The following is a 57,671-nucleotide window of genomic DNA, read 5'->3' on the forward strand; positions in this document are numbered from 1 at the left end:
CGACCGCAGATTTCATGATGCGTTCTTTGCGAACGTAATGCGCATAGCGATCCTCGTCTCCAGGTTCGTAACTTTCTTCTGTGCGTTCGAGTAGCGCTGTGGTTGATTCTGGAACGAGCGATGGCGCTTCAGGTTGCCCAGGGGTTACCGGCTGCTGTGGAGCACCGGGAGGCTCTGGCAGGTTGGAGCTAATATCAGCAGAAACGAAAAACAACGTCTCTCCCCTCACTGGCATGACGATTCATGTTCTTATTCTTAGTGTACAAAAAAGCGTCAGCGCCCGACGGGCGGGCGCTGACGCACAGGTGAAACCAAAATTACTTGGTGACAGCCTTCTTGAGGGTCGATCCAGCAGAGATCTTCACGCCGTAGCCAGCGGGAATCTCGATCTCTTCGCCGGTGCGCGGGTTACGACCCTTGCGAGCGGCACGCTCGGTGCGCTCAACGGACATCAGACCCGTGATCTTCACGGCGTCGCCCTTAGCCAAGGACTCAACCAGGACGGACTGCAAAGCCGAAATGGCCTTGTCTGCGTCGGTCTTCGTCAAGCCAGCCTTGTCAGCAATCTTCGCAATAAGTTCGGTGCGATTGAGGGACATGTAGTTTCCTCTCATTGTTCTTCTTATGTCTTCAGCTCGGATCCGAGCTGCGGGTTTCGGGCTCGGAAACCAAGCCGCTAGATATGAATTTAGCGGAAACACCTGTGTTTATACCAACTTCACCCCGTGTTTCTTGAATTTAGGGCGTTAATTCACGTTCTCATTTTCACATTTATGCACTTTATTCACAGCGATCACATTGAGCACAGCGATCCTCGGGGAATTCGCTAAGCATTTATTTACGAGACGTTGACCAAATGTATAGCCATTCCTATCCGCTATCTCGTTCTATTTGGCGCTACCCTATTGCCCACAGCGCAATGCCGCCAGCACCTCACAGCTTTTCCTTGCCAACTCACCCCACAGGCATGCCGCATACTCACTCTCGCTACCGAGCACAGATCAGCACATCAGAATAACGGCTAGCACTACAAGCTAAACGCCGCAATCACAAGGGAAACGTCGGCAATATAACACAAACGCAATACGCGCCACAGTTTTCACCGTATATGACGTCATGCGCCCACAGGCCACGCGCTGCTACTTATCCAGATATAGCACACGGCATACAGGGCGTCTGCAGCGTATCTCTATGCCCCATGAATAATTGGAAAACCAGCTACACCAGGACGATGACGTACACCAATAGCACCTTCAAAATCATAGAAATCGCAAACATGGCGGCATATCCTGCTTCAATACGCTCATCGTCATCTTTAGCAACCGCATAAGCAATAATCGCCGGCTGCCCAAAAATTCCCGCCATCGCACCAACCGTGCGCTGTACCGAAAATCCGATAACCCGACCGGCCACAGCAATACACACCATCATCGCGATAGAAATGACCGCACCCACCGCAATCATGCGCACGCCAGCAGCAGAGAAGGCCGTCTGTGCAAACTGCGGCCCAGAAGCAATGCCAATCGCCGCCAAAAACAACATCAATCCGAGCTGCCGAATCGTCTGATTGACAGCCAAAGGCAACTGCCATACCACCGGCCCACTACGATGCAAAGCCCCCAACAGCATCCCGACGATTAGTGGCCCAACTGCCGATCCTAAGGAAAACACATGGCCGGAGGGCAACGTAACATTTACTGCTCCTACCAAGAAGCCCAAAGCCACGCCCAAGCCTAAACCAATTGTGTCAATCTGGGTCACGCGCTGTTCAGAATTTCCAAAGAAATCTTCGATAGCCGGCCCCTCTGCACGCGGATAGGCAATCACCACCCGATCACCAATTTCCACATGCTGAAAATCCGTGGCAAGCAGCTCGCTATCACCCCGACGAATACGGGTGATAACCGCGCCAAAGCGGCTAACCAGATTCAACTCAGCAACCGAACGCCCAGCCAACTCACGACGCGAGACAATAAAAGAACGGAAATCAACCCGAGAGCGATCGTCAGCTAGATGTTGTGGCTGCTCATGGCCGATTGCAGCAATCGCAGTGCGAACCGCTGTTTCATTACCCACAATAACGACTTCATCACCTGGCTGCAGTTCCTCCCCTGGGCCAATCACTCGCACACGATCATGACGCCGCAAATATGACGCGCGAATATCCTGCTCTCGCCATCCTGGAACATCCCGCAATGCCATATCGGCTTCAACGACAACCGTCCGAGCAATCAACCGCTGACCTTGGCGTGAAGGAATTTCCCGACGTTCTGGCCACGTGCGAGAAATAACGAGAGCAACGGCAATAATCCCCACCACGACACCAATCGGATAGGACAGCGCATAGCTCACACCGGGGAGCATAGAGCCAGTTGCTTGATAGGCCGTCGCAAGAGCCGCCGTCGTCGTAGAAGCGCCAGCATATAAGCCCGCCTGCAGCTCAACCGGCATTGCTACCATACGCCCCAATGCAATAGTGGCAAGTACACCAACCCCGATAGCCACAGCCGCGCCACACATCAGCGACACGTGCCGGGTAAAATCCCGAAAGAAAGTCTGACCAGCAGATAAGCCCACCATATAGACGAAAAGTGCTAGCCCAAGATTATGAACTAAAGCCAATTGCCCGCCCAGATCAGGCGCAAGATAGCCGACAAACAAACCGACAAAGAGCGCCCCGGCCGCCCCAAAACGCAGCGGCCCAAAAGGGATCATCCCTAATATGCCGCCGAAAGCAACGACGAGAAATACACTCATCAAAGGCGAAGCCGTCAATATATCAGTCATGCCACGCCCTCTCGCTAGAGTCGTCGTCACGATCTGAGAACTCAGGATTTTTATCGTTGCTATCTGCCCTTCGGGATTCATCTCCCACTGCACGATCGGCAGCTCGACAATCATTATCGAGCATGAGGTCCTCATGATTCTTCGGATCATTTTCGCCCGCACACTCGCGCTCTGCCCCTGGCTGCTGGATAAGCACCATCTGCCAGCGATCAAGCATCGCCGTGCCCACAGTGCTTTCCATTACCTCCCGCATCTGATCCAGATCAATCTCCCCGTCGCGAATCAAAAAATCAAAGCGCCCATCCGGCTCATCCGTCGATAATCCGGTGTAAGAAAAACCATTGCGCAGATAGAAACGCTCCCGGCGTTGCCGCTGATCGGCATTGCGCGCCTCCGAAAGCACGGCTTCGATCTCTAAGAGCAGCGCTCGTTGTGGAAACTCGGCGGCGAGCATCTCCAGCGCTCGCGTGCCGTATCCTTGACCACGGCTCGCCGGCGTCATCGCAAGAAATAATATCCACAGATACTGAGGCGTCGGCACAATATAGCTTGCACCAATGAATTCTTCCCGCCCATCACTCTCATCCACGAAGGCAATCGCATGACCTATTCCCCGTTTTACGAGGTCAACAAGATCGTCCACGGGCGCGCGCTGCTCAGCGCGAAAGGCCGTCACATATACGTCACATGCCGGCTGATAATACGGATCACAGGTTGATCGGATATACGAAAGTCGCACCTACCCAGAATATATCGACGGAGGAATAATCCGTACCGCAAATTTCACGAGGAAAAGCTCTCATCCCTAAAGCAGCCGCTATCACCTACCGATAGTTTATTAGCCACTCACTCACGCTGGAGCACTACCAGTTACGGCTACGGTTCACTATCGCCACCACGATAGGAAAGGCCCACAGCTACAACTACAGCCACAACCTCAGCCGCTACCCATATAATCACAGCAGCTCACCGCGGGTTTCTGGGCAGCATTGACGCAAGGTAACTAGAGCATCTCCTTATCGGTGAGCACGTCGGCGACAGAGCACAGCAGCTCCCCTGCAGGCACGCTACAGCACATAACTATTAGCGCGAAGCTATCGGCGACAGCCCGATATAGGATGCCACAGCGGAACAGCAGCTTGTAGCCGGAATGATGGCACTACCGCGTTGGTCTGCCCGCTGCCCGTCGTTTTACTCACGCCACCACTGATCGTCTGGCCCTGGTGGAATATGACGTTTATGTTCTGCTCGCTGCCACTTACTTTCGATGTTCTGACGAGCTGAATCTGATACCGTTTTGCCCTCTAAATAGTCGTCAATCTCGTCGTAGCTCAGCCCTAATTCGTCCTCATCTGTGCGCAGCGGCCTGCCGTCAAGCAGATCCGCCGTCGGAACTTTTTGCCATAGATGCTCCGGAGCACCCAAATACTGCAATAGGAGACGCACCTGCCGCTTGTTCAAACCGGCCAGCGGAAGTAGGTCTGCCCCACCGTCGCCGTATTTCGTGAAGAATCCCGTGACGTTCTCCGCCGCATGATCCGTGCCGATCACCAATAACCCACGGTCCCCAGCAATAGCGTATTGTGCAACCATACGCATACGAGCTTTAACATTGCCCTTATTAAAATCGGAGATTTGGCAGGCTAGGGCTGACTCGTATGCCTGCTCCATAGCGTCCGTAGCGGCTTTGATATTGACGGTGACTTCTTCATCTGCTGCCACCCACTCCATAGCCGCTGCCGCGTCGGCTTCATCGGCCTGCACACCATACGGTAAACGAACCGCAATGAAATGAGCTTCTTCCCCTGCAGAGCGCATACGTTCGACCGCGAGCTGGGCTAAGCGACCTGCGAGAGTTGAATCCACACCGCCAGAAATGCCAAGCACGAAACCTTTGGCATGTGTTGCACGGGCGTATTCGCAGAGGAATTTCACCCGACGGGTAACCTCGGCTTGCGGGTCAATAGCCGGATGCACCCCGAGAGTAGCAGTAATACGTTCTTGCAATGAATGGCTCATGGGAATCATTCTATGCGCGATAGGCGCGCGATGCGCTTTCACGTGCGCCCTCACGCACAGACGCTCTATGCCGACCGGCAGGTTGATACCCGCTTTCCTCGTTATCTCGCAAATGCTAAGCCCATATTCCACGACGATTGCCGTTTATAGGGGTTTGTAAGCACCAGCGACATTAGGAACTTCTACCTCCTACTGCCGGTGGCTACAACGCCCCATTGCCACGTACCACAAAATACACGATTTCAACTCTTCACCAGAGCTGGCAGCAGTTCCTATTTCCAGCAAACCACCTCGCTGCGAATTATCACAATCCTTCTTGCAGGTCAGCCCGCCGCGTTTTCAGTTTCTTCTTCAGTTCTTTTATTTTCTTCTTTTCCAATTCCGTTATTTTCTTCGCTTCTGCATGAGCGTGCCTATGCGTCTACCGAAAAGCCTCTCCTCCGTACCGAAAGCAGCCTCAGGTAAGACGATTCCGGCATTACGGTTACTTTCACCACCATCTCACACGTTTTACCGTCGTCTAACACGTCTGCTCACGCAACAACCCATAAGCCTCTTATCCAGCTAAAACTTTGCTGCAACGCCAGTACACAGCACTATCCGTGCCCGAAGCAAAACAGAATGTATAGTCACCCCACAAAGGCCGTATTAAGCTAGACAATAATTTCTCACATGATTCCCCTCCTTTGATCGGCGGTCCAAAAAATGACGGTAAGCCTTCGCCCACTAAGCGAATCAGATCTTCCATTTCTCTACCACTGGCTATACGAGGTCACTGAACCCCAGTGGAAGCAGTGGGACGGCCCGTATTTCGCTCCGGCACCTCACCTCACCTATGACAAGTTCTGCCAAAGTAGCTGGGCATGCAGCACAAATAACAACCGACGCATCATTGACGTTGCTGGCAAACCCGTCGGAATTGTGACGCGCCACGAAGAAGATCCGGTGGGCGGTGGCTGGTATGAAGCCGGCATCGTCATCTATGATCCCCAGCAATGGAAGCACGGGATCGGCACCCAGGCGCTATCGCTGTGGACGAAGCTCACCTTTACGGAAACAAACGCTCATCTACTCACGTTAACAACCTGGTCAGGCAATGAACGCATGATCCGCTGTGGACGCCGCATTGGCTTTACTGAATGTGCCCGTATTCCACAAGCCCGACTCTGGGATGGCAAACGATGGGATAGCGTCAAACTCGTCATATTGCGATCTGAGGCAGAACGCCTACCCTGAGGAGGCTGAATACAAGTCGCAATAGGCTACGCTGACTATCGCGCATATACCGTTCTGTTTCTTTCTACGCACTCATTATTCTTTTATCGTCTTTCTCGATAACGCCGTAGCCTATTGCGTCAGCACTTAATCACAGGCTCTTCCACATGCTCAGCACATAAACTGTTACAGCCCGCTCCCCTTATTCGACAGCCGCAGAGGCGAACATCTATATTCGCTATATGGAATGGGGAAGCATTGCTGAATGGGTCGGGGCTATTACCGGAACTGGATTAGCCACTGCCTCTCTTATTGTTGCATTACGCGCAAATCGCCATGCCGATGCGGCAAATACTCGCGCAGACAAAATGGAAGAGCTCGAACGGCAACGCGACCTACTCAACATCGGCTCTCAGCTACAAGTATGGTGGGCCTGCCATGAGGCAAGTGGCGAGGATTCTGATGATGACAATACAGAGCAGTCAAAGAAAGAATGGGGAATCATTATCGCCAATACCGGCGACGAGGCTCTTATGCTAACTAAGGTCGAAATTGAGGTAGTAAAACAGAATTTCACCCCTGAGGAAGTATCCAGCGAGATCGTTACCTGGAAATACGACGCCCTTCCACCCGGAGTATTCTTCCGACAGGCATATCGGAAGGGATATACGAACGCTATTGCCAATCTCAGCGACTACCGGGTCATACTTAATTCCTCGAAATATCGAATCAACTCCATTTGTTATTCAACGCCTAATCATCGACGCTGGAAATGGACACCAGAATACGGGCTAGCCGAGATCATCGAAACTGACACCCCGAACAGCGCATCATAGAAACGAAACAGCCTACCTTTCCTGTGCGAATGTTTATTTTTGTTCCAGGCAGACACGGCTACGCTCCAGGATCACTGGCCCGTATGCGCGGGTTCAAGGTGCAGACGCCGCCCCTGCCAATGGTCAATAAGCCACCGATCATGGCTGGCTATGATAAGCGCGCCATTCCACTGCTTTAACGCCACTTCGAGTGCCTCCACGGTATCCAAATCGAGATAATTCGTCGGCTCATCAATAACTAAAATAGCCGGTTTAGCCATCAATGCAATCGCGATTTGAGCCCGACGTTGATTACCATCCGACAGATCAGCTATTGGCATTTTCCACAGGGAGGGGTGAATAATGCCTTTGCCAATTTCACCAATCCCCTCGCGCCACACTGCCGGATGAAAACCCGGATCGTCTTCTTGTGGAAGCCGCTGCGGAACAAAGCCGACGGCACCCCTGCTCATAACCGTTCCTCGCGTATGAACCTCTTGTGCCGGGCATGCCGTGGCAATCCAACTCAACAGTGTTGATTTTCCGCTGCCGTTACTGCCAGTGATAAGTAGGTGCTCGCCTGCTGCCACATCAAAACTTAGCTGCTGGAGGCGACCTTCAACCTCGGCTTGCCTCACACTGACGAGCAGGTTTGCATCAGGTGGAGCAGCTTCAATCGGGAAAGCCAACTGATAGCCGCGAAGTTTAGGCACCTCTGTGCGAGAGAGCACTTCTAGGCGACGATCATCATTTCGCGTCCGTCGCACTGCGGTAGCCGCCGCGCGATCAGAAAAGAACTTCTTGGATTTTCTTGCCGCATTAGCTAACTGCACCCCACCACGAGCGATTTTCTCGCTGTCATGACGATGTGCAGCGATATGTTTCTTCTGCTGTTGTTGCCGCGTATGGATATGCTGATGTTCGCTTCGAGCACGGGATTTCATCGCCAGATAGTCTCGATACCCACCTGCGCAGGCATACACGCCAGGTAATGCTCCCTCTCCCCGTGCGGTAGCTAAGGCCTGCCATGAGGCAATATCAAGGTCATATATCACCGTCGCGGTACGCTCAATAAAATCGCGGTCATGACTACTCATAACGACGGGACCATCCCAGGAGTGCAAAAGGTCGCAGAGAAAATCGATTGCCGCATAGTCCAAATGATTCGTCGGCTCATCTAGCAGCAAAATCGGCGGACGAGAAATAAGTAGCGCCGCTAAAGCAAGCCGTACACGCTGCCCCGCACTAAGAGTGCCAAGAATACGTTGGCGACCAGCGCCCATCAGCATCTTTAACTGCAGCCCGGCAAGCGTCTCATCAATTCGGGAATCTAGCCGCCATATATCAGCAGCCGTGAGGTACGAAAGCAGCTCCTCATATTCTCGCGCCACGGCACGGTTATTCGGATCGGCAGCCCATTGCACAGTAACCTCGTCGAAACGCACGAGCGAGGAGCGTAATGACGCCAGCGCACTATCTAAATACTCAGCAACCGTGCCAGAGAACTGTATGACCTCTGGGATAACATGCTGCCTCACATCAGAGATACCGTCCCAGGCAAGCTGCCCAGAATCTGGCGTCAGTTTTCCAGCCATCAAGCGAAGTAATGTGGATTTCCCACAGCCATTAGGACCAACCAAACATGCCCGTTCACCAGCACCAATACGCATAGATACGTCGGTAATCAATGGCGAAGAGTTATAGGAAAATGAACAGTTAGTTAAGGTAATAGCAGACATAGTAATCTCTCTGGACGCAGAATTAAGGACAGCGCCTCAGCTAAAAGCCGAGCAGAGATTACATGCTCATCGGGATCGGACACTCCTAGAATGACAGCTATAAACAGGTGCTAGTTTATCAAAAGATCAGAACTTCTCGGGGAGGAAGCCTAAGATCCGCATGCCTTCTCCTCAAAGCTGTCAACAATTTATGATCTGACCTCATACACCGCAGAGTTATTTTCTTTCGCTCTGAACCACCAGGCAGCTAGGCATAGAATCGCTACCATTGCCGCCACAATAACCCATTTTTCATAACTAGCCACAACAGATAGGTATGCCGGCATCTCATCAGAGTTACCGCTGTGACGAATATACGTAATGAGGATCTGGGCAAACTGTGCAGCCCACAATAGTAATAACAATCCAGTTTGATAATGAACAAAGACCGCGAAAATAGCCCACACTCCAGCAACTAGAATCATCCCCACCACATCAAAGTAGGAATAAACCAGAATATTGAGGATGATGGCAAGAAGAATGGCATATCGCGCTCGGTTAAAACTGCGTAGCACAACGAGGCTGATGCCCAGTGCAATAAGCCCTTGATAAGCCATCATTAGGCTGGCAATCAGAGCCGGCACGATCCCCTGGACCGTTGTAGTGGCGCTAAAGAACTGCGGATCAGCCCACGTCGCACGGTCAAGGAACTCAAAGCGAATGAATATACGACAAATATCAAAGAATTTTGTGCCATATTCTAAGGCGGTAAAGCCGATACAGAATGCCGCAAGACCCAAAAGAATCTTTTGCAGGAGTACATATTTTGCAAAGCTGCCAGCCGAACGGTGCCTATATGGGAGCACACCAGCATAGGTAGCAAGACCAATGCGGGTACGATAAAACGTGAAAAGCACTGCAACATTAAGCGCTATCCACAACAGGAGAGCTATATTCGTTCCGCCTATGTTAGCGAGTTTATCTGGGCGCAACTGTTCCGGATAAGGCATGTGAAATATGTGCGCGATCCGGAAAGTTAAGATAAGCCCAAACGGAATGACGAACAGCACGGAGATAGCTACTCGGCAAAGTCGTTGAATTGCGAAGGCACGTTCTTTCCCGACGGAGGACCACCAGCATGCCAGCTTGTTAAAGTACACTGACGTGCCACCCGCGTCATTCGTCGGCGCTGATACGAGCCGATAAGCCACAAGCACACTCAAAACGCCTATGCCCGCGATAAACAACAGGCTATATCCGTAGTTAACCCACCACTGCATAACTGGTACATCAGGGCGATTCATCCACCCATCAGGATGAGCAAAATTCGACCAAAAGTGAGTCACGTACAGCGGGAACCAACGATGAGTTTTTAGATAGAAAACAATGGCGAAAACGGCCCAAGCTGTCACCATAAGAAACGCCGGCGTTACTCCATAGTAAAAGTGAGTCAAGATACGAATAGCAACGGAGAGGAGAATTGCCGCAGGGGCAAGGCTTCTTTTCCGGTAAACAAGAGCAGCTACTAGGACACAAATCGTTACCTCTTCATAAGCCCCACCAAATCCAAGGAGTAATTTTTGCCCAAAGGGGCTTAACTCGTCTCCCCAGGTAATGATCTGATCAGGAGACACGGCGTTTGCATACGTGGGGTTAACAATACGAAAGCTAGCTTTAGTAATAGTGATAAAAACAAAATACGCCGGAATACCTATCAAATAATCACGCAAGGCAGTAAAAATTGCTCGTTTATTCAGGCGAACTCGTAGCAATGCTAGCCGAGATTGATGAGATTTTAGTTCCTGAGATTGACCCACATCGGAATCAGATAGCGTTTTCTTAAACCCTCCAATAGGACTACTAATAATTGCAGTTAGCCCAAGGGCTGCGAGCGTCAATATCAGATAAAGAGCAATCGCGTATGTTCCGGTATCCGGTATCGGATAGGGGAAAGAAACTGGATGATATGGCTGAGAATCAGAGAAAGCGACCAAGTGAACTATTGATGTGAGAGTGCTATCTATGATCGGCCCGAAAACCAGCACAACGGCGATTGCAAGAAATCCCCGGCATACCCACAAACGCACCCTCGTCATACAAAACCTAAATCTGCTCTCATTAACTACCTATTAGCGAATAAAGCGATCGTGGCTATTAGTGCAGAAACAGCTACCATCACCTAAATACGCCTATTGCATTTCATACCATACATAGAGATATGTAAATAGCTTATTATCCAGATAAGTAGCTGCTACACGCAGATATTACTTGAACGCAACATAACCAATTACCAGGGCAACTGCACTGCTGGCACAATAATCCATCTTTCATTACCAGCTATAACGGTTTATAACGGAGGTCCCGCCCTATTAGCCGCTTTGGACGCAACAGCCGGTATCACTGTGGAGTATAAATATCGGCAAAATGCTGTAAAGCCGAAACGGCGCTCCCGTACATAAATCTAAGCACACAATATCTCTGCCAATAGGTTTCAATACCGCCAGGCCCCTAATGTTCGGATTATTTCTACACGGTATAGATCATTTCGACGAACTCGTGTTCGCCGCCATTGGTTTGCTGTATAAAATTACGCACGCTACGGAATCCGCTACGTTCATAAACTGTGATACCACGTCGATTAAATGCCGCCACTGCCAAACGAATATTTTTAACCGGATAGGCCTGTTTGATCCATTCCAGATTATGACGCATAAACATTAGGCCTAATCCTTGACCTGTGAGATCTGGGCGCATTCCCAAAGCGATCTCTGCAACTTTACCGTCTTCCAATAAGTTCCCCGATAGAAAACCAAAAAGTTCACCAGCACGCCGCACCTGCAAAAGGAAATCCGACCATTGCTCCGGATTCACGAACTCCTCATGTTCCTCTGAATCAGCCGTCACATCATAAAGTCGTAAGGCGCGGAATACTTCCACCCATCTGCAATCTCCCGAGCAGAAGCAATATCCATGGGGAGATAAAGTAACCCGGTTTCACCACTTGCCATAGTGTGGAATCCCTACCAGAACACTGCGATGCCTATTCAGCCCTAGACCGCTTCAGCCTGCGAATTCGCATTATGTGAAATCTGCAATGAAGGCAATCTCTCTTTCTCCCCCCCCTAAAAAGAGCAGAAAATACCCCTAGGCGAACAAAAACACTCTGACGCGAAAAGTATCAACGTCAGAGTGTTAATAGTGGAGATGCGGGGAATCGAACCCCGGTCCGACGATGCATAACTCAAGACTTCTCCGGGTGCAGTCTACTCAGCGTTATTTTTGACTCCAGCACTCACGTAGACAAGTTGCTGACGAATCTAGTTATCTTAATGTTGCTGGCAATTCGATAACATCATTGCCAACCAGAGGCTTTCAAAAACGACGCCACGAACCTAACACGAAAGCAATGTTAGTGTGACGGATTCGGGCTCGCCTTAGGCGGCGAGGGCGAAATCAGACTTCTGCTTGTTGGCAGTTATTTTTTGCAGAGAATCGTTAAAGAGATGACTCTGCTTCCTCTACCCGCTTCCCTTCAGCGATCATCGCCGTCGAAACCGATCATCCCCTATGAAGTTGTCATAAGCTGAAGCTTTCAGCCGTAACACAAGACCGTATGAGCACGCCTCTCCATCGGATACGGCATAGCTACAACGAGCCTCCCCGAAATTATAGACCGTTCACTGCCACAACGTCCAGATAGCACCCTGCCGGCTTCTTCCGAGAAAACACTCAGCTATGATCTCCTTCTCCTCGCGCCTTCCGCGTAACTATCCAGCAGCCATACAAAGTCAGTTATTATTTTGTGGACGCACAAAGGGGAACGCCAACACCTGGCGAATATTTGTATCCGTCAAAGCCATCACCAGACGATCCAATCCAATGCCTAATCCTCCGGTTGGTGGCATACCCAAAGCCATTGCATCAAGGAAATCGACGTCAAGCTCCATCGCGTCGCCGTCTCCCCCAGCAGCTTTCCACGATTGAATCACTAAGCGTCGGCGTTGCTCCACCGGATCAGTCAATTCTGAATACGCCGTCCCTAGTTCCATTCCTCCAGCAACCAAGTCCCAACGCTCCACTAATCCAGGCTTAGTGCGGTGCGGAGCCGTTAACGGTGAGATTTCCGCAGGAAAATCCACATAGAACGTCGGCATTACGGTATGCGACTCAACGAGTTCCCCGTACAGCTCCTCAATAATCGCTCCCTGCCCCCAATCTGGGCGCACTTCAATATCGTGCTCTCGGGCAATGCGCAGCATCTCATCCATATCCGTGTTTACAGATACCTCAATCCCCACTGCTTGACTGACGGCCTCACACACTGATACGACTGGCCAATCCCCAGAAATATCAACCAGTTCTTTCTGCTCAGAACCATCAACACTAAGTGGCATTACAGGTCGCCCGTATATTGCGCACGCTGCTTCTTGTACCAGACGTTGCGCCAGGCGCCGCATATCACGGTAATCCGATCCACGCCGATATGCCTCAACTACTGTGAATTCCGGATTATGCGTCGCGTCTGCGCCCTCATTACGGAAATTCCGCCCGATCTCAAATACGGCATCCATTCCAGCAATGACCAACTTTTTCAGGGCTAATTCTGGAGCAATACGGGCCACCAGATCCATACCGTAGGCGTTAATATGCGTCCGGAATGGACGTGCACTCGCACCCCCATGAACCGTATTGAGAATCGGGGTTTCCACCTCAAGATAATCTTCAGATAGTAAAGTCTGACGGACAGCTTCGATTGCTTTCGAACGCAACCGCAACAGCTCCACCTGATGTGGATGCACGATCATATCCATTGTTCGCTTGCGTAGCCGCGTTTGTGGATCCCGCAACCCGTCCCAGGGCACAGGCAGATACGCCTTAGCAAGCATTTGCCATGATCGAACCAAAATCGAAGCCGTGCCGTTACGCGACTCCCCGGCGACGCCATCAACCCGAATAATATCCCCGCTATCGGCATAGCGGGCGAACATGCGCAGTTGTTCTCGCCCTACAGACTCTGACTCAAGAACTAATTGCCGTTGGGCCTGACCGTCCACAAGATCAACAAAGCACACTCCGCCATGATCGCGAATACTGCGCACACGACCAATAAGTCCATTGGCGAGGCATGGATTTTCTGCGCTCTCATACTCAGCAAGCCACATTCCGTTAACTTGCCCGACGGGATTAAGCTCAACTCCACATTCCTGCAGATCGCGAGCATGAGCGCAACGATGCCGCTGCTGGTCCGTCATTTCCCCAAACATGTCACTATTTGGGGGCGGCGGTAACTCCAGGGCACGTACTTGCTCAACCTCTGCTTCAGTAAGTCGAACCCGATCCACGTTTTCGCGACGCCCAAACAGATCCGGCAAAAATCCCTCTGCTCGACCGGCAGCAATGCATACCGTCGGAACTGTTAACACGGAAGACAATGCCAAATATCGCGGCGACCAGGTAGGACCATACTTTGCGTTCGAACGATACAGACGCTGAAGCTGCCAAATACGATCGAAGAATCCAAGAATTCGTGAATTCACCTTTTCTAAGGGTGAGGCATTGATCTCTTCAGCTTCAGCAAAAACCTGACGGAGGAATGCGAAATTCAGCGATACCCGCGTCACTCCATGATTTTTTCCCCACGCCATTAGCTCCGCAACGAGATATTCATTGGCACCATTAGGCGCCTGAGCAGAACGACGCATGTAATCCAGGGATATTCCACGACGCCCCCACGGGACGAAACTCATGAAAGCCACAGGCTCACCGTTGTCTTTATTAACTTGCGCAATAAGGACGCGCGGATCGCTCGGATCACCTAATCGACCCAATGCCATCGAAAAACCGCGCTCAACCTCACCGTGCCTCCAGTCCTCGGCTGCTTGAGCTAAGGCTTCACATTCGCTATCTGGAATATCGTCTTGATAGCGGAACTGGCAGGTGTAGCCCTCACGCCGTAGGCGTCGAGCAGCGCGGCGCACATCCGTCATTGCCGGAGTATCCAACCGGAAAGCCTCGGGCAGAATAATTGCCTCGTCGCCGAGCTTGAGAACTTCATAGCCTACTACTTTGGAATACTCGCGAGCGCCAGCTTCTGAACAGGCCAGGACCCCAGGAGTCATTCCATATTTATGCGCTTGTGCGTCCCAGGAGGCGATTGCAGCAGCCCAATCATCTGGGTCGCCAATGGGATCTCCTGAGGCCAGGCAGACGTTCCCAAATTGTTGATAAGCAATGGCGCAACGCCGACTGGGCGAGAAATGAAGTAGTTTGTCGCGTCGAGTTGCGACATATCCGAGGGAATCGTCCTCGCCGTATTTTGCCAGTAGTCGCCGCGCTTCAATTTCATGGCGGCTGTTCCACTGATCCGGCGAGCGCGTCGAATACAGGAACACCGCAACCGTCAACACCACGGTTATACCGAGAGTCACCGAAACAACCCGCGGGACAATCGGCGGTAACCCTTTCAACCAGTGGCGTGGCCAATCCAGACCAATTCCCTGCGATATTGCCGCCCAGAATTGCTTCCAGAACCGCCCTGGGCAGTGGAAAATATGCACCAAAATCCAGGTGATAATCAGCGAAACGACCAGGCCAACAACAAACACCACAAGTGCTCTACGCCAGGATGTTGAGCGAGTGCGAGCGGTAAAAGCATCGGCTAGCCAGACGATTATGCCGAGGAAAATCAGGGAGACGATAATATCGCCCACCATGACGACTAGCTCCGGCATAAAGGAATTCTCCGTCATCGTTAAGACGAATACGATCCCGGATATTGCCGATACGATGCCAAACATCTGGAAAGCTGCAACGATAAAAAGCGCTAAGCGTTTGCGATGAAGCAACCCAAGATACAGAAAAGCTGCGGTAAAAAACGATACTAATGAAGCCGTAGCCGGGATATTAACCGAGACGAATATTCGTTCAACAAAGGTGAGTTTGGGCGAATACGTCACGACTTTACGCATCACTAACGCAACCAAAGAGGTTAAGGTCGCTAGCGCAAAGATCCAAATCAGGATTTGCGCAACAATGCGTTTCTTCCGGTCAATCATCAGTTCACTTTCTGCGTAGTTAGGCAGCCTGCCAGGCAAACTCGGGAGAAATGCGCCCCAGCCACGCGAAAGCTCGCGGAGTTCCCGCACGCCATACCGGCCAGGCATGCCCACCATTATCCGTTAGCACCGTATGCAAGGACGTTGGCGCATGAACCTTATCAACAAATTTCTCCCAATGCTCTATGGGGACGGTATCGTTCTTCGCAGCAATAAACCACAAATGAGAATCAGGCGCTTGCTCCTGGGCAATCGTCGGCAGATCGTAAACCCGATCTTCTTCTGGGCGTAGCGGCTTGCCGAGATACGTTGGCCAAAAATAGCCCGACATATTGATTCCATAGGCATAGATATCTGGATGTTTCATGCTCACCATCGCCGCACACCATCCGCCTGCAGAGTATCCGATAGCGGCCCACGCCTGACGATCCGGCACAATCCGTAGATTCTTCATCAGCCAGTTTCGCCACGGCGAAGTTATGTAGGAATCGACAGTGATTTTACCGTCGGTGCTATCGAGACATTCCGTATCATAATTTCGCGGAAACACATCCGGCGAGACGACAATTGCTTCGCGCATTTCCTTACGCTGGCTGGCAAGTTCCACCATCTGCCCGATGTCCATCTTTTTCCTATATGCCGACGGAGTTCCCGGCGTGCCAGGAAAGGCAACCAGAACGGGATAGAACCGATCTGGATTGCTGAGATAGCTCGGGGGCAGCCACAGGAGCGTCTTAGTCGTTTTATCCCCCACTCCCGATCCGGGGACCTCAACCGTCAGATAATCTCCCTCTGCGGATTTTGACCAGGAGTGCCCAGCAAAAGCCGGATTCTTCTCCGGATGTGCCTGCAGATCCGAAGCTTTTCTCGTCACCCACGCATTAGCTTGCACTGCCGGTAGCGGTTGACCGACGTCCTTTTCTTCTGAGACGTGAATCGTCGGATGAAAACTTGACCAGGTCGGATACCATTCGTTCATCCGATTAAGAACAACAGCCACTAGAGAGAGTGCTAGCACAACATTCACCACAATCATTAACGCTTGCCGCAGCCTCATTCGCCACGGACGTACCTGGGTGCCTGCTTTAGGCACAGAAAAAATAGACCATACAAATGCCGCCACAAACGCACACAGCGTAAAACACAGAGGACCCCACCCTACGGGCTGTAACCAGTTCGGCATCCCTTGCTCTCGCTTTCGATAATCATTACAACGCTAGTGCAGTCTCAACGATGAAAATATCTCAGATCCATATATACCGCGAGTTTTGCGCCCTGGTATCCACCTTCAGCCGGAGGGAAAGACGCATCTCAACGGCAGATTCACCCACAAGCCTGGGCCAATCATTTGTTTACGCCACTTTCTTGCTACCGCTCCGCACTAATCCATCTGCGGGAAAATCCGGAAAACGGCGTGTCGCTTAGCATTTGTGCCTATTGAGAACCTCACAAGGCAGTCGGTTAATTTACAGATCTTTTCTCCGTCACCGCTGTATCCAATCGGAGCTCTGCCGCGCGGTTACGCGCAGGGCGATCTAGCTTTTCTCCTACGTTATCTGCCTTTGCGAGATGCACAGAAAATGAAACTGATACAGGTAACACGCCAAGCGTGCAGGCGCATACAAGGGTTTACGTCATGCCCTTAAGAATCTGAATCCGGCAACACAGCCCTATGCTCATACTGTACTTATCCAGATAGCGATTCTTCGCGATACCGGCACGCGAGTGAGCAACGCGCAAATCTACCAGCATGCGCTACGAGCTATGCGCGCTATGGAATCCATACGCCCCAGAATTCAGGCGGTACATATCTCACAGCATATCTGTTGATACCACGTTACTTTTTCGGCGTCGTATTCCAGCGCACCTCAATCTGATAATCTGCCGCTTGCGTCCCAGCTAGCATGGATTTCGCCTGAATACTCAACAGCTCCTCTGACCGTTTCTGTGCTCGCTCAAGCAAACCGCCAGCAAGCGCCTCAGAAGTAGCCCGTTTAGTTTCCGTATTGAGAAAATCAGTAATATCCGAGACAGAAAATTGGTTAATTGGATTGAAAGTCTGGTCATACTGTTCAATTGACGCAGGATCAATCGCGCTTGACAGTACCTGTGGCTCAGGCACCACCAGAACGACCTTGCGCGCACCATCGTCAATATTCACATCAATTTTCTCAATATCACTTATTCCTGCCTTTATCGTGCCGGAATAAGTAACCAAAAATGATTTTCCGGTAAAAGGCACACTCCACCCAAGGATCTGACGACCTTCATCAGAGAACTTTCCGACCCCAGTAAAGCGGTATTCCTCAACCGCGAGTTCAGCAAGATCTTCAAAAGAGTTCTTGATCGTTTGCCCAGTGATCTCTGGTTCTGGATGCGAGAAAATCTTTATTGAGATTCCGGAGATTGCCAATACTACACAGACGAAAGCTCCCAGGAGCGCTGCCGTCGTCCCAATAACTCCCCATCGGAATGATCGCAGTAGCCGGCGACGTGGGCGCCGACGTTCCTTCTGGTCTGGTTCCTGCTCTGATTCCTCACGCGATAAACGCTCCTCATCGCGCATAGAACGATATGTGAACAGTGGCATCTGTATATTCCTTTATGCTGACGGTATACGGCGCTAAACAGCCATTATCGTGCTGGCATCGCCGGTCATTATGAAAATCGGCAACGCTCTTATTGATGTGCGAGTATCTCACACATGGGCAATGAAAAAGTGAATCGAATACTCATAGCGGCTTGTTAGCGTTGACGGCGACGCGCCTGGGCCATAGCCCGTTCGGCTTCCCGAGCATCTTGCTTGCGGCGCAACGTTTCACGCTTATCCCACTCTTGCTTGCCACGGGCCAACGCAATCTCAACTTTCGCGCGCCCGCGGATGAAATACAGCTCTAAGGGGACGATCGTGAACCCCTTTTCCCGAGAACGCCGCGCCAGATCACGCAATTCATATTCATGCAGTAGTAATTTACGCTTCTGGGCTGGCGCATGATTAGTCCACCCACCCGTTGCATACACCGGAATATTTGCTCCGAGTAACCAGGCTTCCCCACGTCGGTCAATATCAATCCAGGCTTCCGCCAAGGAGGCACGCCCCATCCGTAGGGCTTTGACTTCAGTTCCTGCTAATACCAGGCCTGCCTCGTAGGTTTTATCAATCGCATAGTCGTGACGTGCCTTTTTATTGCGCGCAATGACGTGCTTGGCATCAGCTTCAGCCTTTGCTTTTTGCGCTGCTGTCATCTTTTTCGGCTTTGTTGTCTGAGCCATCGTCAACCTCCCATCACGTCATCTTCACACTAATATCTACTTTGTACAACCTGCTCGCCGCGAGCAGCTCTGGAAATTATGCCATACGCACAGGCCGTACCTGTTAAGAAGCCCCACTAAACCGCGATCTTCTCCGTATGATTCGTTGCTATCAGCGTTACCCTAGCAAATTCCTTAAACATATATTGACATCACCGGATAACTGGAGACGACTTCACCTTGGCACACAAATACTTTGCCCAAATAGCTACTAATTAGTAGCTATTAGTTTAGTTATAGGTCTCCACGAACGAACTCAGCGTCATTGGATCAAGTACCTGCCCGTCACGCCACACCTCAAAATGAACGTGGCAGCCAGTAACCATTCCCGTTGCACCCGTCCATCCGATAACATCCCCCTGGCGAACGGATTGACCAGGAACAACATTAAAACCAGACATGTGGTTCGATACGGTAACCCACGACGAGCCGTTAACAATCCCGTGGTTGATATACACCTGATTGCCGTGCGTCGAATTGCCAGCAGCCGGAATAACCGCAGAAACCACGCCATCCGCAGCCGCCACCTGAGCCTGACCACACGGAGAACGCAAATCAACACCTTGATGCATCCAGATCTGACCATCAAAAGGATAGACCCGCATGCCGAAAGGTGACGTGACGTACAGCGGGTTAGGAATCGGCGGGATAATCCACGAGCCACTCGTATTCACCCCAGCAGATCCAGAGCTATGAGCTTGGGACTGCGCCTGAGCTGCGGCAGCCGCCGCAGCAGCCGCACGCCGGTTCTCTTCATCAATTTGGGCGATCCGAGCTGCCGTGGCGTCCCGAGCCGCGCTCACTTCCGCCAAAGACTGCTGATAGTTAGCCTTCTGGGCTTGGAATTGTTTGGACTGATTATCCAAACTCGCCTCTAACGCAGCGAGCTCTGCGCGTTTTGAATCTGCGACGTCCTTCTTTTCTTTTTGGACCTTAACCAGTTGATCTGACTGTGCCTTAAGATCCTCAATCTGTGCTCGCACGGCCTCTTGACGAGCTTGCCGATTCTTCGCCTGTGCAGCCCGTTGCTGATACTGCGTCAGTGATAGCGTCTGGGATCGCGAAATTACTGATTGCGCCCGATATGCATTCGCAAAATCCTCTGCAGTACTCGAACCAAACAGCACCTCAAGGGTTGAGGGCATCATCTCCCCGCGATACGTCGCCCGTGCCAGTTCCGCTAACGAACGTCGGGTATCTTGCGCACTGCCCTCTGAGGAAACAATCTCCGCGTCAATACTCGCCAACTCTGTTTGAGCGGAATTGAGCAAGGCCGCATTTGCTTCAGCTTGGCGCACCGCCGCAGATAACTCATTTTCTGCCTGCTGAACAGCGACCTCGGCAATCGGGATGGCTGACTTAGTCTGTTCAAGTTGCAGGTAGGTCTGCTGCAGATTAACGTCAATCCCCTCCAACTGAGACTGCAGACGTTCCTGCGTGGCTTCCTGCTGCCCTTGCAGTTCAACAAGATCAGATCGCTCATCAGCATAGGCCGGAAGACTGGCCGCTACCCCGCAGCTTAACGCGCCAACCACTGCTACGGCGGCGAAGCGTCGATGATGTGAACGACGAATTGCCATGAGCGTTTCCTTCAAGCCTTATCGTGAGTTGTGATCCGAATTCGGTACTAGACCCTGGTGTATCGACGGAGAGCCAAATACGAGGCCAACATCGAGATAACGAGCGAACCGACGAGCAACCAGGGCGCGAGCAGCAACACATTCGATCCAGTGATGATACGCAGCCAAGAATCCGCAAACCAGTTATGGATGAAATGCTGTACGCCCACCCAGAGCGTCCCAATTGCCAATAGCGCACCGATCAGAGAAGCAAACATGCCTTCCAAGATAAAGGGCGCTTGAATAAAGGCGTTCGAAGCTCCGACGTACCTCATAATTTCGGTTTCGTTGCGTCGGAACATCGCTGAAAGACGGATTGTTGCCGGAATAAGTAGCAGGGCCGTCAGGATCATAATTCCCGCTAATACGCCAGCGATTAGCGTCAGACGATTGAGCATCTTGAACAGGGGTTCAAGCTGTTCGCGCTGGTCAATGACGGTATCCACACCAGGGCGCCCCTCTAAGGATTCGCGCACTACGTCGTATTGTGAGGGATCGACAAGTTTAATGCGGAATGAGGCCTGCATGAGATCAGGGTCTACGGTATCAACCCAGGCGCTATCGGCAAGATATTGGCGGAATGACTCGTAGGCTTCTTGCTTCGTCTCGAAGAATACGTCCTCGACATACGGGGCAAGCTGCGGAGATTTAATGTAGGCCGCCAGATCGTCAATCTGAGCTTTGCTCGCTTCCCCTGCGGCGCATTGCGCAGTGTTCTGTTCGGGGGCACACATAAAGACGGATACTTCAACCCGGTCATACCAATCGTTCTTGGCGTTTTCAATCTGGGTTTGCAACAGCACCGCTGCCCCAACAAACAATAACGAAACGAAAGTAACCAGCGTCACCGAAGCCGACAAGGCCAGGTTTGCTCGCAGCCCTTTAATAACCTGGGAGAAGATGAAACGTAATCTCATGCTTGGCTCCCTCCATATACGCCTCGGTCCTGGTCGCGAACCACATTGCCATCAACTAACTCAATAACGCGCTTGCGCAACTGGTTGACGATTGCTTGATCGTGGGTGGCCATGACAACGGTCGTCCCCTGACGATTAATCCGATCCAGTAGGCGCATAATGCCTAAGGCAGTCTTATGATCCAGATTTCCCGTCGGTTCATCCGCGAGGAGCAACTCTGGGCGGTTGACCATCGCACGAGCAATCGCCACCCGTTGCTTCTCACCGCCAGATAGCTCATGCATCCGGCGCTTCTCTTTTCCGTCTAAGCCCACAAGCTCCAAAACCTGCGGAACCTCTTTCATAATGGCATGACGTGGCTTACCGATGACCTGCATCGCCAAGGCCACATTGTCAAAGACGTTCTTATCAGAAAGGAGGCGGAAATCTTGAAACACTGTGCCGATCTGCCGACGCAAAAATGGCACCCGCCGAGTGGAAACCCCAGATAGATCTTTACCGAGGACGTGAACTTTTCCAGAGGTCGGGCGTTCCTCAGCTAGCACCAAAGCCAGCATGGTGGACTTCCCCGATCCAGATGCGCCAACCAAAAAGACGAATTCTCCTCGGTCGATATTGACGCTCACGCCGTCAAGTGCTGGCGCAGCCCCTCGGGCGTAAATCTTTGTGACGTTATCAAATGTGATCATAGATATGCCAGTTCGTCGGAAACCTAGTCCCGATTAGCATAGAGGGCGAATCCGCGCAGACGGAGAGGCGCGCCGTCATGCGTAATAGATCACCTCAAAAGGGCGAGAAGCTCTTTCGATTAATCCGATTTTGCGCTGTGCCGCCAGCGAATACCAGCGTCAATAAAGGCGTCAAGATCCCCATCAAATACGGAATCCGTATTGCCGACCTCGCAGCTCGTGCGCAAGTCTTTCACCATCTGATAGGGATGTAATACGTATGAACGCATCTGATCTCCCCACGAGGCTTTGACGTCACCGGCCAATTCCCGCTTCTTTGCCTGCTCTTCTTCGTGGCGCCGTTGTAATAGCTTTGATTGCAATACTCGCAGGGCCGCTGCTCGATTTTGAATCTGCGACTTCTCATCTTGCATCGAGACGACAATCCCCGTGGGGATATGCGTCATTCGCACAGCAGAATCCGTGGTATTCACTGACTGACCACCAGGCCCGGAAGAACGAAAAACATCAATTCTCAGTTCTGTTTCTGGGATCTCAATGCTGTCGGTCGTTTCGATCAACGGGATAACCTCCACTGCCGCAAAGGAGGTCTGCCGGCGCCCCTGATTATCAAATGGGGAGATACGAACCAGACGATGCGTTCCCGCTTCAACGGAGAGTGTGCCGTAGGCATACGGAGCTGAAACCTCAAAGGTTGTCGATTTAATCCCTGCCTCTTCCGCATAGGACGTATCCATAACCTTCGTCGGATACCCATGACGCTCTGCCCATCGCAAATACATCCGCTGCAACATCTGTGCAAAATCGGCAGCATCCACCCCGCCCGCGCCGGAACGGATCGTCACCACAGCAGCTCGCTCGTCATATTCCCCGTTGAGCAAGGTGCGAATCTCTAGATCCGATAAATCCGTGGCAATCTTCGCCATTTCGGCGTCAAGCTCAGCGAATAGTTCCGCACCTGAAGCCGCATCCGTTTCAGATTCTTCGCGCGCCATCTCATATAGCGTCTCAACATCAGACACTCGTTCAGCCATCTTGCGCACCCGCTCTAGCTCAGCTTGGGCATGAGATAGCTTCGAGGTAACCGCTTGAGCGGCTTGCGGATCATCCCATAGATCCGGCGCGGCTGACTGCTGCGTCAGTTCGTCAATGGTTGCTTGCAAGCCAGGAACGTCACTTACTGCTTCAATCTGGTTGAAGCTGCGACGAATCTGCTCCAGTTCTTCCTGATAATCAATAGCCACGGTTCGATATTCTACGGTATTCCCCATAGGTTAAGGCGTGTACGTTATGCCACGTCCGCCACGGACCGCTACGGTAAAGGGGTGGACAATACTCCCTTCAAACTTGCTGCATTGGCCGTCACGGCAATAGACGGGCTGAACGCCGTTGGGGTGCGCGGCCCGTACACTCGGACTGCGGATTTCCAATACGGCACAGTGATTGACGACCGCGGTCGCCCGTGGATTGTGAAATATCCGCTGCATGCCATTGCTGCGACGATGATCGAAGCGGAAGCCTCCGTCGCGCCCTATTTGCTCAATGCGCTACGAGATGGTCACTTGCCTTTTGATGTCATGCGCCCCTCAGGTTTCGCTCAGGCAAAGCATGGCCGCGCCGTCGTCTATATGGAGCCGTTAGGGCGGCAAACTGAATTTGACGTCCTTGATTTAGCCGGTGCAGGTGAGCTGGGGCGTGCCTTGGCTGCCATCCATCGTCTGCCCCACTCCATTGTGGAAAATGCCGGACTGCCGAGCTATGACGCACAAACATGCCGACGCCGGCTCCTTTCTGAACTACATGATGCCGCAGCTAGCGCCGCCATTCCGGGCGTGTTGCGTCGGCGTTGGGAGAATGCCCTCGAAGTCACGGATATGTGGGATTTTGAGCCGTGCGTCGTTCATGGCGATATTGGTTCGGATCAATTCACATGGTCCGACGGCAGTATCTCGTGCGTCCTCGGTTTCGGTAGCGCACACGTCGGCGATCCTGCCTCAGATTTTGCCGCGCTCATTTCCGGCATGGACGAAACGCTCTTCGATGCGGTGATCTCTTCCTATACGAACGCCTTGGATCGAAACCTGGACGAGAATTTCTTTAACCGCGCCGTCTTGCTCTCTGAGCTGGCATTAGCGAAATGGCTCATGTTCGGTGTACGCCGTTCTGATCCTGACATTATTGACGACGCCGTGAATATGATGAACGATCTGGCCGCCGATGTGGAAGCCGATCCCGAGCTCGCTCCGGGGCCAACCTGGTCTGTTTCCAGTATTGATCCGCATACCAATATGGGATATGCCGAAGATGCTGGTTTCACGTCTGATACGGGTTTTGTTTCGGATACTGGCTTTGCCTCTAATGCGGGCTTCGCCACGGAAGCAGACTTTGCTTCTGGCTCATATGGTGAGAATTCGGACTATACGTACCGCAATGACGAGGAGGAGCACCCCGCTTCCTAAGAAACTTAGTTTCTCGGCTCGTGGAGGCGCAGATTCTAGGCTACCCAGGGGTTCTGTATTTCTGCTTTCTCGACGCACGGCTCGCTCGTGCTCGGCTCTGACGTGGATTTTCCTTTCTTAGGAAGGCAGCTCAGATAATGGCTGCAGGCGGTACTACTGCGCGTCTGCCGTATCTGGTAGGCAGCATCCGCTAAGGCAGAATAATTCTTCAGCAGCCCGATACTGACGTGCTGAGCAATGCCCCCTACCTATTTACCCGCGTATTTACTCTCGGGCTAATAGGCAGTCACATGCTCGAGCTAGTATGGGTCAGGCGTAACGATCCCTCCCCAATCCAAACGGCCCGCAAATACTCTCTCAAGGTATCGACCAGCTCTGCTTTCGTCACCTGCCCTGCGCTCAGCTCTCGTCGTTGTGGATCAGATTCACCTAAATAATAGAAACACGCACCAATTTGCTCTACTGGGATATGTTGCGAAGCCGACCATGCCAGGCGATACAAGGCTAATTGCCACTCTCGGGCAGCAATATCCGAAACCGACGGGCGGTGGCCAGTCTTCCAATCGACAATCATCACATCGGGATAATCCGCAAGCGCAGAGGTATCCAACACCGCATCAATGACGCAGCGCACCGGAATCCCATCAAGCTCCACCTCGCATTGTTCCTCGACCGCAATCGGCTCGCAGTGGGCAAACGGAGCGGCTTCAAAACGCGCAAACAACTCCTGCGCACGCGCCTGCGTCAGCTCTTCCTCATCCCCATAATCCGCGTCAAGATATTGAGCATCGTCATCAATATCGAGCGCTAACGGGCGCTGATACCAGTGAGCGATACGTTCATGAACATCAGTTCCAATACGGGCAGCACGTGAGGGTGGCACCGGAATCGGGCGGCGCTCATCCCTGGCAAACTGCACCGGATCATGTGCCAGCTTCACCAAACCCGAAGCGGTAAAGTAATCGCGAACCTGTGGCTGTTTTCCATGCCCACGCTGATGTTCTGCCGCTAAAATATCCGCCTGTATTCGCCACCGTTCGATATGCTCCATACGTTCTTGTGGCGAGGCTACCTGCCACGGATCACGAGCCGTACTCACCTGGCGTTGCACATCAATCGGCCAGCGCATACTCCCGTCATCGTCAAATCCTGAACCCTCATTGCGATAGTCAGCAGCAGCCTTTTTAATATCAGCAATATCCTCCTGCGATAAGTAAGGCTCATTTTCTGGATCGGCAGTTAAATGAGCTGACATATCGCGAACGAAGGCATTTTCGCGGTAATTAGTTTCCCTCTCAGGCGGGCGATTCCCTTCCGGTTGATTCCCTTCCGATTGATTCCCCTCCGGCTCGTGCCCCGTTGGCTGCTGTGGGTTGAGCAAAACCGACTCGCGCGCCTGCACTGCGGAATCTGCATTGGGATGATCCTCAGCGCTTCGGCCCCAACCTGCGGTAATCTGAGCTACTGCAGCCTGATCGGTAGCATCTTGCTGGGATAAATCCGGCTCGATATTATCCGGCGAATCCACTGCCCTATGCGCACTCAAGGAATGAATCGTCGGAGCATCCATATCCTGAATTGCACCACTATTAAATTGCGCAGAGCAGATATACACCTTGTGGCGTGCCCGAGTGAGGGCAACATAGGCGATACGGCGTTCCTCCGCATTCCTATGCCGACGCAGACCTCCTGTTATCAGATCTTTCATTTCAGCAAGGACCTCGGCTTTGCGCTGAGGTAAATCTGCTTTAGCAATAGAGGTTGGCTTACCAAAAGAAAATGCTGGCAGATAGCGAGCATCCATACGAAGCGGGTATGGCAGCTCTTTAGCGCTCGTCAGCCAGCACGAATCCCGCTTATCGTCATCACGCTTTTCGTCGATCTTATCCGTCGGCCCCATATTCATTACCGCAACGATGTCCCACTCCAGACCTTTCGCAGCATGAACCGTTGCTATTTGAACGACTCCGTTCCGCTCACAATCCTCTTCATCCACATCATCGGAGGTTAACTCTTTCACTTCCTCATGTTCATCAAGCGCGTCGAGCCAATCAACGAACTCTCGAATGGTCGCACCCGGATGCCCAGCCGCGTAGCTTGCCCCAAATTCCACGAATTGGCTTAACACCGCGTCAATCTTTCGACCGCCATACGGGCGCGCTTGGGCGTACAACCGCAGATTAAGCCGATCAATAACCCCATTGATGAGCTCCGGCAAAGCGCGGAAGCGCTGCTGGCGAATATCAGCAAGCAGATGAGCGATGTCTCCAAACCGTTGCAGTCCTATTTCTGATATCCCCGACGGAGTCTGCGAAGCCTCACTCAAGGCCTCAAGCCCCTCCACCACGCACAGATATTCGTATTCAGTTCGAGAAGAATTTTTATCCTGTGCCGCAATCGACGATAGGTAACGCGAGAACGCCATGAGATCTTGAGCGCCAATCCCGTAAAAATTAAACAGGCTCAGCACTGCCTCATTGCGTTCTGGATATGCAATCAGGGTCAAGGCATGACGGACAAGTTTCACCTCTGCCCGTTCAATCAGCGGCTGACCGCCGATGACCTCATAGGGGATACGCCATTCGTCAAAGATTTGGCTGACCGCTTTAATCTCTTTCCATCCACGGCACAATACCGCCGCGCTCGGAGTTGACCCGTTCACATCTGGTTCCAGATCTGCCGCCAGGCGCCGCGCTAAAGCTACCCGCAGATCATGAGAGGTCATGCGGTGTAGAAAGACGACGTCACCTGGTACAGGTGAAGGTGGAGCTAGGGTGGCTGGTGATAGAGAGTCTTCACAGGAGGGATCTGTTTGCAGCGAGGAAGGATGTGATTGCAACACTCTTCCTGCATAAGCAGCGGTCTGCCCCGCCATCGCCTCCTCAGGCTCAGAACATCTCGCCGACGCCAGAGCGTCTTTTTCGAGATCAAGTTTGCGTAATTCTTTCACCTCAATATCGGGATACTCGCATTTACCCGAGGTTAAGGCATTCGCTGCATGTAAAATCTGCTGATCGTTACGGAAAGCGACAGACAAGCTGAGATTCTTCTGCACCTTGAACCGACGCATAAAGTCACTCAACCCATTAGCTGACGCACCCCGCCACGAGTACAGCGACTGGTTCGGATCACCAACCGCACATACCGACCACGAATCACGAAACATCGCCTCTATGAGCATCGCCTGATTAACCGATGTGTCCTGATATTCGTCAAGCAATACAAGACGATATTGTTCAGAAAGATCGCGCCCAACGCTCGGGATATCACTGATAATCTGGCGAGCAAGTCGAACTTGATCGCTGAATTCCATAAGCGAGTGCTGCTGGCAATAATCCCGATAGGCGGCAATGACGGGGATAAGGGCAATTCGCAATTTCATTGCCTCTAGCGCCCCGGATAATGCGCGGTTCATATCGGTGGCTTCTTTGGCTTCAATACCAGCATAATGACGAACGTCGTTATTTAATCTCGCCCCTTTAATCGAAGTAATGACGTCAACAGAATCCTGGCAAAATTGCTGCAACTGAGCACAACTACAATCGTGATCGTTCATGCTTTCTGCCAGTGATAACGCCGTATCGACGAGCTTTGACATCGAAGAACCAATGCACGCATCAACGAAAGCTGGATCTTGGGCATATTGCGAAACGATGCGCTCCATGATCTGCCAACGTTCGCCATCGGTTATCACCCGAGTATCGGGCGTAACCCCAATCAGGAGGCCATAGGTCGCGACGATATCAGCAGCAAAGGAATGATAGGTTGCCACATGTGGGCGTTGCAATCGGCTATGGATACGGTAGGCGCTATCCGCCTGTTCATCTGCCGGGCGATATAGCCCCGCACGTATCGCCTTATGCAACGTCTGCTCGACCCGTTGAGCTAGTTCGGCTGCGGCAGTTCGCGTGAACGTCAAACCTAAGGCCTGGTCTGGGCGCACATTTCCCGCAACAATATGCCAGGTGATCCGTTGAGCCATCGTCGCTGTCTTCCCAGAACCTGCCCCAGCGATAACCGCAATCGCCGGATCTTGGCAGGTGATGACTTCACGCTGCTCGTGCGTCGGTTCATTAGCCAACAAACCCACAAATTCTTCATAGCTCGTCATGAGAAAAGCCTTCCATTGCCAACCGATGGGCATACATGAGCAAATGGGCATCGCGAGCACTCATCGCTAGCTCGGGCAGAGATACTCTGTGCAGAAAATTCACGACGGACGAATTCGCATGCAGTAACCATCTGCTCGGCGTCAGATTTCGAGAAAGACTCAATTCGCGCCTTTTTGCCTTTAGTATGCGAGGTATTGACATTGACAAGCTCTGCACTAGCTTGCATGCCTTTCGCTGCGTGCGCAATAGCACCGACGTAAGCGAAGAATTGGTAGCTGCGCAACTGCATATTCCGTTGCGGATCTCGTGAGTCCCGCGGTGATCTGCCCGTCTTAAAATCGACAATATTTACGTCATTATCGCAATACTCAATGCGATCGAGCCGACCAGAAAGTCGGACTGGACCAGCCGCCGTATTCATGTCGTAACGAGCTGGCTGCTCCACACTAACCCGATCCACATGTTCAGCCTGTGCGTCCAGGTATTCCTTGAGATGATCGACCATCTTTTCCACATCACGGAGTTTGGCAATCTCACCGATATTGGTACTGCGCGGCAAGGTATCAAGCAGCTCACGCGCACGCTGCGCGTAGGATTCGTCGGTACCCTGCGCATATTCTTCCGCTAATACGTGGAGAATCTTTCCGATCTCGATATGTAATCGCTGCCCTTGCTGGCGCATTCCGGCCTGATCGAAGAACGCTTTTAACGGGCATTGCCGAATATCCGCTAACCGAGACGGCGAAACCGACATAACAGTAGTGTCATCGTGCGCCTGGCTCGTCCATTGCCACCGATCTACCCATCTACTCGGATCTGCCTGCCAGATGCCATCATCGGCAAGTCGTTGAGCGATAGCAGTAGCTTCCTGCGCCATCTGTTCATCTGCACATCGGGTAGCGCGGTGTAATTCCCCTAGCAAACCCATCAAGCTGTAGCTCGTGTGGAAAGAACCAATACGCTGGGCATCTGGGAAAAACTCAGTAAAGAAGCGCGAAGCCTGCGCCTGCGGGCTATCCTCACTCGTCAGCATTATTCCGCGTCGTGCCCGACTAACTGCCTGCAGTAACATCCGCAATTCGTCATCTAATACATCACGCAGATACTGTTGCGCCTCCCCTGCCGAACCAGATAGCGCATGACCCACCACGATATTGACCAGTTGCGGCACGTGGGTCATGACATTGCGCAATCGCATATTGGGCCATTGCCCCTCAGCAATGCCAACAACCGCAACATAATCCCATTGTTTGCCGATAGCTGACGACGGAGTAACGAGGCTGACCTCATCACGCTGACCACGAGTGCGCGCAATCGAATCTTCTGGCACGTCATTACTAAAGACGTGTTCGTCAAGCAGACGGAAATCTGCATTTACGCCATAGCGATCCACAAGGCGTTGAGCCACCCGAAATAACGCGATAATGGCGTCAAGATTACTGTGCGCCTCTTCTGCTCCCTCACGCCCAGCTAAAGCGCACTCTCGCCACTGCTCGGCTACCCCCACGCTATCCCAGGCTTCCCACAACAGTTGTTGTGCATCGACACGGCGCTGTGCCGCATGCCGAATCCGCTCTAATATCTGAGCGAATCTTTCTAACTGCGCAATCTGCGTGACTATCGGATCGCCCAACAAGATTGCCCGCCACAATTCCTCATCCGAGTATGGCGTGCCGGCTTGTTCCCCGATGGCATGGAGCAAGCGGAAAAAACGCCGAAGCTCCATCGGATCAATACCAATTAACGGCCCAGTGAGTACCCGACGGATACTATCGCTATGTGCCTCCTGCGCCGAACAGAGCGCTAAGCGAATCAGCTCAACCACAGCCAATACGGCCGGATGTTGGGAAAGCGATCCCGTCAGACCAACGCTGCGCACTGGCACGCCATGCTGGCGCAACTGCCGCTGAATAACCGCAAAAGAACTATTAGATCGGGCGATGACTGCCATCTGCGAATAGGGCACCCCGTGCGCATGGAGACGTTGAAAATAATTGGCAACATAGGACATCTCATCCGAGCTGTTGGCAAATAATGCGCTATGAACGCCATCGAACGGTGCAAGATCGCCATTCGTATCCTGAGCTGCCTTCTGAGATTCGTCAACGCTCAGGCATTTTTCGGCGTTGTTTTCTGGCAATACGCACCCTTCAGCGTTTTGCGGATTTCCAGAGCGCTGCGCGCCCTGGGCTAGATCCAATTGCGCATTTTCTTCTACGGGAAGCTCACCGCGCTGGGCACGATCTCCCGTCGTACCATTACCCTCAGATGCTCTAGGGCCAACAGCGCCTCGATGACGCCCGACTCCCGCAACGTGAATACCGGCGGTGATCTTCATGATTAGCTCAGTAATCTCTGGCGCGTTGCGGTAGCGCCGCTCCAAGATCATCAGGCGAGCTCCAATGCCGCCAGTAGCCGGCGAGCGCGTCAAAATAGCTGGCAACTGGGCTATCCCGCCACGGAAGCCATTAACCGCGCAATCTGGATCGCCAAAAGCGACAATATTTGATCCGTCTTCACGCAAAGAACGCAGTAAGGTGCGCAGGGCAAGTGTGGCATTGTGTACGTCATCAATGATTACCCAATCCCAATGTGGCCGCACTATCGGCTGAATAACAGTTGCCCCCTGATCGGCACTATCCCAATTATCAATAGCGGCCGCCGCACGTGAGACTAATCGGGAGTGGTCCACCATATCGGGGTTATGGTTGCCCATGCTGGCCTGGGTAGCCAGAGATTTTTCGTAGACGTCAATCAGCCGCGCTCCCCACCGCCACATCGGCTCATCATATTGACGCCCTAATTCGGCTAGGGCTGACCCGTCCAGCCCTAACTCCGCACTGCGCGTAAGAAGTTCTCGGAATTCTGCTCGGACTGCATCCAACGTCATCGCCTGCGGAGAAAAAGGCATCGATTCGAGCCCCTCTTCTGCCTGCCGAGGATCTTCCTTTGCCCCTTGGCGCTCCTTATACTCTGCATATTCTGCAGCCAAAAATTCCAAGGCCTCGTGAATCATGCGATCTTGTTCCGAGCCGCTGAGTAATTGTGGAATATTCCGACCCAAACGCGCCGCATACGCACACACAATGCGGAAAGCAAAAGCAGAAATGGACTGGACGTTAACCGTGTTGGGCAAATAGCCTAAGCGTGCCGTCATCGCATTTCGCGCTACATCGGCTTCACGACGCCCTGGAGTCAGTACCGCGATCCGAACATGTGGGTCACTCTTACACAGCCGTACCGCAAGCTCCCGGGCAAGCAAACTTTTGCCCGTTCCGGGAGCCCCCACAACACATGCCACCTCAGGCGCTACGAGATCAAGTACTGCCTGCTGAGAAGGATCAAAAATCACGTCATCGCTCACATCTTCCAGGATACGGCAAAGGTATTAATATTTATCCTCGCTGCACCCGTACAATAGGGAGAGCTAAATATTAAGGAGAAATATGCACATCACAATCGGATTCCGCCATACGGGCGGGCAGGTATCTCTCGACACCGACATGAGTTCCCAGGATCTATACGCCGCTGTTGAGCAGGCGCAAACCTCAACCCTTCCCCTGCATTTAACTGGCACCGACGGTAAAGTCGTTATTGTTCCCGCTGATTCTTTGGGATACGTGGTATGTAATTCGCCTGAAGAACGCCGCGTTGGATTCGGATTCTAAAATAAGTTACTGGTTAATCGTGCCTATCGGAAAGTGACGAACGTGCAATCTGGAATTGTTGATAACACCCACATCACCATCACCCCCGCAAATGAACCTCCGGCAGATATTACTGGGGATAATAGCGAGGTGGGAGCCTCCAGCTTCGCAGATCTCGGAGTTTCGCAGCCGGTTGTCACTGCACTAGCCGAACACGGCATCACGCATCCATTCCCAATACAGGCACTGACGCTTCCGGTTGCTCTGAAAGGCGCTGATATTATCGGTCAAGCCAAAACCGGAACAGGGAAAACCCTCGGTTTTGGTATCCCGATGGTGGAAAAGACGATTGGCCCAAACGAACCCGGCTGGGAAGATCTCAGTGCTCCTGGCGTACCACAAGGTCTGGTCGTTGTCCCCACTCGCGAGTTAGCAAAACAGGTAGCTGGGGATCTGCGCGATATGTGTACGCATCGCTCGGTGCGCATTGTGGAACTTTACGGGGGCAAAGCCTACGAGCCACAGATCAAGCAGCTCGCTAACGGAGCGGAGATTGTTGTTGGAACGCCAGGGCGCATTATTGATCTGCTGAAGCACCGCCAGCTTGATCTGTCACACACTCGCACCGTCGTCCTGGACGAAGCAGATGAAATGCTGGATTTGGGCTTCTTAGAGGATGTAGAACGCATCCTTGCCGCCACTCCGGCGACCCGGCACACCATGCTGTTTTCCGCTACTATGCCAGGGCCGGTCATCGCGATGGCCCGACGTTATATGTCTCGCCCAACGCATATTCGCGCGCAAGACGCCAACGATGACTCCGCAACCGTTCAAGACGTCAAACAAGTGGTCTACCGCTGCCATGCGCTCAACAAATCTGAAGTTTTAGCCCGTATTTTGCAGGCCCGCGAGCGCGGTTTAACTATTGTATTTACTCGCACTAAACGCACGACGGATCGGCTGGCCACCGAATTGGAGGACCGCGGATTTGCCACCGGCGCATTGCATGGCGATCTTGGCCAAGGCGCACGCGAACAGGCGATGCGGGCATTCCGCAAAGGAAAAATTGACGTTCTGGTTGCTACTGACGTTGCCGCTCGCGGTATCGACGTTGATGACGTCACCCACGTCGTTAACTATCAGTGCCCGGAAGATGAAAAGACGTATCTGCATCGCATTGGTCGCACGGGTCGAGCTGGTCATGCTGGCACGGCGATTACCTTTGTTGATTGGGAAGATTTACCGCGTTGGTCAGTGATTAATAATGCGTTGAACCTCGGTTTTCCAGAACCAATCGAGACGTACCACACCTCCGATCATCTGTATAGCGATCTCGATATTCCCTCAGACGTAAGTGGGCGTCTGCCTCGGTCTAAGCGCACGCGCGCTGGCTTAGATGCGGAAGAAATTGAGGATTTTGCTGAGACGGGGTACCGCTCCACGCGTGGGCGACGCCGTTCAACTAATGCCTCGTCTCGTTCCACGGCACGCTCATCGCGTAAGACGACACGTGCTCGTAAACGCACGCGCACGTCCTCAGCTCGGGTGGAAAACTCAGGGCAAGTGGCTGCCGATAATCACAGTGCAAAGAACTCTCATGCCCAATCGCCAACGCCCCAGGAATCTGCTTGTGCTCCAACTGCGGCAAAGCGCAACCGCAATTCCGCTCCAGTAGCTTCCGGCACATCGCACACCCCCTCGGCTTCTCGCGGTGCTTCTACCCCACGTACCCGCCAACGCACCCGCACCCGTCGGGCCACATCAAGTGAATAACAAACGGGTAGCTAAAAATCTGCAGCCCGATATCTGGAGTCATACTCGGCTCTGATAGTGGCTGCCTGTGCCGTAGATAGCTTCAACCTTAAGTAGCAGCCATCACTCAAGGCTGTCGCCAGCTATCGTGGCATTAATCAAGCAGTAGCGATCTTATGTAGCGAATCAACCGCACATATATGGGCCGGTCGTAATAACCGGCCCACTATTGCGCGTATTTATTCTTGCAGGTATTCGTCATTACTCGTCCACTATTAAGCGAAAATGCTCAACCTCGGCTAGGACATCGACTTAATAATGCCGAGTACGCCAGAAATTATAAGCTGGGTTGCGATAGCGGCCAGCAACATACCACTCAATCGCGTCAACAACATAACGCCAGCTTCACCCAAGAACCGCATTACCGCACCCGAGAAGCGCATTAGCAACCAGGAAATAGCTAATACGACAACCAACGCAGCGATAACGGTTAATTTTTCTACCCACTGCCCCGAATCACGCATAAACAACATGAAGGCGACGATTGCCCCTGGGCCAGCTAATAACGGCATCCCCAACGGCACTACAGCCACATGGATGGACCCACCGGCAGAGCCAGGATCTTGTTCCTTTCCCGTCAATAATTGCAGCGCAATGAGCAAGAGCAATATGCCACCGGAAATCTGGAGCGCCTCGGCCGAAATTCCCATCCATTCAAAAAGGAAGAAGCCAAAAAACCCGAAAACTAGCAACAAGATAAGCGCAATAAGATTTGACTGACGGGCAACCTTAATTCGCGTCGCCTTATCTTGCGAGCGCGTCAACGCAATAAAGATCGGCACGTTACCTGGCGGGTCGATAATGACCAACAGCGTCGTAAACGCAGTGGCAAAGAGCGCAGGGTCAAATCTCACGGGCGTAAAACCTCCAAAAAAGCACCTTGTGCGAGGGCATCTACCGTTGCCCGATCAGTTGAATACTCACCGAGCACATTCGGTTTTCCGCTTCCATGGTAATCACTTGATCCAAAAGGGAAAAGCTGTAGCCGTTCAATATAGCTACGCAGTAGCTCACGTTCTGTTTCAGGATTATCCCGATGGTTAACTTCCACGCCAAATAGTCCCGCTTCTCGCATGCGATCGAAAGCCCACATCGGCACTGTTCGCCCCCGATGCCCGGCAAGTGGATGAGCACAAACCGCCCGACCACCGGCATCCACAATCCATTCAATCGCCTCGCAGGTCTGCGGGGCATACTGCCGGACGTAATACGGGTGCCGAGGATGTAGCAGCCGCTCAAAAGCTTCCTCCCGCGAGGCGACTACCCCACGGGAGATAAGCGCATCGGCAATATGCGGTCGACCAATAATGCCATGTTCTCCGGCCTGCTCCTGCACGTCCTCCCACGTAATATCCACATCGCGTGCCAGACGTTCAACCATCTCTTTTGCTCGATCTATCCGCGCATTGCGCATTCGCACACAATGCCGACGCATATTGGCATCGTCCGGATTGAAAAGATAGGCAAGCATGTGTACTGACAGTGGGCGCTCACGGTAGATAAAACGAGTCGATAACTCCATACCGCGGACTAACGCGACGCCCGTGGCAGCAACCGCACTGCTGGCCTCTTCCCATCCGCTGATCGTGTCATGATCGGTCAGACCCACCATCTGCACGCCAGCCTCGCGCGCCGCATACATGAGTTCGCGGGGGCTGTCCGTGCCATCCGAACAGGAGGTGTGAGTATGTAAATCGATCATAAGCTCACGCTAAAACGCGGAACATATTTCGGCAAGCGTAACTGCGGTACGGTGAATTCTTCCTCTGCTATCTGTCGTGGGATAATAGCAGCATGAGTGAACAGGTGACACAGAGCGTCGAAGAAAAAGCCCATAACCGCACCCAACGCCCACGCGGTCAGGTCTTTCGGGAATTCATTGGGCAGGATTGGGGGGCACGCCCAGCCGGCCCAGAGCGAATGGCCGTTGCTGATTACACACCGGCACGCCGCGCCAAACTTTCGGCATGTTTCCCCGGTGAACGTCTCGTTCTTCCCGCAGGAGATCTGCAGGTACGTTCGAATGATTGCGATTACCGTTTCCGCGCCCATTCTGCGTTTTCCCATATGACGGGTCTGGGTGGTGAAGATGAGCCCGGCGCTGTTTTAGTGCTCAACCCGATTGATGATTCCCACCACGAGGCCACGCTCTATTTCCACCCTCGCGCTTCGCGATCTTCTGAAGAGTTCTACGCCGATTCGCGCCACGGCGAATTTTGGGTTGGTGCTCGGTTATCTGCCGAAGAGATGGAGCGCGCCACTGGAATCAAAGTAGCGCATATCGAGGAGCTTCCCGATGCGCTCGCCAAAGATCTCGGCGCGATCAACATCCGAGTTATGCCGCAATCTGACGCCCGCATTGAAGCCCTTGTTGCACAATTGCGCAGCCAAAATGAGCTGACGGAAGGTGCAAGCCAAGCTGATGCGCTCCTGGCAGAAGCCGCCTCGGAAATCCGACTCATTAAAGACGAGTGGGAAATCGAGGAAATGAAGAAGGCTATCGCCGTCACCGCGTCGGGATTTGACGAGATGATCCGCACCTTGCCCCGCGCCAAAGAGCACTGGCGCGGCGAACGAGTCGTCGAAGGCGCGTTCTTCGCCAAAGCCCGCGAAGAGGGCAACGGAGTGGGATATGAGACGATTGCCGCTGCCGGTAATCACGCAAATACTTTGCACTGGATCACGAACGATGGGCAGCTCCGCGATGGTGAATTAATCCTTATTGACGCCGGCGCGGAAGTAGATTCCCTCTACACTGCGGATATTACTCGCACATTGCCAATTAGCGGAGTCTTTAATGAAACTCAGCGAGAGGTCTACAACGCCGTTCTAGAGGCATGCGAATATTGCCTTGAGGTGGCTTCCCGCCCGCGTGTGCAGTTCAAAGATCTGCATGCCGCGGCAATGGAGGTCATTGCCGCACATCTCGAACGCTGGGGGCTACTGCCGGTATCCGCCGCAGAATCTCTCGATCCTAGCGCGCAGTACCACCGCCGCTGGATGCCCCACGGGACCTCACACCACCTCGGAATCGACGTCCACGACTGCGCGCAAGCTAAGCGAGAACTTTATCAAGATGCGTACCTTGAACCCGGTATGATCTTCACTATCGAACCTGGCCTATACTTCCGGCAAGACGATCTGAAAGTACCAGAACGATTCCGCGGTATCGGGGTTCGTATTGAGGACGATATTCTCGTCACCCCTGATGGCGCCATCCGGCTCTCTGAATCTATCCCTCGCACTGTCGAAGATGTCGAAGCCTGGATGGCACGCTGCATGGGGCGTCAGAGCTAGGGAGAGCAATATGGCATCCGGAACGCGCGTTTTTGTTGGCCGGCTAGCTGGCGCACCCGTTTTTGATCCGATTGGCGACCGCGTTGGGAAAGTACAAGACGTGGTGGTTGTCTTTCGGTTGCGCGGCAACCCGTCAGCAGTCGGGCTTGTCGTTGAGGTATCGGGCAAACGCCGTGTGTTCCTTCCGCTGACCCGCGTCACCTCTATGGAAAACGGCCAGGTCATTACCACTGGTCTGCTCAATATCCGACGCTTTGAGCAACGCCCATCGGAGACGATGGTGCTCGGGGAGCTATTGGATCGTCAGGTCAATTTCACCGACGGTTCTGGCAACGCCCACGTCCTTGACGCCGCCATTGAGCAGGTAAGCCACCGTGAATGGCAACTCACGACGCTCTACGTCAGAATGGCTCGCGGAAGCCTGGACGCGGGGAACACCAAAATCGTTGACGTTGCAGAGATTACGGGTCTGCGTACCCGCGCAGCCAACCAAGCCGCCACTGCCCTGCTGGCTCAGATTAACAATCTGAAAGCTCCGGATATTGCCGATCTGCTTTCCGCATTACCTGATGAGCGCGTTATCTCCGTCGCAAAGTACATGTCCGACGATATTCTGGCCGATGTTCTTGAGGAAATGTCGGACGCCGACCGCGTTACAGTGCTCTGCGCTCTTGAGGTGGAACGTGCTGCCGATATTCTCGAAGAGATGGCCCCGGATGACGCTGCCGATTTGGTCAACGAGCTTCCCGCCGCACAAGCAGAAATGTTGCTGGCACGTATGCAACCTGATGACGCCCGCGATGTGCGGCGATTGATGTCCTACGGCGAGCATACCGCCGGCGGTCTGATGACGACCGAGCCTATCGTGTTATCGCCAGACGCTACAGTTGCTATGGCTTTGGCGGCAGCTCGCCGGCAAGACCTGCCGCCGGCTGTTGCCTCAGCATGTTTTATCGTTCGCCCACCAACCGAAACGCCTACCGGCCGATATATCGGAGTCGTGCATTTACAACGTGCATTACGCGAACCGCCCTCTGAAATGGTTGGCGCTATCGTGGACCACGTCGAAACACTGCATCCCGATGACGGCATTGGCACCATCACTCGACTATTGGCTACCTATAATCTGACGATTCTGCCTGTTGTTGATGGTGGTCTATTAGTTGGCGCTGTTTCGGTGGACGATGTGCTCGACCACTTGTTGCCTAAGGATTGGCGCGACGAGGACGAACTCGTCATTGATACGGAATTTGATGAGCGACACGCCAATGAGGAGGATGACGATGCCTGATAGCTTCGATCAGCCATTAGAAAAGCGTCGGCGTCGTTTCTCTTACCGACCCGACGCTGAGGCGACCGGAATCGTCGCCGAACGGATCGCTCGTTTTACCGGAACTCCGGCGTTCTTGATCTACCTGACGGTATTCGTCGTCATATGGATCGGATGGAATGCGCTGGCACCGGAACATTTACGTTTCGATTCCGCCTCTCTCGGCTTTACCGCGCTGACCCTCATGCTTTCCCTGCAGGCTTCCTATTCCGCACCACTTATCTTGTTGGCACAGAACCGGCAAGATGACCGCGATCGCGTGACGGCCGAGAATGATCGCCAACGAGCCGAACGTAACTTAGCTGATACGGAGTTCCTCACCCGCGAGATCGCCTCACTGCGCATCGCTATGCAGGATCTTGCCACCCGAGATTTCGTTCGCTCTGAGATTCACGACCAACTTTCTCAGCATACGGAGCGTGAGAGTAGCGAACGCGAGGATTTGCGTGCGCAACTTGCCGATCGCGAAGCAGAAATTGCTGCCTTACGCGAGCGCTTATCCCACTTTGAAGACCCTGGCAACGGCGAGAACATCTCACAGTAGTTAAGGAGAATAACCGATATGACCATCCCCAGTGTTGAAACCATCACCGCCGCCCTCGCCAAGGTGATTGACCCAGAGATCCGCCGTCCGATCACCGAGCTTGGGATGGTGCGTTCTGTCTCTATCTCAGAAACCGGCGATGCCGTCATCGGTATTGATTTAACGACGGCAGGCTGTCCCCTGCGGGACACCATTTCCCGCGATGTTCACGAGGTTGTTTCATCCCTAGAGGGAGTCCAGCACGTATCGGTTGAAATGGGCGTCATGAGTGAGGAGCAAAAAGCCGAGCTGCGCAAGACGCTGCGTGGCGGTCAGCCGGAACGAGTAATTCCCTTTGCTCAGCCGGGGAATCTGACTCGCGTCTATGCGGTAACTTCCGGCAAAGGCGGCGTTGGCAAATCGTCAATGACGGTTAATTTGGCAGTGGCGATGGCCGCCCAAGGGCTGAAAGTCGGCCTGGTAGATGCCGATATTTACGGGTTCTCTATCCCTACTATGATGGGCGTTTCCACCCCGCCACAGGTCGTCGATAATATGATTATCCCGCCGGTGGCACACGGCGTAAAAACGATCTCGATTGGCATGTTCATGCAAGAAAATGGGCCTGTCGTATGGCGTGGGCCAATGCTGCATCGGGCGTTAGAACAGTTCTTTGCCGACGTTTACTGGGGCGATCTTGACGTACTGCTCATTGATCTGCCGCCGGGAACAGGTGATATTGCCCTGTCTGTTGCTCAGCTCATCCCGTCAGCCGAAATCATTTTGGTCACTACCCCACAAATCGCAGCGGCAGATGTTGCTGAACGTGCCGGCATGATGGCCTCACAGACCGATCAACGGGTTGTCGGCATCATCGAGAATATGTCCCATTTAGTGTTGCCAGACGGCTCAACGATGGAGATATTCGGCAGCGGCGGCGGGCAAATCGTCGCTGGGCAGCTCTCACGTCTATTAGGGTATGCCGTTCCGCTGCTCGCACAGATTCCTTTGGAGCAGCAACTGCGTGAAGGCGGAGATGCGGGAACGCCGATTGCTGGGCAAGACGGTGAATCCCCGGCCCAGCTTGCATTACGGGAGGTAGCCACTACCCTAGCCCACCGTGCCCGTGGCTTATCTGGGCGCAATCTCGGAATTTCCCCGCTCTAATCCGAGCACTCATTCCAAAGCAACCCAGTTATTTCGATTCGGCTGTGTCCACCCCATTTGGGCTCCGTGTGGCTCATTCGGTTTTGTGAGAATCAGCCACACGGAGTAGCCACACGCTCTCGCGTGCGTGCTCGTGTGCTCCATTCTCGCGAATAACGCAATATCGTGGCATGTGCCTCGGCGCGATACTCAGCTAAATCGCGTCGGGGCACGTACCATAGGAGATGCACATACTCAAGGAGAGAAGATGGCCGCCGATAAAGCCCAGTCCTGGACCTACGCTGAACAGATCATCGTCGAAGAAGGCGTTATGCGCCTATCGCGGCAACATGCCGCCGAATTAGGGATTCGCACGCTCTCACCAGCTACCGGCCGTTTTCTTTCCACTCTCGCGTCACTTGGCTCAGCAAAAACGATTGCTGAAGTCGGCACCGGCACGGGGCTATCGGGGCTCTATCTGCTTAATGCTGTTCCCGATGCTGTATTGACAAGCATTGACATTGATTCCGAGGCGCAAACACTGGCCCGTGAGAATTTTACTGCCGCTGGAATCCGCTCAGGGCGGGTTCGGCTTATTAATGGGCGCAGCGCGGATATGCTCCCTCGGCTCGCCTCTAATGGCTATGATCTCGTTCTCCTGGATGGCGATCCAGCCGAAGCCGCCGGTGACGCCTGTGAAGCACTGCGTATGCTTCGCTCTGGCGGCACTTTGATTGTCACTCATGCGTTAAACGCAGATCGAGTTGCCGATCCAGCCCGACGCGATGAAGCTACCGTGGCTTTGCGTAACTTAGGACGGCAACTAATTGAGGCTGAAGACGTCGTCTCCAGCCTCATTCCCCTTGGGGATGGTCTTATCGTGTGCGTTAAGCGTTAAGCTAGCTTTAGCACCTCAGCAAGGACCTCGTGCAGGGACTTCACCTCGTCATCACTCAATTCCAAGACGAGACGCCCACCGCCTTCGAGCGGCATTCTCAGCGTCGTTCCGTGAATATCGCGTTCCGCTTCTAACGGTCCGTCGCCGGTACGCGGTTTCATGGCTGCCATTGAGTTTCTCCTTCCGAGGCAGGATCGTCTCTGCCTCTTCTTGAGAATAATTCTACGCGAAATCGCCGCGCTTCGTCATCGCCTCATAACGAATCTTATTATTCGTCAGATGTTTCGCTGCTTTCCCGCATTTCTTCAGCCAATCGATGCACCCCCGCAACGATTGCAGACACTGCCTCCTGCTCGGTATCCACAACAGTGAAGAGCTGGTCGTCTCCTGGTGAGATATATCCCTGCACCATCATGGTAGACGTCAACCATTCAATAAGCCCAGACCAATATTCCCGCCCGACGAGAACAACGGGGAATGAGGAGACTTTACGTGTTTGCACTAGCGTCAACGCCTCAAATAGCTCGTCCATTGTGCCATAGCCACCGGGCAATACCACGAAGCCAAGGGAGTACTTCACGAACATCATCTTGCGAACAAAGAAATACCGGAAGTTGATCCCCAGATCGACATATTCATTCATGCCCTGTTCAAAGGGTAATTCAATGCCTAAGCCGACGGAGGTTCCTCCAGATTCCATCGTCCCTTTATTACCGGCTTCCATAATGCCTGGCCCGCCCCCTGTGATGACGGCATAGCCCTGCTCCACAAGACCTTTGGAGATACGTTCAGCGAGCTGATAATAGGGGCTATCGGGGTGTAGCCGAGCAGAACCAAAGATTGAAATTGCCGGCCCCAGCTCCGCGAGCGCATCGAAGCCTTCTACAAACTCTGCTTGGATGCGCATGATACGCCACGGATCGCTATGAATAAACGACGAATCTTGTAGCGAGCGCAATAACTGCGCGTCGGTGGTCATCTGGGGGATTTGCTTGCCCCGCAACGTCACCGGACCTTTGTGATAGTTATGCATACTTTTCGACATACTTCACAGGCTACCGATATTGTCTGCATACTGTGCAGTGTTCACGCGTTGCGCGAATCTGTATTGGGCTATTCGTGGCGTTTCATCGTCAATTCCTGTTGGCGCATGGTCAGGGCGGTTGCCTTATGGTCAATCCGTTGGCTTGTGGGCTCCCTGGGTGCTGGGATTGGTTAGCCCGTTATTGTATTCACCGCTTTGGCTGTATCCATTACTCCTATCATCGGCTAGTTCCTCTTGTGCGCTAAAAAGCATGTGTACAGCGCGATTTTCTCTGCTTTGCTGGCCTCACTATCCCCGTTCTTCCCTAGAATTCCTTTTATCCGCCCTTATTTATTAGGTTCTTTGCACCGACAGACACGACGGTAGACAGGTGCAAAATAGCGCGATCATTGCACATAGTTTGGTCCCACGTCATCAAGGAATTAGGCTGAACGAATATGGAATGGGTAATTGCACTAGGCGCTGGATTAGGGATTGGTCTCATCGTCGGAATACTGGGCGCAGGCGGCGGTATCCTCTCCATACCTGCCCTGGTGTATCTCTTACACCACACTCCTCATAATGCGGCCGCTGAATCCCTGATTATCGTCTCCCTATCGGCCTGCGCTGCCCTGTTCTCCCATGCAAAGCACCGCTGCGTGCATTGGCGGGACGGATGCACATTTGCTGCTGTCAGCTCTGTTAGTGCTATTGCCGGCGCACGTTTAGCACCCTTATGCAATCCCACTGCGCTCATGTTTGCCTTCGCCGGAGTCGTCTTTTGTGCTGGCTGCTATATGCTCTGGCGTTGGCGAAGGGAATCTGGCGGATCCGCCCTTTCCACTCATGACGTGCCCGCTCACAATGCACGCCCCAGCAATACGCTCGCTCATTATGTGCCCGCCACATCACCCGAGGTAGACCAGGGGGCAGTTACATCTGCTGCTATCCCCTATTCTGATTCGGAATATAGCGATGAGGATCCCTCGCAGGTACCCGCGGTTATACCCAGCCATTACCCTCCGGTATCTTCACCGGATTCAACGTCTCTACCTAGCGACTCAACATATCTGCCCAGCTCAACACCGCCACCTAGCGTTCACCTTCCTCCAGCACCTACCTCAGCCCCTGCGCCGCGTTGGTGGGCAATGGCAACGGCAGGCGCAAGCGTCGGACTCTTGTGCGGGGTGTTCGGAGTTGGTGGCGGATTTGCCGTTGTTCCCGTCTTGGTTGCCATTTTTGGTTTCCCCATGCTCGAAGCGACCGGCACATCCGTCTTGGTCATGTTCCTTACCTCAGCCGCCGGACTGGTGGGGCGCATCGGTACACCTGTTCATATCATCTGGCATATCGTCATCCTGTTTGGGGCGGCTTCTCTGATCGGCAGCGCACTCGGAGCGCCGCTATCGCGTCGGGCAAAGAACACAACCTTATCGTTAGGCTTCGCACTGTTACTATTCGGGGTTGCGGTTATGACCATCATCCTGAGCTTTTTCACCGCATAACCTGTTTTCTTCGGGTTCTCCGTGCGCACAATTCATCGGATTATTCGGCATTTCTTACCCCGCATCTGGGCATACTGCGCTACCGTATTACCTATGAATCCACACAAATTAGCCCAAGATGCCGCACAGGTAATTGCGCAAAGAACGGGCGTAACTCAACATGACATTGCATTAACACTCGGCTCAGGCTGGGGCGGGGCTGCCGATCTGATCGGTGAGGTGGTCGCCGAGTTGGCAGCCGACGAGGTTCCAGGCTTTTCCGTCTCGGGAGTTGCCGGGCATGCCGGTAAACTGACCTCAATCAAACTACGAAGCGGAAAGCACGCTCTGGTCCTCGGGGCACGTACCCACTACTACGAGGGTAAAGGCGTGCGTGCAGTCGCCCACGGGGTTCGCACCGCTGCAGCAAGTGGAGCAAAGATTTGCATTTTAACCAACGGTTGCGGCTCGACCCGAGAAGCAACCGGCCCTGGAAGTGCTGTTCTCATTCGCGATCACATCAATCTCACTGCGGCCTCTCCCCTCGAAGGCGCACAATTCGTTGATCTGACCGATCTGTATTCGCAGCGGTTACGCGATTTAGCACATCGGGTTGATCCGCAATTGCCGGAAGGTGTCTACGTTCAATTCCCTGGCCCACACTACGAAACCCCGGCCGAAGTTCGAATGGCAGCGCTCCTTGGCGGCGATCTCGTCGGCATGTCTACCGCATTAGAAGCTATCGCTGCTCGCGAGGCCGGTATGGAGATCCTCGGCATATCTCTCGTAACAAACCTGGCTGCGGGCGTTGCTTCACATAAACTTGATCATCACGAAGTGCTAGAAGCGGGTCGGAACGCTGGCCCACGTATTTCACGCCTTCTGGCAGACATTATCGACTCAATGACGAAGGATATGTAAATGACTGATACTGAACTCTTTACCGCAGTACGCCAGTGGATCGCTGCCGACCCTTCCCCAGCAGATCAAGCTGAACTGACGGAACTATTAGAGCGCGCCGAAGGTGGCGACGCTCATGCTCACGCCGATCTCAGCGATCGGTTCGCTGGTTCGCTCAAGTTTGGCACTGCCGGTTTGCGCGGTGTGATGGAAGCTGGCCCGAATCGAATGAATGCTGCGGTTGTGCGTCGTGCTGCCGCCGGCCTGGTCGCCTGGTTGCAGGAATACGTCGATCAGGAAGCAGTTGTCGTCATTGGTTTTGATGCCCGCTATCACTCCCAAGAATTCGCACAAGATACGGCAGCGATCGTGCAGGCCGCGGGGGCAAAAGCGCTCCTCATGCCACGCCCGCTTCCGACCCCGCTCCTGGCATACGCAGTGCGCAAACTCAACGCCGATGCTGGCGTAATGGTCACCGCCTCGCATAATCCGCCAAAAGATAACGGCTACAAGGTCTATCTAGGCGGTCGTTCTGTTGATGCTGACGGGCGTGGCGTGCAGATTGTTCCTCCAGTCGATGCGCAAATCGCCGATAAGATTGCCGCCGCTCCGCCAGCTAATGAGGTACCTATGGGCCAGGGCTGGCAGATGATTGACGAATCCCTCATTGACGATTACATTGCCGATACACTGACTCGCACCCCCGCAGGTCCACGCGATCTTAAAATTGTCTACACTGCAATGCATGGTGTAGGCAACTCTCTCGTTGCCCCACTCTTTGCCGCTGCCGGATTCACTGACGTCATCACGGTTCCCAGCCAGATCAATCCGGATCCGGCCTTCCCCACGGTTGCTTTCCCGAATCCGGAGGAAGCGGGCGCACTTAATGAAGCAATCGCGGTTGCCCAAGACGTCGATGCCGATATTATTATCGCCTCTGATCCCGACGCGGATCGCTGCTCGGTAGCTATTCCCACGCCACAGGGATGGCGTCAGCTCTCCGGTGATGAGATCGGATCAATCCTCGGCGAACAGGCTGCCCGTCAGGCAGTTTCCCGAGGCATCACCGGAAATCTTGCCTCCTCTATCGTGTCCTCGCAGTTACTTGAGCAGATTGCTGGCCATCACGGTTTAGGTTACGAAGCTACCCTGACTGGCTTCAAATGGATTGCGCGTGCGCCAGAAATTCTCTACGGGTACGAAGAGGCTATCGGTTTCTGCGTCAATCCAGATGTTGTTAAAGATAAGGATGGTGTCAGCGCTGGTCTGGTCGTTGCCGTCACAGCCGCCCAACTCAAAGCGGAGGGCACGACTCTGCAAGCCGAATTAGACCGGCTAGCAATTCGCCACGGAGTGTACCACACTGCCCCTGTGACCGTGCGCGTGCAAGATCTTGCCATTATTCCGGCCACAATGGCAAAGGTGCGCAATGAGCCACCCACTGAGTTAATCGGAACACCAGTAGCCTGTGTAGAGGATCTATCGAATGGCAGCCCTTCGTTGCCTCCTACCGACGCCATGCGAATCGTCACCGCAGACGGTGATCGCGTCATCGTGCGCCCTTCCGGAACAGAACCTAAGGTTAAATGCTACCTAGAAGTGATTGTTCCGGTTTCCGATGCGGCTGAACTCGATGCTGCTCGTAGCGCTGCTGTCGAACGCATGGAACGTTTCAAGGCTGACGTCTCTGCCATGCTTGGCGTATAGCGCGCTACCTGGGCCGATATGCGGGATACACAGTTAGCCACAGCCGAGAACACTCTCACACGTGTTCTCGCGACGGTGAGCACCGCATATTAGCCGGGCACGCTAGCAATAATGTGGGGTGGTCCTGGAAGATCCAGGAGCACCCCACATCGTTTAGAAAGCTATTATTCGGTAATTCCCGCTAGCACCGCGCGCGAGGCAGACAACCCCAGGCGCGTTGCCCCTGCCGCAATCATTGCTTGAGCCGTCTGGGCGTCACGAATACCACCCGAGGCCTTTACTTCCAGCTCTTCGCCGACCGTTTGCTTCATTAATTCCACCGCATGAACGGAGGCACCACCTGCCGGATGGAATCCCGTTGACGTCTTAACAAAATCTGCACCGGCCGTCTTTGCACATTCGCAGGCTGCAACGATCTCATCGTCCGTCAACGCTGCCGACTCAATAATGACCTTCAGAACCGCATACGGAATCGCGTCGCGCACAACAGCAATGTCATATTCTAAGGCTTCCCAGTCATGCTCCTTGGCATAGCCGAGATTAATAACCATATCGACCTCATCTGCCCCGGCAGCCACTGCACGAGCAGCCTCCGCAGCCTTAATCTCCGAGGCGACCGCACCAGAGGGGAAGCCGCATACCACCGCAAGTTTCACGTCACCAAAGTCAATATCTTCCGGTAATGGAAGCATTGACGGGGAGACGCACACTGAGTACGTTCCCAGCTCTTTGGCTTCCTCAATAAGGGCGCGCACGTCCTCAATCGTGGCTTCCGGCTTGAGTAGCGTGTGGTCGATCATACGCGCAACATCAGTCATTGCATTAACTCCTTATCATGTTGATTAGCAAGCACCGCCCACACAATATGTGTCCAGTGCCCAAAAGCTGCCAGCGGGGTTTCTCTATCCGCCAACGCATAAATCGGGACTCGATATATCTTGCCAGAGGCAGGATCATATATCGCAATTTCTGGGATTCCTTCGGGTGTTGTTCCAGCTCCGGGTAACGCCAGGACGACGTGACGCGGGATAGCGGCCCGCACGCCGGAACGCAGATCGCCTCCGGTATAGAGCGGGATGGGATACCCACAACACGTCGCATGCAGTATCCAGTCAACAATGGTGTGCCCTAATTCGGTATGGGGAGCGACCGGGCGATCCCAGTAACATACCCGTGTTTGCTTCCCGTCAGGCGAATCCGAGCATTGAGCTAATATATTGCTCATCGTCTGAGCTAGTAGCCACGGCGGGCTTCCCCAGCGTCGCGGCCAGAGCCGAATTCCCTGCTGATTTCGCCGTATCTGATCGAAAATCTCCACCTCGTATTCAGCAATCCGGTGTGGATTGGCATCGAGATGCTGACGAAAGTCGGTATCGCAGAGGTACCGAGCCAGAAGAACGACCATCGCCCCACAGGTGTATGGGGTTGACTGGCGAAGCGTATATCCCCCAATCTGCATGGGAACGCCATAGGAAGCGTACTCATCCATCGCCGCAAAAGCAGCGTCGGTGCTAGGATCTCTAATCTGTGGCCAGCCCATCGCCACTGAACTAGTAACTGGAGGAGCAACTCGGCTCAACAGCGCAGCAAGATTTACTGGCATATACCCAGCACCTGTTTCCTTTTCTTATCTATCCCTATAGCTGACAGATGACGAGGCGTGCGGCATCGGTGCAGATGCCGCACGCGCAGGGTTTTAGTCAATACGTTCCAGTACGACGTTGCCTGGCACATCGGCGTATTCTCCGATGTCAAAGCTGCCTTCCAGGGATTCCATCGCCCGCGGGATTCGTCCTTCTTCATCCGTATGCAGGGTCATCAGCTTCTGACCAGCACGAACCTCGTCACCTGGTTTCGCGAAGAGTTCGATACCTGCCGCTGCTTGGACGGGATCGCCCTTAGCTGCGCGCCCAGCACCCAAACGCCACGAAGCAACCCCAACGCTCAACGCATCCAAACGCGAGAGCACACCATCTGCTGGAGCAATAACGTCATGAGTAAAGCGCGAGGTCGGCATGGGTGCGTCTGGATCGCCGCCTTGTTCGACCACCATCTTGCGCCACACGTCCATCGCTCGCCCATCCTTGAGCGCGCCTTCAACATCGGCATCTGGCTGACCAGCCGCAGTAAGCATTTCACGAGCTAATGCAATCGTCAGATCTACGACGTCTGCTGGGCCTCCACCGGCAAGAACCTCAACGGATTCCTCGACTTCTAAGCCGTTTCCGATCTTCAAGCCGAGCGGGGTTTCCATATTGGTTAACAGCGCGACAGTCTTGACTCCCGCGTCGGTTCCCAGATTAACCATCGTCTGCGCCAGCTCACGGGCACGCTCAATGTTTTTCATAAAAGCACCCGAGCCGACCTTGACATCAAGGACGAGTGAATCCGTCCCCTCTGCGATCTTCTTCGACATAATCGAGGAGGCAATGAGCGGTACACATTCTACCGTTGAGGTGATGTCACGCAATGCGTAGAGCTTCTTATCAGCCGGTGCCAGACCCGCACCAGCCGCGCAGATAACGGCCCCGCTCCCCTGCCCGAGTTGGCGCATAATCTCGTCATTTGACAGATCAGCACGCCAGCCAGGAATTGCCTCCATTTTATCCAGCGTTCCTCCGGTATGGCCTAAACCGCGCCCGGATAGCTGGGGCACTGCCACACCGAAAGCTGCTACGAGTGGAGCGAGCGGAAGGGTGATCTTATCGCCAACCCCACCTGTTGAGTGCTTATCAGCGGTTGGCTTTCCGAGAGAGGCAAAATTCATCCGTTCACCGGAAGCAATCATTGCCGCAGTCCACTGGGCAATCTCCTCACGATCCATCCCGTTAAGGAAAATAGCCATCGCCAATGCGGCCATCTGTTCATCACCGATGACGCCACGGGTGTATGCGTCTATCGTCCAGTTGATCTCATCGAGAGAAAGTTTGCCACCGTCTCGTTTAATACGAATAATATCGACGGCGTCGAAACGCTCAGTCATAATTCTCCTTTGAAGATACGAGGCGGCCATTGACGGCCGCCTCGTGGTAGCGATTAAAAAATAGTCTGTGATAGATCGATATTCGCTGCGCTGCTCACTTCGCCAAGTGATAGCGGACCAAATGCCTGCGGAATAACGTAGGTCATTGGTTGCGGACCGCCCTGCGGCATATATACCTGCAGTTGTGGACCACCAAACTCAAAGAGTAACTGGCGGCAGCGCCCGCATGGCACTACGGCTTCCCGATTCCCATTGACGCAATATACGGCAACGAGACGGCCGCCACCGGAACGGGCCAGTGCGGATACCAGCCCGTTCTCAGCGCACGTACCAAGCCCATAGGATGCGTTTTCAACATTGCATCCTGAAACAAATCGACCATCATCTACTAGCCCAGCAGCTCCGACAGGATACCCAGAATACGGAACATACGCTGTTTCCATCGCTTCAATAGCGAGTTCGCGTAAATAATCCCAATCAATTGTCTCAGTCATGGTACTCACTTCAGATAAGGAATGTTCTCAGCCGCCGGAGCACGAGACTTGCCGACGAACCCAGCCACCGCGATAACCGTCACGATGTACGGAATCATATTGACCAGATCCGACGGAATACCGCCGTGCAAGTTCGGGATCAAGCGGGCCATTGCCTGCGCGAAGCCGAACATGAGAGCTGCCCCAGTTGCCCCAATGGGATGCCACTTGCCGAGAATCATTGCTGCCAGAGCGATGTATCCGTTACCGGCAGAGATGTTGTCATTAAACGCCAAACCAGATCCGATAGTGAAGAAAGCTCCACCAAGGCCCGCTAGCGCCGATCCGAAGATCGTATTGCGGGTACGGGTCCGGTTGACGTTAATACCGACCGTATCTGCAGCCTTTGGATGCTCACCGCACGCACGTAGGCGCAAGCCCCAGCGAGAACGGAAGATAAAGATCCACAGGAAGATGATCGCGGCGTACATGAAGTACACCAGAACCGTCTGATTGAACAGCACCGGGCCAATAACCGGAATCTCCGACAGGACTGGGATCTTGATCGACGGCAAGGAGAACTGGTTGGTATTGAACTTGCCCGGATCTCCCGTCATGATCGTGCCAAAGAAGAAGGAGGTCAAGCCCAATGCCAACACGTTGAGCACGACACCGACGATAATCTGGTCAACGCCATAGCGCACGGAGAACAAGGTCAGCAGGCAACCGAGGAAGGCACCAGCGATCGGAGCAGCCACCAAACCCGCCCACGGAGTGTGGAAGATCGACGCTGCCATGACGCCCGCGAAAGCGCCAGCCAAGAGTTCACCTTCAATAGCAATATTCACCACGCCCACGCGCTCGCAGACAACACCGGAGAGTGCGCCGAAGATCAGCGGAGTGGAGATAGCAACCGTTGATACCAAGGTGGAGGTCAAGGTCACCACGCCGGAGGATCCAGCGCCAGCGAATACCATGAAGCCAAAGACCGTCAAGATACCCACCACAATCATGGCAGTGGTATCGAGTGAGCGGCCCAGACGACCAAACTTCCCACGGCTCAAGGTACTAAAAATTGACCATCCGGTTGCGATCACAGCGATCACAGTAAATACCAGCAAAACGCCACTAGCATTGACGGAGACGTCATCTAAGGTCAGCTTTTGAACTCGATCGTTCAAACGCAGGACGGTCATGCCATGTGCTTTTAAGCTAAAGAACAAAAGCAAAAGCGACGCAAAGCCATACGTAATTGGTAGCTTCCACGACAGGGAGCTCTGAACTGCCGATCCATCAACAGTCTGCGACGTATGTGTCTGTTCTGTTGTCGTGCTCATCGCAGATCATCCCCTTTCGTATTGTCGTTCGTTGCCGAGCTCGCTGTAGCCGCTACCGGCTCCTCAGGTTCACTCGACTCGCTCTCCTTTTCTTCTGCCACCGCAGGACGTGTGCCAGATGCTTTCTCCGTCTTTGCCAAATCTGCGGCATTCGCAGCAGTAACGGGAATACCCATCTCTGTTAAGGTGACGTACTGACGCAGAGTAACGTTGTTGGCGCGCGGCAAACGGAAAATCCACCGCACCAAGGCCGGAGCCGCAATCAGCAAGACGATAGTGGACTGCAAAATCAGAATCATATCGATCGGAACGTCACGAGTTTGCATGGTGTAACCGCCTGCCTTGAATGCACCGAACAGCAAGCCAGCAAAGAACGTCCCTAACGGTTTATTCCGCCCCAACAGGGCTACCGTAATCGCATCAACGCCGGTAGTACCAGCGACGTTTCCAGCCACATACCCCAAAGAGCCGAGCGCTTCGTTAGCGCCGGCAAGCCCCAGGAAAGAACCAGAGACCATCATGGTGAAGGTCGTAACCTTACCTACCGAGATACCCGCAGTGCGAGCAGCATTCGGATTAGCACCAACAGCGCGTACTTCAAAGCCGAAGGTCGAACGCTCCAGGATCCACCAGAACACAATTACGGCGATAATCGCCACGATAATGCCGGTATGCAACTTGAACGGCGAGCCGAATAGATTCGTCAGCGCCGCGCTTTCAGCTACTCGTGGGGTCTGCGGGTATGACGTCCCCGGCACCTGCCACGAGGGCTGCAACAGGATGAAACTCAATGCCAAAGCGGCAATGGAGTTCAACATGATCGTCAAAATAACTTCGTTGGCGCCCGTTCGTGCTTTGAGAGCACCAGCGATACCGGCGTACAGAGCACCAGCTACGATACCGGCCAGGATCGCTACCAGAGGGTGAATAATCGGGGGCAGCGTCAGCTTAAAACCGACCCACACTGCCGCCAACGCACCAAAAATGAGCTGGCCCGTACCACCGATATTGAACAGACCGGCACGGAAACCGAACGCTAAGCCCAAACCACTGATAATAAGCGGAATTGCATAGAAGAAGGAATCCGTTAACGGTTTAATTGCCCGCTGGAAAGTTGAGGCGTTCGGATCGAAGATCGCACCGCGGAACATGGCAAAGTATGCTTCGCTGATGGAGGCACCCGAAATGATAATGAGGACAGTGCCGACGATGAAGGCAACAATCACCGCAAGAATTGACACGAGCCACCCTGAGCGCAAGCCGGTGTACAGCAGGGCCTTTATCCAGGTGCCAATGCCGGCTTTGCGGGTAGTGGTCGCGGAGTGCTTTCCTGACATTACTTAGCCTCCTCCATCTTCGCCGTTGCAGAACTATCCTCTGCAGCCAAGGCTTCTGCTTGCGGAACGCCGGCCATCATCAGGCCCAATGCGTTGCGCGAGGTATCTGCCGGGACAATACCGATGACCCGGCCGCGATACATAACCACGATGCGATCAGCCAATGCGACGACCTCATCAAGTTCCGACGAGACAAGCAGAACCGGAGTTCCCTCATCTCGTACTCCTACAATGCGCTTATGAATAAACTCAATCGATCCGACGTCAACGCCACGGGTCGGCTGATTAACAATGAGCAGTTCAAGATCCATCGACAGCTCACGGGCGACAACCACCTTTTGTTGGTTTCCACCGGAGAGAGTCGAGATCGGATCAGTCACTGCAGTCAATCGAATATCAAATTCGTCGACGCGCTCATGCGCATTCTTCATAACGACCTTGGGCCGCAATGCGCCGCCTTTTGAGAACGGAACGTTGCGGTACTGATCGAGGATGAGATTCTCTGCAATAGAGAATGATGCGATAACGCCGTCCTTGGAACGATCTTCTGGAACAAGGCCAACGCCAGCCTCGATCGTCTTGCGCACACCAGTATGCGTAATATCCGTGCCGTTGAGTCGCAGTGAGCCACCTGCCGGATCCAGTAAACCAATAATTGCTTCTGCAAGTTCGGTTTGCCCGTTCCCCTGAACGCCAGCGATAGCCACGATTTCTCCACGTTCAACATTGAAGGAGACATCATCGAGGACGCGAGTTCCTGCCGAATTGAACGCTGTTAGGTTTTCTACCTCAAGTCCGGTCCCACCTAACTTCGGCGGATTCTTTTCGACTTTCATCATCACCGGACGCCCAACCATCATGGTGGCGAGTTCAGATTCGGTACTGTTCGGATCGGCCTCACCGACGACTTTGCCGCGCCGAATAACAGTAATATCATTCGCCACTGCACGCACTTCGCGCAGTTTGTGGGTAATAAAGACGATTGATGTACCAGCGTCAGCTAACTGACGCATAATAGCCATGAGCTCATCAGTCTCTTGCGGCGTGAGCACTGCGGTAGGTTCATCCAAAATAAGGACCTTCGCATCGCGCGAAAGCGCCTTAATAATCTCCACGCGCTGCTGTGCGCCCACCGGGAGATCCTCAATCAACGCATCTGGATCAAGATCAAAGCCGAATTTTGCCGACACGTCCAGCACTGTTTGCCGTGCCTTCTTCACATCAATGAGACCGGCTTTCCCAACTGGTTCGTAGCCAAGCGCAACAGATTCGGCAACAGTAAACACCGGAATCAACATGAAGTGCTGATGGACCATGCCAATGCCAGCGGCAACAGCGTCGCCTGGCCCTTTGAAGGACACTGGTTTGCCATCAATAAGAATTTCACCATCGTCGGGATCGTATAATCCGTACAGAACATTCATCAGCGTTGATTTGCCTGCACCGTTTTCACCCAACAGGGCGTGAATATGCCCTTCCTCAACAACGAGGTCGATATGGTCATTGGCCACTAACGGACCAAATCGCTTCGTGATCCCTTTAAGTTCGAGTTTCACGGTTTTTGCCTTTCTTTTACCGACAACGAGGACCCGACCCTACGGGTCGGGCCCTCGCTTTCATCGATAATAGTCTGAGAAAACCTTACGGAGCGTTCGGGGACTCAATCTTGAGTTCACCGGACTTGATCTGCTTCGTCAGATTCTCCAGCTCGGACTTCAGCTCAGCCGGAACCTTGGAATCGAAATCGTGGAACGGAGCAATGCCGACGCCATCATTCTCCAACGTTCCCACGTACGGGGAGTTGGTGAACTTGCCCTCAGCAGCATCCTTGATAACGCTCTTAACTGCCTCAGGAATTTCCTTCATGACGGAGGTCAGAACGATCGACTTGTAATCCGGCGAGGAAACGTACCAATCGGTATCCACACCGATGATGTAAGCATTTCCAGCTTCCTTGATCGCAGCAGCGGCGCCAAGACCAACCGGGCCAGCAACTGGCATGATGATGTCTGCACCCTGATCGAGGAACTGCTGAGCCTGCTGCTTGCCGAGTGCCTGATCGTCGAACGTATTGGTGAACGAGCCCGTCTGCTTTGCCTTATCCCAGCCAAGAAGCTTGACGTTCTTGCCCTTTGCTTCGTTGTACTTGGCAACGCCATCAGCAAAGCCGTCCATGAAGATCGACACGGACGGAATCTGCTTACCACCGAAGGTAGCAACCGTTCCCGTCTTGGTCATACCAGCGGCCGCGTAACCAGCAAGGAACGCCGCCTCAGCGGTGTTGAAGATCAACGGACGAGCGTTCTTCAGATCGCTGGAGAACGTCGAATCGACCAAGCCGTAGTTGATGTCTGCGTTCTGCTCAGCGGAGGCGTGGATGGCAGCTTCAAGGTTGAAGCCAACGCCGATGATGATATTACAGTTATCGGAAACCATTGCCTCAACGTTCGGCACGAAGTCCGAATCAGAGGAGGACTCAGCAGTTCCTGACTTAATACCGAGTTCCTTGACCGCCTCATCCAGACCGACCTTAGCCGATTCGTTGAACGAACGATCATCCCAGCCGCCAGCATCCGAAACGATACATGCTTTGAAGTCTTTGCCCTCTGCTCCCGATCCGCCTTCGGATCCAGAACCAGAGCCACCCTTATCTCCTCCAGAGCACGCAGTCAGACCCATAGCCGTCACTGCAGCAATAGCGGCAAATTTCTTGAAATTCTTCACGAATTTACTCCTTCGTACGGGTTTTCCCATCACATCCTCTGTGATGTACCACCACAACACAATAACGCTTTGCGGGCGTTTTGTCGCGTGAAGTTGGGAAGATTCATCATACTCTTCTCAGCCTTCATACGCACTAAGTTTACCGAGATCTACGAGGTAACGAGCAATTAACATAAAAATTGCAGGTCACTATTCGATAACAATTCGGGTGCTTGCTTTACGTTTTGGGCATTTCGGCGAGTCGTCACCATGATGACGTCATCCATTTCCACAACAACAGCGTCATCTACCCCGACCACAACCACAGGTTTACCCTGGCTATACGCCAAAGTGCCGCTACAGCCCACCTCTATAACGGAATCACTCATCTGTTGCGCCGCTGCCGCGTCATGCATTATCACATCGCGCAACGAAGCAAAATCTCCGACGTCAGACCATCCCATCTCAACCGGGACAACGGCTACCCCGCCAGCGGCTGCTAAGGGCTCAGCAATGGCGTGGTCAATGGCAATCCTTTTCAACCTCGGCCAATACTGCCCCATCACCGCCTCACGCTCCGCGGAATCATACTGCACTGCAATTGCTTCCACATCCGCCGCCATCTGCGGTTCAAAACGCGCCAATGCGTCCAATAAGACGCGAGATCGCGCCACAAACATCCCAGCATTCCACCGATAGTTACCGCTCGCAAGATATTCACGCGCAGTTTGAGCATCTGGCTTTTCCGCAAAGGCCTGCACCCGTAATACCCGCGCTAGACCGGCTATCGGCTCGCTAGCCCGAATATACCCAAAGCCAGTCGCTGGAGAATCCGGAGTAATCCCAATCGTTGTGACGTATCCCTGATCGGCTGCCGCGCAGGCATCACGTACCGCACGGTGAAAGGCCGCAACATCGCTAATGAGGTGGTCAGCCGCAAAGGATCCCACCACAACATCGCCGTGACGCTGTCGAATAACCGCAGCAGCCAAACCAATGGCCGCCATGGAATCCCGAGCTGAGGGCTCAACCAACACCTCAACATCTGGTACTTGCTCCCGCACCGCCGACGCATGTGCCTCTCCGGTTACTACCGTGATCGTCTGGGCAATCGGCTGGAGGCGATCCACCGTCTGTTGTAACAACGTGCGCCCACACCCCGTCAGATCCGCTAGGAATTTCGGGCAGGTGCGCCGCGAAAGTGGCCACAACCGCGTTCCGGCTCCACCGGCTGGAATAATCGCGTGGAATTGCACTACTTATCGTCCTCCTCAATAACAATATCTCCCCGACGAATCCCCGCTAACTGCGCATTGGTGGTATGGCGAGTATCGGCGTAGAACGCATCCCAGGCGCCCCGACGGTAATCATCACGGACGATAGCTAACTGCGCCTCAGCCTGCGTCACCCGTTGTTTTGCCGCAGCAATACGCTTGCGGGCACGACGCTCACGCCATCCTGACCAATCCGGAATAGGATCTTCTCGCGGTTCGGGACGATCCGGCGCAATAACTCCAGTGCGCGGATCAAAATTCCACATCTTCGTCGTAATATCCGATTCCGTGACGTAGTTCGGTCGGTCCTCCAAATGCTCTATCTGGCTCGGGGTTGGCTTGCCCGGAGCCGGCGGATTCGCCGTCACCGCAGCAGATAGCAGAATAATGCGAGCCAAAAGGTTAACCCACAGCAGCAACGTGGCGATAGCAGCAAAGGGGGCAAGCAACTTATTATCTGATACCGACGAGGCCACTGACGTTCCTAGATAGCGCAAGACGCCCGAACCAATTGCCCCAACTAAACCGCCGATAACCAGATCGCGCCGCAGTGGGCGCACCCCCGACATTACCCGTATCAAAAAGACGACAACGCCGAAATCAATCGCCGCCGCAACCACATAGGACACCAGCGTCAGTAGCCAGGTCGAGGCATCACGTGAGATCCCCAAAAACGCCAGAATCGGCCCGGCGAAGAATCGTGCCGCCGAAACGACCACCGTGGCAAGAACTACTCCGCCTCCCATCACGATGAGTCCGGATAGATCCATCAGTTTTGCCACGACGAAGGAGCGGCGCGGTGCGCTCAACCCAAACATCGCCAAGATCGAGGATCGCATTCCACTCATCAATGAGATTGACGACCATAACAAGACCAGTAATGCCACGATACTCGGCAAGGTCAGCGGGCTATCAACAATCAAGGAATCCGGGTCCAATAACCCGTTAGGGTTTGCATGAGTCTTTAACACCCCTGGCAAGGATGATTCAATTGAGGAGAACAGACCCTCACGCAGTTCCGTATTTCCCCCCAATACATAGGAAAACACTGTCAAGCCGACGGTCAATGCACCCGCAAT

45 protein-coding genes and 1 other RNA gene (2 of these 46 only partly in view) are annotated in these 57,671 nt (G+C 53.4%); 13 read left to right on the forward strand and 33 right to left on the reverse strand.

Annotated features, from left to right (window positions below):
- The 5 genes from ACLHIJ_RS04465 to nadE form a co-directional block, all read right to left on the reverse strand.
- Positions 1 to 214 carry the 5' portion of a DUF3039 domain-containing protein gene (locus tag ACLHIJ_RS04465; RefSeq protein WP_411298548.1) on the reverse strand. 152 nt of this gene lie to the left of the window's left edge, so the window shows 214 of its 366 coding nt (coding positions 1-214); it begins with the start codon at positions 212 to 214; its stop codon lies off the left edge, out of view.
- Positions 215 to 317: 103 nt separating this feature from the next.
- Positions 318 to 599 (reverse strand): HU family DNA-binding protein, encoded by a 282-nt coding sequence (locus tag ACLHIJ_RS04470; RefSeq protein WP_411296800.1) that lies wholly within the window; start codon positions 597 to 599, stop codon positions 318 to 320.
- Positions 600 to 1,218: 619 nt separating this feature from the next.
- Positions 1,219 to 2,787, reverse strand: coding sequence for an aspartate:alanine exchanger family transporter (locus ACLHIJ_RS04475; RefSeq protein WP_411296799.1), 1,569 nt, complete (start codon positions 2,785 to 2,787; stop codon positions 1,219 to 1,221).
- Positions 2,780 to 3,526: a GNAT family N-acetyltransferase gene (locus tag ACLHIJ_RS04480; protein WP_411298549.1), complete on the reverse strand. Its 747-nt coding sequence runs from the start codon at positions 3,524 to 3,526 to the stop codon at positions 2,780 to 2,782. The genes ACLHIJ_RS04475 and ACLHIJ_RS04480 overlap by 8 nt, the downstream gene beginning before the upstream one ends.
- A gap of 452 nt (positions 3,527 to 3,978) precedes the next feature.
- Positions 3,979 to 4,806 carry an ammonia-dependent NAD(+) synthetase gene (gene nadE, locus ACLHIJ_RS04485; protein ID WP_411298551.1) on the reverse strand — a complete coding sequence of 276 codons (828 nt, stop codon included), beginning with the start codon at positions 4,804 to 4,806 and terminating at the stop codon, positions 3,979 to 3,981.
- A gap of 705 nt (positions 4,807 to 5,511) precedes the next feature.
- On the opposite strand from nadE, the gene ACLHIJ_RS04490 reads away from it, so the two are divergent.
- On the forward strand, positions 5,512 to 6,042 hold the full coding sequence (locus ACLHIJ_RS04490; RefSeq protein WP_411298552.1) for a GNAT family N-acetyltransferase: 531 nt from the start codon (positions 5,512 to 5,514) through the stop codon (positions 6,040 to 6,042).
- Positions 6,043 to 6,263: 221 nt separating this feature from the next.
- The gene (locus ACLHIJ_RS04495; protein WP_411298553.1) at positions 6,264 to 6,857 is read left to right on the forward strand and encodes a hypothetical protein; all 594 of its coding nucleotides are present in this window, start codon (positions 6,264 to 6,266) and stop codon (positions 6,855 to 6,857) included.
- 71 nt (positions 6,858 to 6,928) lie between these two features.
- Here the strand turns inward: ACLHIJ_RS04495 and ACLHIJ_RS04500 are convergent, their stop codons facing one another.
- From ACLHIJ_RS04500 to prfB, 12 genes are all read right to left on the reverse strand, one after another.
- A complete protein-coding gene (locus ACLHIJ_RS04500) occupies positions 6,929 to 8,575 on the reverse strand; it encodes an ABC-F family ATP-binding cassette domain-containing protein (RefSeq protein WP_411298554.1) in 1,647 nt (548 codons plus the stop codon).
- A 188-nt stretch (positions 8,576 to 8,763) separates the two neighbouring features.
- Positions 8,764 to 10,650, reverse strand: coding sequence for a hypothetical protein (locus ACLHIJ_RS04505; RefSeq protein ID WP_411298555.1), 1,887 nt, complete (start codon positions 10,648 to 10,650; stop codon positions 8,764 to 8,766).
- Positions 10,651 to 11,080: 430 nt separating this feature from the next.
- Complete coding sequence (locus ACLHIJ_RS04510; protein WP_411298556.1) at positions 11,081 to 11,491, reverse strand: GNAT family N-acetyltransferase; 411 nt, start codon at positions 11,489 to 11,491, stop codon at positions 11,081 to 11,083.
- 259 nt (positions 11,492 to 11,750) lie between these two features.
- Positions 11,751 to 12,120, reverse strand: a transfer-messenger RNA (tmRNA) gene (ssrA, locus tag ACLHIJ_RS04515).
- A 222-nt stretch (positions 12,121 to 12,342) separates the two neighbouring features.
- Complete coding sequence (lysX, locus tag ACLHIJ_RS04520) at positions 12,343 to 15,609, reverse strand: bifunctional lysylphosphatidylglycerol synthetase/lysine--tRNA ligase LysX (RefSeq protein ID WP_411298557.1); 3,267 nt, start codon at positions 15,607 to 15,609, stop codon at positions 12,343 to 12,345.
- Between the two features lie 19 nt (positions 15,610 to 15,628).
- On the reverse strand, positions 15,629 to 16,702 hold the full coding sequence (locus tag ACLHIJ_RS04525) for an alpha/beta hydrolase (protein ID WP_411298558.1): 1,074 nt from the start codon (positions 16,700 to 16,702) through the stop codon (positions 15,629 to 15,631).
- A 744-nt stretch (positions 16,703 to 17,446) separates the two neighbouring features.
- On the reverse strand, positions 17,447 to 18,199 hold the full coding sequence (locus tag ACLHIJ_RS04530; RefSeq protein WP_411298560.1) for a DUF4230 domain-containing protein: 753 nt from the start codon (positions 18,197 to 18,199) through the stop codon (positions 17,447 to 17,449).
- Between the two features lie 155 nt (positions 18,200 to 18,354).
- Entirely contained in the window at positions 18,355 to 18,882 is a 528-nt protein-coding gene (smpB, locus tag ACLHIJ_RS04535) for an SsrA-binding protein SmpB (RefSeq protein ID WP_411296789.1), read from the reverse strand.
- A gap of 269 nt (positions 18,883 to 19,151) precedes the next feature.
- A complete protein-coding gene (locus tag ACLHIJ_RS04540) occupies positions 19,152 to 20,501 on the reverse strand; it encodes a peptidoglycan DD-metalloendopeptidase family protein (RefSeq protein WP_411296788.1) in 1,350 nt (449 codons plus the stop codon).
- A gap of 47 nt (positions 20,502 to 20,548) precedes the next feature.
- Positions 20,549 to 21,457 carry a permease-like cell division protein FtsX gene (ftsX, locus tag ACLHIJ_RS04545; protein WP_411296787.1) on the reverse strand — a complete coding sequence of 303 codons (909 nt, stop codon included), beginning with the start codon at positions 21,455 to 21,457 and terminating at the stop codon, positions 20,549 to 20,551.
- Positions 21,454 to 22,146 carry a cell division ATP-binding protein FtsE gene (gene ftsE / locus ACLHIJ_RS04550; RefSeq protein ID WP_411296786.1) on the reverse strand — a complete coding sequence of 231 codons (693 nt, stop codon included), beginning with the start codon at positions 22,144 to 22,146 and terminating at the stop codon, positions 21,454 to 21,456. Before ftsE ends, ftsX begins: the two co-directional genes overlap by 4 nt.
- 119 nt (positions 22,147 to 22,265) lie before the next feature.
- Positions 22,266 to 23,390, reverse strand: coding sequence for a peptide chain release factor 2 (gene prfB, locus ACLHIJ_RS04555; protein WP_411296831.1), 1,125 nt, complete (start codon positions 23,388 to 23,390; stop codon positions 22,266 to 22,268).
- An 81-nt stretch (positions 23,391 to 23,471) separates the two neighbouring features.
- Between prfB and ACLHIJ_RS04560 the strand changes: the two genes are divergently transcribed.
- A complete protein-coding gene (locus ACLHIJ_RS04560; RefSeq protein WP_411296785.1) occupies positions 23,472 to 24,605 on the forward strand; it encodes a phosphotransferase in 1,134 nt (377 codons plus the stop codon).
- A 286-nt stretch (positions 24,606 to 24,891) separates the two neighbouring features.
- Here ACLHIJ_RS04560 and ACLHIJ_RS04565 read toward each other — a convergent pair whose 3' ends face one another.
- Entirely contained in the window at positions 24,892 to 28,716 is a 3,825-nt protein-coding gene (locus ACLHIJ_RS04565) for an ATP-dependent helicase (RefSeq protein ID WP_411298561.1), read from the reverse strand.
- Positions 28,713 to 32,081 carry a PD-(D/E)XK nuclease family protein gene (locus ACLHIJ_RS04570; RefSeq protein WP_411296783.1) on the reverse strand — a complete coding sequence of 1,123 codons (3,369 nt, stop codon included), beginning with the start codon at positions 32,079 to 32,081 and terminating at the stop codon, positions 28,713 to 28,715. The genes ACLHIJ_RS04565 and ACLHIJ_RS04570 overlap by 4 nt, the downstream gene beginning before the upstream one ends.
- 82 nt (positions 32,082 to 32,163) lie before the next feature.
- On the opposite strand from ACLHIJ_RS04570, the gene ACLHIJ_RS04575 reads away from it, so the two are divergent.
- On the forward strand, positions 32,164 to 32,385 hold the full coding sequence (locus ACLHIJ_RS04575) for a DUF3107 domain-containing protein (protein ID WP_411296782.1): 222 nt from the start codon (positions 32,164 to 32,166) through the stop codon (positions 32,383 to 32,385).
- Between the two features lie 42 nt (positions 32,386 to 32,427).
- Positions 32,428 to 34,137, forward strand: coding sequence for a DEAD/DEAH box helicase (locus ACLHIJ_RS04580; protein WP_411296830.1), 1,710 nt, complete (start codon positions 32,428 to 32,430; stop codon positions 34,135 to 34,137).
- A gap of 278 nt (positions 34,138 to 34,415) precedes the next feature.
- Here the strand turns inward: ACLHIJ_RS04580 and ACLHIJ_RS04585 are convergent, their stop codons facing one another.
- Both ACLHIJ_RS04585 and ACLHIJ_RS04590 read right to left on the reverse strand, forming a co-directional pair.
- Entirely contained in the window at positions 34,416 to 35,030 is a 615-nt protein-coding gene (locus ACLHIJ_RS04585; RefSeq protein WP_411296781.1) for a MarC family protein, read from the reverse strand.
- Positions 35,027 to 35,878, reverse strand: a complete 852-nt coding sequence (locus ACLHIJ_RS04590; RefSeq protein ID WP_411296780.1) for a PHP domain-containing protein — start codon at positions 35,876 to 35,878, stop codon at positions 35,027 to 35,029. Before ACLHIJ_RS04590 ends, ACLHIJ_RS04585 begins: the two co-directional genes overlap by 4 nt.
- Positions 35,879 to 35,970: 92 nt before the next feature.
- Here ACLHIJ_RS04590 and ACLHIJ_RS04595 point away from each other — a divergent pair, with 92 nt between their 5' ends.
- The 5 genes from ACLHIJ_RS04595 (at position 35,971) to ACLHIJ_RS04615 (ending at position 41,370) form a co-directional block, all read left to right on the forward strand.
- Entirely contained in the window at positions 35,971 to 37,473 is a 1,503-nt protein-coding gene (locus ACLHIJ_RS04595) for an aminopeptidase P family protein (RefSeq protein ID WP_411296779.1), read from the forward strand.
- A 10-nt stretch (positions 37,474 to 37,483) separates the two neighbouring features.
- Positions 37,484 to 38,764, forward strand: a complete 1,281-nt coding sequence (locus ACLHIJ_RS04600; protein ID WP_411296778.1) for a magnesium transporter MgtE N-terminal domain-containing protein — start codon at positions 37,484 to 37,486, stop codon at positions 38,762 to 38,764.
- Entirely contained in the window at positions 38,751 to 39,347 is a 597-nt protein-coding gene (locus ACLHIJ_RS04605; RefSeq protein ID WP_411298562.1) for a DUF1003 domain-containing protein, read from the forward strand. Before ACLHIJ_RS04600 ends, ACLHIJ_RS04605 begins: the two co-directional genes overlap by 14 nt.
- Before the next feature lie 18 nt (positions 39,348 to 39,365).
- Entirely contained in the window at positions 39,366 to 40,493 is a 1,128-nt protein-coding gene (locus ACLHIJ_RS04610; RefSeq protein WP_411296776.1) for an Mrp/NBP35 family ATP-binding protein, read from the forward strand.
- 247 nt (positions 40,494 to 40,740) lie between these two features.
- Positions 40,741 to 41,370, forward strand: coding sequence for an O-methyltransferase (locus ACLHIJ_RS04615; protein WP_411296775.1), 630 nt, complete (start codon positions 40,741 to 40,743; stop codon positions 41,368 to 41,370).
- Here ACLHIJ_RS04615 and ACLHIJ_RS04620 read toward each other — a convergent pair.
- Together ACLHIJ_RS04620 and ACLHIJ_RS04625 are read right to left on the reverse strand one after the other, a co-directional pair.
- Complete coding sequence (locus ACLHIJ_RS04620) at positions 41,367 to 41,540, reverse strand: DUF3117 domain-containing protein (protein WP_411296774.1); 174 nt, start codon at positions 41,538 to 41,540, stop codon at positions 41,367 to 41,369. The two genes, ACLHIJ_RS04615 and ACLHIJ_RS04620, sit on opposite strands and share 4 nt — an antisense overlap.
- Positions 41,541 to 41,638: 98 nt before the next feature.
- On the reverse strand, positions 41,639 to 42,415 hold the full coding sequence (locus tag ACLHIJ_RS04625; protein ID WP_411296773.1) for a TIGR00730 family Rossman fold protein: 777 nt from the start codon (positions 42,413 to 42,415) through the stop codon (positions 41,639 to 41,641).
- Positions 42,416 to 42,852: 437 nt separating this feature from the next.
- On the opposite strand from ACLHIJ_RS04625, the gene ACLHIJ_RS04630 reads away from it, so the two are divergent.
- The 3 genes from ACLHIJ_RS04630 to ACLHIJ_RS04640 all read left to right on the forward strand — a co-directional run bounded on the left by ACLHIJ_RS04630 (position 42,853) and on the right by ACLHIJ_RS04640 (position 46,485).
- Complete coding sequence (locus ACLHIJ_RS04630; protein ID WP_411296772.1) at positions 42,853 to 43,899, forward strand: sulfite exporter TauE/SafE family protein; 1,047 nt, start codon at positions 42,853 to 42,855, stop codon at positions 43,897 to 43,899.
- Between the two features lie 93 nt (positions 43,900 to 43,992).
- Positions 43,993 to 44,799 carry a purine-nucleoside phosphorylase gene (locus tag ACLHIJ_RS04635; RefSeq protein ID WP_411296771.1) on the forward strand — a complete coding sequence of 269 codons (807 nt, stop codon included), beginning with the start codon at positions 43,993 to 43,995 and terminating at the stop codon, positions 44,797 to 44,799.
- On the forward strand, positions 44,800 to 46,485 hold the full coding sequence (locus ACLHIJ_RS04640; RefSeq protein ID WP_411296770.1) for a phospho-sugar mutase: 1,686 nt from the start codon (positions 44,800 to 44,802) through the stop codon (positions 46,483 to 46,485).
- A 164-nt stretch (positions 46,486 to 46,649) separates the two neighbouring features.
- On the opposite strand, the gene deoC is transcribed toward ACLHIJ_RS04640, so the two are convergent.
- From deoC to ACLHIJ_RS04690, 10 genes are all read right to left on the reverse strand, one after another.
- A complete protein-coding gene (gene deoC, locus ACLHIJ_RS04645; RefSeq protein ID WP_411296769.1) occupies positions 46,650 to 47,303 on the reverse strand; it encodes a deoxyribose-phosphate aldolase in 654 nt (217 codons plus the stop codon).
- On the reverse strand, positions 47,300 to 48,088 hold the full coding sequence (locus ACLHIJ_RS04650; protein WP_411296768.1) for a hypothetical protein: 789 nt from the start codon (positions 48,086 to 48,088) through the stop codon (positions 47,300 to 47,302). Before ACLHIJ_RS04650 ends, deoC begins: the two co-directional genes overlap by 4 nt.
- Positions 48,089 to 48,181: 93 nt before the next feature.
- A complete protein-coding gene (locus ACLHIJ_RS04655; protein WP_411296767.1) occupies positions 48,182 to 49,468 on the reverse strand; it encodes a thymidine phosphorylase in 1,287 nt (428 codons plus the stop codon).
- Between the two features lie 53 nt (positions 49,469 to 49,521).
- On the reverse strand, positions 49,522 to 49,962 hold the full coding sequence (locus tag ACLHIJ_RS04660; RefSeq protein WP_411296766.1) for a cytidine deaminase: 441 nt from the start codon (positions 49,960 to 49,962) through the stop codon (positions 49,522 to 49,524).
- 5 nt (positions 49,963 to 49,967) lie between these two features.
- A complete protein-coding gene (locus ACLHIJ_RS04665; RefSeq protein ID WP_411296765.1) occupies positions 49,968 to 51,278 on the reverse strand; it encodes an ABC transporter permease in 1,311 nt (436 codons plus the stop codon).
- Positions 51,275 to 52,615: an ABC transporter permease gene (locus ACLHIJ_RS04670; RefSeq protein ID WP_411296764.1), complete on the reverse strand. Its 1,341-nt coding sequence runs from the start codon at positions 52,613 to 52,615 to the stop codon at positions 51,275 to 51,277. Before ACLHIJ_RS04670 ends, ACLHIJ_RS04665 begins: the two co-directional genes overlap by 4 nt.
- Complete coding sequence (locus tag ACLHIJ_RS04675; RefSeq protein WP_411296763.1) at positions 52,615 to 54,171, reverse strand: ABC transporter ATP-binding protein; 1,557 nt, start codon at positions 54,169 to 54,171, stop codon at positions 52,615 to 52,617. The genes ACLHIJ_RS04670 and ACLHIJ_RS04675 overlap by 1 nt, the downstream gene beginning before the upstream one ends.
- 85 nt (positions 54,172 to 54,256) lie before the next feature.
- Positions 54,257 to 55,339 carry a BMP family lipoprotein gene (locus tag ACLHIJ_RS04680; RefSeq protein WP_411296762.1) on the reverse strand — a complete coding sequence of 361 codons (1,083 nt, stop codon included), beginning with the start codon at positions 55,337 to 55,339 and terminating at the stop codon, positions 54,257 to 54,259.
- A 167-nt stretch (positions 55,340 to 55,506) separates the two neighbouring features.
- Positions 55,507 to 56,574 (reverse strand): mannose-1-phosphate guanylyltransferase, encoded by a 1,068-nt coding sequence (locus ACLHIJ_RS04685; protein ID WP_411296761.1) that lies wholly within the window; start codon positions 56,572 to 56,574, stop codon positions 55,507 to 55,509.
- Positions 56,574 to 57,671, reverse strand: partial view of a YihY/virulence factor BrkB family protein gene (locus tag ACLHIJ_RS04690; protein WP_411298563.1) — the 3' portion only. The gene runs 174 nt beyond the window's last position; only the last 1,098 of its 1,272 coding nucleotides appear in the window; its start codon lies beyond the right edge, outside the window; it ends in the stop codon at positions 56,574 to 56,576. The genes ACLHIJ_RS04685 and ACLHIJ_RS04690 overlap by 1 nt, the downstream gene beginning before the upstream one ends.

This window comes from Trueperella sp. LYQ141 (assembly GCF_046599555.1).
GTDB lineage: Bacteria > Actinomycetota > Actinomycetes > Actinomycetales > Actinomycetaceae > Trueperella.

What these genes read in the sequence shown, in the direction of transcription:
- ACLHIJ_RS04630 (WP_411296772.1), top strand. Translation starts at nt 42,853, where the DNA reads ATGGAATGGGTAATTGCACTAGGCGCTGGATTAGGGATTGGTCTCATC.
- ACLHIJ_RS04665 (WP_411296765.1), bottom strand. Translation starts at nt 51,278, where the DNA reads ATGAGCACGACAACAGAACAGACACATACGTCGCAGACTGTTGATGGA.
- lysX (WP_411298557.1), bottom strand. Translation starts at nt 15,609, where the DNA reads ATGATTGACCGGAAGAAACGCATTGTTGCGCAAATCCTGATTTGGATC.
- ACLHIJ_RS04490 (WP_411298552.1), top strand. Translation starts at nt 5,512, where the DNA reads ATGACGGTAAGCCTTCGCCCACTAAGCGAATCAGATCTTCCATTTCTC.
- ACLHIJ_RS04500 (WP_411298554.1), bottom strand. Translation starts at nt 8,575, where the DNA reads ATGTCTGCTATTACCTTAACTAACTGTTCATTTTCCTATAACTCTTCG.
- nadE (WP_411298551.1), bottom strand. Translation starts at nt 4,806, where the DNA reads ATGAGCCATTCATTGCAAGAACGTATTACTGCTACTCTCGGGGTGCAT.
- ACLHIJ_RS04575 (WP_411296782.1), top strand. Translation starts at nt 32,164, where the DNA reads ATGCACATCACAATCGGATTCCGCCATACGGGCGGGCAGGTATCTCTC.
- ACLHIJ_RS04590 (WP_411296780.1), bottom strand. Translation starts at nt 35,878, where the DNA reads ATGATCGATTTACATACTCACACCTCCTGTTCGGATGGCACGGACAGC.
- ACLHIJ_RS04615 (WP_411296775.1), top strand. Translation starts at nt 40,741, where the DNA reads ATGGCCGCCGATAAAGCCCAGTCCTGGACCTACGCTGAACAGATCATC.
- smpB (WP_411296789.1), bottom strand. Translation starts at nt 18,882, where the DNA reads ATGGCTCAGACAACAAAGCCGAAAAAGATGACAGCAGCGCAAAAAGCA.
- ACLHIJ_RS04530 (WP_411298560.1), bottom strand. Translation starts at nt 18,199, where the DNA reads ATGCCACTGTTCACATATCGTTCTATGCGCGATGAGGAGCGTTTATCG.
- ACLHIJ_RS04640 (WP_411296770.1), top strand. Translation starts at nt 44,800, where the DNA reads ATGACTGATACTGAACTCTTTACCGCAGTACGCCAGTGGATCGCTGCC.
- ACLHIJ_RS04620 (WP_411296774.1), bottom strand. Translation starts at nt 41,540, where the DNA reads ATGGCAGCCATGAAACCGCGTACCGGCGACGGACCGTTAGAAGCGGAA.
- ACLHIJ_RS04505 (WP_411298555.1), bottom strand. Translation starts at nt 10,650, where the DNA reads ATGACGAGGGTGCGTTTGTGGGTATGCCGGGGATTTCTTGCAATCGCC.
- ACLHIJ_RS04670 (WP_411296764.1), bottom strand. Translation starts at nt 52,615, where the DNA reads ATGTCAGGAAAGCACTCCGCGACCACTACCCGCAAAGCCGGCATTGGC.
- ACLHIJ_RS04540 (WP_411296788.1), bottom strand. Translation starts at nt 20,501, where the DNA reads ATGGCAATTCGTCGTTCACATCATCGACGCTTCGCCGCCGTAGCAGTG.
- ACLHIJ_RS04470 (WP_411296800.1), bottom strand. Translation starts at nt 599, where the DNA reads ATGTCCCTCAATCGCACCGAACTTATTGCGAAGATTGCTGACAAGGCT.
- ACLHIJ_RS04635 (WP_411296771.1), top strand. Translation starts at nt 43,993, where the DNA reads ATGAATCCACACAAATTAGCCCAAGATGCCGCACAGGTAATTGCGCAA.
- ftsX (WP_411296787.1), bottom strand. Translation starts at nt 21,457, where the DNA reads ATGAGATTACGTTTCATCTTCTCCCAGGTTATTAAAGGGCTGCGAGCA.
- ACLHIJ_RS04495 (WP_411298553.1), top strand. Translation starts at nt 6,264, where the DNA reads ATGGAATGGGGAAGCATTGCTGAATGGGTCGGGGCTATTACCGGAACT.
- ACLHIJ_RS04660 (WP_411296766.1), bottom strand. Translation starts at nt 49,962, where the DNA reads ATGACTGAGACAATTGATTGGGATTATTTACGCGAACTCGCTATTGAA.
- ACLHIJ_RS04565 (WP_411298561.1), bottom strand. Translation starts at nt 28,716, where the DNA reads ATGACGAGCTATGAAGAATTTGTGGGTTTGTTGGCTAATGAACCGACG.
- ACLHIJ_RS04600 (WP_411296778.1), top strand. Translation starts at nt 37,484, where the DNA reads ATGGCATCCGGAACGCGCGTTTTTGTTGGCCGGCTAGCTGGCGCACCC.
- ftsE (WP_411296786.1), bottom strand. Translation starts at nt 22,146, where the DNA reads ATGATCACATTTGATAACGTCACAAAGATTTACGCCCGAGGGGCTGCG.
- ACLHIJ_RS04475 (WP_411296799.1), bottom strand. Translation starts at nt 2,787, where the DNA reads ATGACTGATATATTGACGGCTTCGCCTTTGATGAGTGTATTTCTCGTC.
- ACLHIJ_RS04595 (WP_411296779.1), top strand. Translation starts at nt 35,971, where the DNA reads ATGAGTGAACAGGTGACACAGAGCGTCGAAGAAAAAGCCCATAACCGC.
- ACLHIJ_RS04605 (WP_411298562.1), top strand. Translation starts at nt 38,751, where the DNA reads ATGACGATGCCTGATAGCTTCGATCAGCCATTAGAAAAGCGTCGGCGT.
- ACLHIJ_RS04655 (WP_411296767.1), bottom strand. Translation starts at nt 49,468, where the DNA reads ATGACTGAGCGTTTCGACGCCGTCGATATTATTCGTATTAAACGAGAC.
- deoC (WP_411296769.1), bottom strand. Translation starts at nt 47,303, where the DNA reads ATGACTGATGTTGCGCGTATGATCGACCACACGCTACTCAAGCCGGAA.
- ACLHIJ_RS04650 (WP_411296768.1), bottom strand. Translation starts at nt 48,088, where the DNA reads ATGCCAGTAAATCTTGCTGCGCTGTTGAGCCGAGTTGCTCCTCCAGTT.
- ACLHIJ_RS04625 (WP_411296773.1), bottom strand. Translation starts at nt 42,415, where the DNA reads ATGTCGAAAAGTATGCATAACTATCACAAAGGTCCGGTGACGTTGCGG.
- ACLHIJ_RS04610 (WP_411296776.1), top strand. Translation starts at nt 39,366, where the DNA reads ATGACCATCCCCAGTGTTGAAACCATCACCGCCGCCCTCGCCAAGGTG.